The following is a 57671-nucleotide window of genomic DNA, read 5'->3' as shown; positions in this document are numbered from 1 at the left end:
CTCAATTTTCACCCGGCGCGCTTAACTGATACGCTGGGGCAATCCATCGCTACTTATCGTCTGCTAGCAAAAGAAAAAGGCTTAGGCTTTAGCTACCATTTTAGCAGCCATACCGAGAAAATTTTTGAATGTGATCACGAACGTTTGAGCTGGGTTATTGGGCAGTTGCTCGATAACGCGGTGAAATTTACCGATCAGGGAGTCGTGACTTTGTCTGCGTGGGTTGAGCAGGCCAACCCTGAAGAGGACGAGTTAAATTGGCGTTTTTATTGTGAGGTAGAAGACAGCGGCCCTGGCTTTAACATGGCGCATGTGAATGCGCCCCCTACAGAAAACAACTCGGACAGGCACCACTTTCAGGGCTTACAATTGGGGCTGGCACGCTGCAATTTACTGTTGGCAATTATGTCTGGTGAGTTGTCGTTCGTTGCCCGCCGGCCGCATGGTACTAAAGCGTCATTGAGTGTACCTCTGAAACGTCTCCCTGAGCCGGATCAGATGAACGGCATTACCCGCTGCAAAGTGCTACTGGTTGAAGACGATTTGCTGAATGCAAAAATCATCGAAAAAATGCTTGAAAACCTGGAGTTAACCAGTATCCATGCCAGCCATGGTGGGCAGGCTATTGAGGTCCTGGCCCATCAGTCTTTTGACGTCATTCTGATGGATCTGAATATGCCGATCATGGATGGATTTAAAGCAATCAAAGAGATCCGTCAGACGCTGGCGCTGTCGACACCGATTTTGGTGCTGACGGCCAATACGTCTGAGCAGGCAATTAAATCGGCCATGCAGCTTGGCGCGACCGATTATTTGTTTAAGCCAGTGGATCAAGAAGCTCTGGAGCGGGCTCTGATGAAAGTTTTGTCTGCTAACGATGCAAAGTGATATTACCAACGCCGACTTCAATATCAATGCTGTGCTCGCCTTTACCCCGGTAACGCAGCGTTTCGCCTACCATGTTGCGCTCGGTATCAACCTCTCCGGGCATGCCAGATAAGCGTGTTTTCCCTACGCCGGCATCGAATCGTACCCGGCGAAAATCGCCGACCGTAGTTTCAATATTGACATTGCCGACGCCAATTTCAACATCGGCGTCATTGTTCAAACCGAGGAGCTTGACGTTGCCTACGTCAACTTCGATATCCAGCTCCATTGATTCCGGCACCTTAACCGTCCAGCTTTGCTTTACATACTTATTGTTGATGCTCAGGCTCAGATCATCCCCTTCGCGGCGACTGTCTAATTGCACATCTGCCAATGCGTCTGGCAACCAATCTATATCGTGCTCAGCGGGCTCAAGCTCAATGGTCACATCGATCGTTTTACCTGAATGGCTTACGGTTTTGAGCTTGCCTATTGGAAACTGAATTTCCAGCTCTGAGCTGTCAGCTATGTCGAAGGAGTGGGTTAATGTGCGTGTTTCATCCGCCTGAGTTGTTGCGCTCAGTACCAGTAGTGCGGCAGTGATCAGATTGATTCTCATCCTGTTGTCCTTTGTTGATATCGTATTGATATCTGTGTGACGCACACGAATATGAAAAGGTTTAAAAGCGACTCAAAAAAGCCGCTTTTCAGGTGATTAATGGATACGCTGGACCTTGAAGCCCTGGTTTTTAAATTGGCTGATCAGGCCGTGTTTTTGGGGCAAGTGCAGTGCGCCGACAGCAATAAAGTGCGCGCTGTTGACGAGCTTGGGTATGAGCGCTTTCACCCAGGCATTGTTACGCTCAATAAGCATGACTTGCTCTGCCTGCTGACCATATTCGGTGTCATCAAAACTCATATCATAAAATACATTAAGCTGTTGATAGTCGCCTTGTTTCCAGGCTGTGAGCATCTTAGTGAAATAGCGGTCAAAGTCTTTAACCTGCTTGAGTGTGTCGACTATCATGGCGTCACTTTGCGTGCCTAAAGCCGTGAATATGGTGAGCTGTTGTTCCAGGCTTTCTAATTCCATAATCGGCTTGTTGAGCTGAGTGGCGTACTCTATGACTTGCCCGTCAATGCCAAACTCTTCACCGAACCCTGCTTTGGTGTATTCCAGCTGCAAAATAGTGAGCATCACAAACCAGGGTTGATAATGACTGAACAGCTCTATCTTAATATCACGTGCTGACAAGTACTGTTTAACTTGCTGGTAGGTTGTGCTTGTCAGAGTGGTTTTTAGTGTTTGTCCTTGCTCAAGCAGCATAAATGGCAAGGTTCTGCGTTGCTGCTCTGCCGTGCTGATGGCTTTGGTATTGAGTTCTACCACTACCGTTTGGCTATTTGCTATGGCGGTTTTGAGGCGTTGGTCTAACCCTTCCATAGACGCGTCACCAACATGAACGGTACCGAATAAATATGAGGTAACGCCGTTTTTTTCCACACTCCACAGGGCTGGTTTGGCTGTGACGGGGTGATTCAGTAGTGAGACTACAAGCACAAAGAACAACAGGGTCAGGCGAGTAAAGTGGGGCATGATCCCCTCCGAATTCGATAAAAGTGGGTACATCATAATCAATTCCCGGAGTAAATCATAAAAATTTAATGTTGTGGCGCGTAAGGATGAATCGTGTGAGAAAAAATACTCTCTTTGGTTTTAAGGTAGGGTGAGTTTTTAAAATGGTATTTTTTATTCATTTAACTTGATTTTTTTAGATTTATTTTTAAAAACACATCTTCAATGCTTGTTAATTAGCATAGTTTTGAGGGTTGACTTGTTAGCCGCTTGCGGGTTACTAATAAAAAAAGAGCACACAGGAGCGCTTCGAGCGCGTGCAATGTATTCGGTTTTATTTAAAGAGCAGTGACATGATGAAAACAGTTTCTCTACTAGTCGTGATTATCAACGTGGTGATTATTATTACCGCGGGGGCTGGTTAGTGCTGTTTAAAAAGTATTAGCAAAAAGCCCCCCGCACTGAGAAGTTCGGGGGGCTTTTTCGTTTTAGGGCCAAATTCAAAGACAAAGGGCAATGGGCAAAACAATGACAGGCGCACAATTGGTAATAGACATGTTGGTAAAACAAGGGGTGAGTTCAGTATTCGGGTATCCGGGTGGAGCCATCATGCCGATTTACGACGCGCTATACGGTGCGCCGCTGAAGCATTATTTGACTCGCCATGAGCAAGGCGCCGGGTTTGCAGCGGTTGGCTATGCCAGAAGCACAGGTAAGCTGGGCGTGTGTTTTGCGACATCTGGCCCTGGTGCAACTAACCTGGTGACAGCACTGGCCGATGCAATGATGGACTCAGTGCCCTTGCTCGCGATCACCGGACAAGTTCCTACCGCGGCGATTGGCTCAGATGCTTTTCAGGAAGTCGATGTTTTGGGCATGTCGTTGTCCTGCACTAAGCACAGTTTCATGGTTGAACGTGGTGAGGATTTGGCAGAAGTGTTGCAGGAGGCCATGCATATTGCACAGTCAGGTCGTCCAGGCCCGGTGTTGGTGGATATTCCGAAAGACATTCAGCAGGCTCAGGTTCCGGTGACTGGCTGGCAAGCAGAGGCGTATCAGCCAACGCCATTGTCGAGTTTTGAGCTGGACAAAGCTAATGCGCTATTGGCGCAGGCGAAAAAGCCGGTGGCTTATGTCGGTGGCGGTGTCCACAGTGCAGATGCACAAGCCGAGTTGATGGCCTTTTTGCAACGCACACAGATGCCAGCGGTGTCGACACTCAAAGCACTGGGCAGCGTAAAGCCCGACTATGCATATGATCTGGGGATGCTGGGTATGCATGGTGGCCAGGCTGCGAACCTGGCGGTGCAGGAGTGTGATTTGCTGGTATGTATCGGTGCGCGCTTTGACGACCGGGTAACGGGCAACCTGGCTAAATTTGCCGCCGCCGCCAAAGTGATCCACCTGGACATCGACCCGGCTGAAGTGGGCAAGCGTAAACCGGCTGCGGCTTCATTGATCGCGGACCTAAAAGTCTCCCTACCTTTACTACAGGGCGAGCTTGCACCGGCACCCTGGCGTGCGCACATCAGCGCGCTGGCCGAACAGCACGCATGGCGTTACGACTACCCCGGCGACAAAGTGTTCGCCCCTTATCTGCTAAACCGTTTGAGTCGCTTGATGCCGGATACGGGGGTGGTGTGTTGCGATGTGGGCCAACACCAGATGTGGGTGGCACAACATATGCGCTTCAGTCATCCAAGTAATCACCTGAGCAGTGGCGGCGCAGGCACTATGGGATTCGGTTTACCGGCTGCCATCGGTGCTCAGGTTGCCCGGCCTGACGACATGGTGATCACGGTATCCGGGGATGGCTCGATCATGATGAATATTCAGGAGCTGGCCACCATAAGACGCAACAACTTGCCAGTTAAAATTGTCATTCTCGATAACCAGCGTCTGGGCATGGTACGCCAGTGGCAACAGCTCTTTTTTGATGGCCGCTACAGTGAGACCAACTTGTCAGATAACCCAGATTTTGTGCAGCTGGCGGCGGTGTTCGGTATACCGGGGCAGACCATCACTCGTGCGGATGAAGTTGATGGTGCGGTCGATGCGCTACTGGCTTCAAAGGGCCCCTATATATTGCATGCCTGCATCGATGATAAAGAAAATGTCTGGCCATTAGTACCGCCGGGCGCGGCAAACCATGAAATGCTGACGCAATCGCAACAGCAAAATTAACTTTACTGATTTCCTTTGACGGAGCGAACACCATGAAACATCAACTCACCGTAGCGGTAAACAACCAGGCCATCGCCGTCGAGCGTTTTTTGCGCGTCGCCCGTCATCGCGGGTTTCGCCTGACCCAATTAGAGCTGCAGGGTCACGAAGAGTTATTTCACGTCAAAATGACGGTAGATAGTGACAAACCCATCTATCTATTGACGTCACAATTAAATAAGCTGGTTGAAGTGCAGTCAGTCGATCTGCACACACTACAGCAGGCAATATAATAAATAAGGTTTTAAGTAATGACACAAACTTCACAATACATTTGGCACAACGGCGAATTGATCCCTTATGAGCAAGCAACGACGCATGTGCTCAGTCATGCCATTCATTATGGAAGCTCCGTATTTGAAGGGATCCGCGCGTATGATACGCCTAAGGGTCCGGCGATATTCCGTCTCAAGGATCATATTCAGCGTTTATTTGACTCTGCGAAAATTTACCGTATGGAGATCCCATATACGCAAGAGGAAATCATGCAGGCGTGTAAAGATGCGGTCAAAGAGAATGGGTTTACCAATGCGTATTTGCGTCCGTTTGCCTTTTTAGGCCACGTTGGTCTGGGCGTCCACCCTAAATCACACCGCGCGGAAGTGACCGTTGCGGCAATGGAGTGGGGCGCTTATCTGGGGGAAGGAAGCCTTGAAGCAGGCGTAGATGCGTGTGTGTCTTCATGGCAACGACTTGCGCCGAATACTATGCCAACCGCAGCCAAAGCAGGCGGTAACTATTTGTCTTCCCAGCTGATAACGGCAGAAGCTAAGCGTCACGGCTATGTTGAAGGTATCGCACTGGATGTCAACGGCTATCTGAGTGAAGGCGCCGGTGAGAACCTGTTTGTGGTGAGAAAAGGCATTATCTTCACGCCTCCCGCAACGGCCAGCATCTTACCTGGGTTAACGCGCGATACCATTATGCATCTGGCAAAAGCTCGGGGTTATGAGGTCAGAGAAGAGCCAATCGCCCGTGAAGGTCTGTATCTGGCGGATGAGTTCTTTATGGTAGGCACCGCAGCTGAAGTCGTGCCAGTTCGGAGCGTTGACCAAATTCAGGTCGGTGATGGTAAACGTGGGCCGATCACGGCTGAGTTACAGCAGGCGTACTTTGATCTGGTGAAAGGGCAAAGTGACGATCCGCAAGGCTGGCTGGACTACGTAAACCAATAAGCTCAGGCACTGTTACTAAATACACGCCGGACTGACTGGTCCGGTATACATTTTTTGGAATGAGGAAAGCCGTTGCCAGCCAGGCAGCGCAAACTGGATAAGGGGTCAACATGGCAAAGTTACGCAGCAAAACAACCACTGAAGGCAGACAACAGGCAGGCGCTCGCGCACTATGGCGCGCCACTGGCATGACCGACAGTGATTTTCATAAGCCCATCGTGGCAGTGGTGAACTCGTATACCCAGTTTGTGCCCGGGCACGTGCACCTAAATCAACTCAGCGAGCTGATGGCCGACGCCATCCGGGACGCCGGCGGTGTGCCACGTGAATTTAACACCATTGCCATTGATGATGGCATTGCGATGGGTCACGGTGGCATGTTGTATTCTTTGCCTTCGCGGGATCTCATCGCCGATTCAGTAGAATATATGGTTAACGCTCACTGTGCCGATGCCATGGTGTGTATTTCAAACTGCGACAAAATCACCCCGGGCATGCTGCTGGCGGCACTGCGGCTGAATATCCCGGTGATCTTTGTCTCAGGTGGTCCGATGGAAGCGGGCAAAACACGCCTCGCCGACATCGACATTAAACTCGACCTGGTTGATGCTATGGTCAAAGGCGCCGACCCCAGTGTCAGCGACGAAGACTCAGACAAAGTGGAGCGTTCAGCCTGCCCAACTTGTGGCTCCTGCTCAGGCATGTTTACCGCCAACTCCATGAACTGTTTATTAGAAGCCTTGGGGCTGGCATTACCAGGCAACGGCACTACCCTGGCTACCCATGCCGATCGTCGCTTCTTGTATGAAGGGGCTGCAAAACGCATCATGGCGTTGTGCGAAGACTATTATGGCAAAGACAATGAAGCAGCCTTACCGCGTAACATTGCCAACCAGGCCGCCTTTACCAATGCCATGACCCTGGATATTGCCATGGGCGGCTCGTCTAATACTGTACTGCACTTGCTCGCTGCGGCCATCGAAGGTGGGGTTGAATTCGACATGGCCGACATCGACCGCTTGTCTCGTACCACGCCTTTCTTATGTAAAGTGGCACCGGCAACCCAGCAATATCACATTGAAGACGTCCACCGGGCTGGTGGCATTATGGCTATCCTCAATGAACTGGCCAAAGCCGATAAACTCGACCTGGCGGTGGGGCATGTGGCAGGTGGCACTCTTGGTGAGGTGATCAAACGCTGGGATGCCACGGATCCGAATAATGAGCGCGCGCAAACTTTCTATCGTGCAGGTCCCGCAGGCGTGCGTACTACACAGGCGATGAGCCAGGAATGTCGCTGGGACGAGCTGGATCTGGACCGCGAGGGCGGCTGTATTCGCAGTGTTGAACACGCGTTTCGTCAGGATGGGGGGCTGGCGGTACTGACCGGCAACCTGGCGCTGGATGGCTGTATCGTGAAAAGTGCCGGGGTCGATGATGACATGCTGTGCTTTGAAGGTCCGGCGGTGGTGTTTGAATCTCAGGATGATGCCGTAGAGGGGATCCTTGGTGGCAAGGTGAAAAAGGGCGATGTAGTGGTGATCCGTTACGAAGGGCCCAAAGGCGGCCCGGGTATGCAGGAAATGCTCTATCCGACCAGCTACCTCAAATCCATGGGGCTGGATAAAGACTGTGCCTTGTTAACCGATGGCCGCTTCTCTGGTGGCACGTCTGGTCTGTCGATTGGCCATGCCTCACCAGAGGCCGCAAGCGGTGGTGCGCTGGCATTGGTGGAAAACGGCGATATGATCCGCATTGATATTCCTACGCGCAGCATTGATGTATTACTGGATGAACAGCAGCTGCAAGCACGTAAAGAGCTGCAAGACGCCCGCGGTAAAATGGCTTATAAGCCGTTGGACCGTCAGCGTTATGTGAGTCCAGCACTGAAAGCCTATGCTCTGCTGGCGACCAGCGCAGACAAAGGCGCGGTACGCGATTTTGAGAAGCTGGAGGCATTGAGTTAATCATGGTGGCAAAAGAGCTCGATTACTTTCGTGCTGTAGTGCAGGCCAATGTCTCGCCACTGGTCCGGGAAACCGAGGTCAGTGAGCTGAGCGGGCTTTCCGCCCGGCTCGGACATCAGATCTGGCTCAAGCGCGAAGATCAACAACCGGTTTATTCGTTTAAATTACGTGGTGCCTATCACAAGCTGAGCAAGCTGCCCGCAAACAGTCTGGTCGTGACGGCCTCCGCTGGCAATCATGCTCAGGGGGTGGCGTTGAGCGCTGCACATCTGAGTCATCGTGCCATCATAGTGATGCCGGTGACGACACCTGAGATCAAAGTCAACGCGGTGCGTAATCAGGGGGGAGAAGTGGTTTTGCATGGTCATCATTTTGATGCTGCGCAGGAGTACGCCCAATCTTTATGTAAATCAGAAGGTGGTGTGTTTGTCCCACCATTTGATGATAAAGACGTGATCATCGGCCAGGGGACCGTTGCACGAGAGTTGATGCAACAGCTGCATCAGTTGGATGTGGTATTTATACCCGTTGGAGGCGGAGGCTTACTGGCCGGAATGGCCGTGTACATTAAATCATTGCGTCCCGAGATCCGCGTGGTGGGCGTTGAAGCTGAAGAAAGTGCCTGTCTGAAAGCGGCACTGGAAGCCGGGCATCCGGTTGAACTGGCACGCGTTGGCAGCTTTGCCGATGGTGTTGCGGTAAAGCTCATTGGCAGTGAAACCTTTCGCCTTGCCGAGCAATACTGTGATGAGGTTGTCACTGTGAGTGCGGATGAGATCTGTGCAGCAGTGCAGGATATTTTTGTTGAAACCCGGGCCATTGCAGAGCCTTCCGGCGCACTGGCCACTGCGGGTTTAAAAAAATGGTGCCAGAGCAGCGATGAACATGGTTTAACCTTGGCCTCTGTATTGTCTGGTGCCAACCTCAATTTTGACCGTTTAAGATATATTGCCGAGCGTACGGCGCTGGGTGCACGCAGCGAGGCGTTACTGGGGGTGACCATAGAAGAATCTAAAGGCAGCTTTAAACGCTTTTGTCATGCCCTGTCGGGTCGTGCGATCACTGAGTTTAACTATCGATATGCCGGTGGCGAAACGGCCCAGATATTTGCGGGTGTCGGATTACGTGGCGGCGAGCAGGAACTTCAGGAGCTCAAAACCAGCCTCAGAGATGCCAATTATCAGTTTACGGACTTGTCTGATAACGAGCTGGCGAAGCTGCATATTCGTTATATGGTGGGGGGGAAACCGCCCGTGGCCCTGAGCGAACGGTTGTTTCGATTTGAGTTTCCTGAATATCCCGGTGCACTGGCGCGCTTTTTAGATACCCTTGGCAGCAACTGGAACATCACGTTATTCCACTATCGTAACCATGGTGCAGCGCAGGGTAATGTACTGGCGGCGTTTGAACTGGGGGCGCAGGACAGTGTGCGCTTTGACGAGCATCTGCAGCGTTTGGGTTACCAGTATCAGGAAGAAACGAATAACCCGTGTTTCAAACAGTATCTTCAGCACGATATCCCACAGGCAGAGCGTCGCGTCAGCTAGCTTTGCAATCCGTCCGGTGCCTTCTATAGTTGTAACAAGGCAGGCTCCGGGCACATATCATAATGAGTTATACCCCTTTGGTGTTGGCAGTCGTGCTGCTGTGGTGTGATATGCTCGCTGCACTGGAAGACGTGACACTACAACTTAAATGGACCCATCAGTTCCAGTTTGCTGGCTACTATATGGCAGAAAAAAAAGGCTTTTACCGCCAGCAGGGACTGAATGTCAAAATTGTCGCAGCCGATCCGGATAACCCGGACGAGCAATTTAAAGTCTTGTCGGGGCAGGCACAGTTCGGTGTGACACACTCAGGCATTTTGCAGCAGCGCCTGAGAGGCAAGCCTTTGGTTGCGCTGGCAGCGATTTTTCAGTCTTCTCCCTATTGCTGGATGGTCCGCGCCGAGAGCGACATTTATGTGCCTAAAGATTTTGCGGGAAAGAAGATCAGTCATTTGGGCAGGGTAGAGGGCGCTGAACTGGTTGTGATGCTCGAACGCGCCGGGATTGACGTGACCCAGTTACCACTCTATGCCGGGTTAGAGCCCATAAAAGATTTTATTGCCGGGCATTTTGATGCCTTGCAGGTTTATATTTCAAATGAGCCCTATAAACTTGCGCAGCAAGGCGTGGCGACGCGGCAGATCTGCCCAAAACACTTTGGTCTGAATGTGTATGCCGATATCTTGTTTACCTCTGAAGATGTGCTGAACTACCGACCTGACACCGTGGCGCGTTTTCGCCGGGCATCTTTGCAGGGCTGGCGCTACGCCATGAGTAACCCGGACGAGGCACTTGCAGTGACACACGCTGAGTATGCGACGGCTAAGAGCATTGAAGCTTTGGCTGATGAAGCAGACAAACTGATGCCTTTTTTTAAAGCCCCCGGGATTGCTCTGGGCGCAATGTCGCAGGCACGCTGGTTGTGGATTGCTCAGCTTTACCGGCTCGATCTTGCCCACTTTCACGAGCAAAAACAAAAGTTTATTTATACTGAACCGGATCAGGAAGAAACCAGCTGGTCGTGGATGTTGACCTTAGCGGTGATAGTGGCAGTGATTTGTGTGCCCATGTACATACACCTCATTTTTTTCCGCCACCGACGCTTTACCTTAAAATGACTGTCAGTGCTTTGCGAGCGGGGCATGAACGCATACAATGAGCGCCCTTTGTTTCGTTCGGTGCCGGTGATTTGTATGCGCAGTTCTTTTCATTCTCAGTTTATAGCCCTGGATGCTCTGCTTGCGGACACCCGTCAGTACTGGCAGTTGCTGGCCTTCGATCATACCGATATTCCCTGGCCTGAACTCAAAAGTACGTTGCTGTCGCTGGATGATGAAGAAGTGACGGCACTGGACCACGAGCCGGCAGCGTTGCTGTCGTTTCTTGCACCGCACATTTCTGAACTGTCAAAGTTACCAACACTGACGGCACTGACACTGGAACCTGCGACTCGGCCAGAGTTTCCCTTCTGGCTTAGCAATGGCATTAAAGGTCGTAAGCTGACTCAGTTACAAGACTTTGTCGGTCAGATAGTTCAGACAAAATTACCTGTCCTTGAATGGTGTGCAGGGAAAGGCCATCTTGGCCGCCTGCTGGCTTATCAAGGAGCTGTCCATGTTGACAGCGTGGAGTTGCAGGCTGCTTTGTGTCAGCAGGGACAACACAGTGCACAACAACAAGGCCTGGCCATGACGTTTCATTGTGCCGACGTGCTTAAAGATCCCATCGCGCATTATTTTAAACCACAACAACAGGCGGTTGCGCTGCATGCGTGTGGTCGTCTGCATCAAACTTTTATGGCACAGGCCAGCGCCGCAGGGTGTGAGCAGATCAGCCTGTCGCCCTGTTGTTATCATCTGTTTACTGAACCTACCTATCAAGCGATGAGCGATGCTGCCACACAGAGCACGCTCAGTTTGTCACACAGTGATATGAAGCTGGCACTGCAGGAAACGGTTACCGCGCCGGGCCGGGTGGCTAAGGTACGCAAGCGGGAAGTGCAGTGGCGACTGGCCTTTGATGCACTGCGTCGTGATGTAACAGGTGATACTCAATATCTGAGTGTGCCCTCTGTGAATAAGGCGATTTTTTCCGGGTCGTTTGTTGATTTCTGTCACTGGGCGGCAGAACAAAAACAGCTAGACTTACCGGCACACTTTGATGCTGACCATTACCTGGCGCAAGGGCGGGCACGTCAGCGCATCACAGAGCGTATCGAGCTGGTACGCCACGCCTTTCGCCGCGCGATAGAAGTGTGGCTGGTGCTCGACAGGGTATTATATCTTGAGCAAGCTGGGTATGATGTCAGCCTCTCAGAGTTTTGTCATAAATCACTGACACCAAGAAACATCTTAATTCAGGCTACGCGGTGTCAGTCAGCAGAATAAGGAAAAGCCATGTGTCAGTCTGACAGCCAGCTGCAACACTTGCTCAACAACAATCGCCAGTGGGCGAAACAGACTCAGACCAATAACCCGGAGTTTTTTGCCAAGCTGTCGATGCAGCAGAATCCTAATTATTTGTGGATCGGCTGCTCCGACTCTCGGGTACCGGCCAATCAGATTGTCGACTTAATGCCGGGAGATTTATTTGTTCACCGCAATGTGGCCAATGTGGTGGTCCATACCGACCATAATTGCTTATCTGTGATGCAGTATGCCATCGAGGTGCTTAAAGTCGAGCATGTGCTGATTGTGGGGCACTATGGCTGTGGCGGTGTTCGCGCTGCGCTGGAAGATGCGCGTTTAGGCTTGATCGATAACTGGCTGCGCCATGTCGGTGATGTCAAAGAAATGCATCAGGCGATGCTCAATGAGATCCATCCTGATCAGCGTTGCGATGCCCTGTGTGAGCTCAATGTGATCGAACAGGTGCGCAATGTGTGTCGAACCAATGTGGTACAAGATGCCTGGGCACGAGGGCAGAAACTAACCATTCATGGCTGGGTGTATGGCCTGGCAGATGGACTGCTGAAGGAGCTCAATACGCAGATTGAGTATGAAGAGCAACTGGCAGCGCACTACGAGCGGGCCCTGGTAGACCTTGCTAAGCGATACCAGCTGTAGATATTACTGCTCTGGCTGGTCGTTATTCTGAGTAGCCAGTTTTGCTTCCAGTTCAGCCACTTTGGCTTCCAGCTCTGTCAGCTTTTCACGGGTCTTGATCAGCACTTTACTCTGAATATCAAATTCTTCACGACTGACAAAATCCATTTCTGCCAATTTATTTTGAATGGCTTGTTTGGTTTTGCTTTCAAAGGTATCTGCCAGATTTTTCACACCTTGTGGCATGTTACTGGAGATCTGCTTGGCGATTTCTTCAATTTTTGCTGGGTTGATCATGGGCTGGCCTCTAAGCTTGATTATTGTCTCTATCTTACCTAAAGCGGTCACCGGTTAAAAGCGCTTGGGATCCACTTGAGCATTACGGTAAACTTAGCAGCTTATTGACTAAAGGTGATCACAGATTATGAAACTGAACCCGAAACAAGACGAAGCCGTTAAGTATATCAGCGGACCCTGTCTGGTACTGGCCGGTGCCGGCTCTGGTAAAACCCGGGTGATCACCAATAAAATTGCCTATCTGGTGCAAAAATGTGAGTACAAAGCGCGTAATATTGCGGCGGTGACCTTTACCAACAAGGCCGCCAAAGAGATGCGTGAGCGGGTCTCGCAGACACTGGGTAAACAAGAAGCCAAAGGGCTATGGGTTTCCACTTTCCACACATTGGGGCTGGAGATCATCAAAAAAGAGGTGAAAACATTAGGTTACAAGCCTGGTTTTTCCTTGTTTGACGATCAGGATACGCATCAGTTACTGGCTGAACTGACCGAAAAAGAGCTGGATCGCGACAAAGATCTGCTCAACCTGCTGAAAATGCAAATTGGTAACTGGAAAAATGAACTGATCCAGCCTGAACGGGCCATCCGTGAAGCCGGTGAGGCACAAAAAGCGCTGTTTGCCCAGCTTTATGCGCGTTATCAGACCCAGCTCAGGGCTTATAACGCGCTGGACTTTGACGATCTGATCATGATCCCAACCTTGTTATTAAACAGCTCAGTTGAAGTGCGCGAGCGCTGGCAGGCGCGTTTTCGCTACCTGCTGGTGGATGAATATCAGGATACCAACACCAGTCAGTATCAGCTGGTAAAATTGTTGGTGGGCGAACGTGCTCGCTTTACCGTGGTAGGGGATGACGACCAGTCCATCTATTCTTGGCGTGGCGCAAAGCCACAAAATCTGGTGCTGCTGAGCAAAGATTTTCCGGGGCTGCGCCTGATTAAGCTGGAACAAAACTATCGCAGTGCCGGGCGGATCCTGAAAGCGGCGAATATTCTGATCGCCAATAACCCCCATGAGTTCGACAAAAAACTATTCAGTGAGCTGGGATATGGCGATCCACTGCGGCTGATCCCAACCCGCGATGAAGAGCATGAAGCCGAGCGGGTGGTGGCGGAGATCATTTCTCATAAGTTTATGAAGCGCACCAGTTACAAAGACTACGCCATTTTGTATCGGGGTAACCATCAGGCGCGGGTATTCGAAAAAGCCCTGATGGCCAACCGCATTCCGTATAAGATCAGCGGTGGTATGTCGTTTTTTGCCCGCAGTGAAATAAAAGACATCATGGCGTACTTGCGGCTGCTGGTGAATCAGGACGACGACAATGCCTTCTTGCGGATTGTAAACACCCCGCGCCGTGAGATCGGGCCGGTGACGCTGGAGAAGCTGGGGAGTCTGGCCAATGATAAACACATCAGTTTATTTGCTGCCTGTTTTGAACCTGAGCTGCCGCAGCGCCTCAGTGGCCGTGGTCTGAACGCCCTGATGGGGTTCGCCCGCTGGGTGGTGGAGCTGAGCGACAGGGCCACCCGTGGAGGTACCCTGGAAGCTGTCAAGGACATGGTGCGAGAGATCAATTACGAAGCCTATCTGTATGAATCCTCGCCCAGTGCCAAAGCCGCCGAAATGCGCATGAAGAACGTGTCTGAACTGTATCGCTGGATCAGCGACATGCTTACGGGCGATGCCGACAACCCACCCATGACCTTGCCTGAGGTGGTCAGTAAGCTAACTTTACGAGACATGCTGGAGCGTAACGAAGAGGAAGACGACAGCGATGCAGTGCAACTGTTGACCTTACATGCCTCGAAAGGACTGGAATATCCGCACGTCTTTATGGTGGGAATGGAAGAAGGCTTATTGCCACACCAGACCAGTATTGACGAGGACAATGTTGAGGAAGAGCGTCGTCTGGCCTATGTAGGCGTAACCCGTGCTCAGCAGACGTTGACCATGACCTATGCCAGGAGCCGGCGTCAGTTCGGTGAGCAGATCACTCCGGAGCTTAGTCGTTTTGTGCAGGAAATGCCGCAGGATGACATTCAAAGTGAGGGTAAAAAGCCCGTGCAGTCACAGGCCGAGCGTATGGAGAAAGGTCAGGCCCGGGTAGCAAATCTACGGGCCATGCTAAAGCGTTAAAGCGGCAGCGACTCGTGAGCGGAACACGTGTCGCTCTGGTTCGACCCAGTTAAGCTCTGCTGTTTACCAAAAAATAAGCTGAGCCCATGACGTTCCAGCAGACTTCTGAAGTTCAGGATCGCCGGGCCTTTAGCAATAACCTGAATCGCTTTCAGCGCGGTGACGGCCAGGATCCCTTGTAGCTGCACATCATAGCTATTTTGCTGTAAAACGCGTTTACTGAACGTTGAACTGAGTAGCAGGTATTTAAAATCAATATGACTGACCAGCGCCAGATCGCAGCGATCTTTGGCAAAGTCATTGAGACCAACCGCAACGCCCTGGCTACACAACTCCTTGAGGTTTTCGAGCTGCATACTCGAGGCATAGCGGATCTCATTCTCATCGAACAATAAGCATAAGTTGCTGGCTCTGGGGATCAGAAGTTGTTTCAGTTCACCAAATGTGGTGCTTTCCAAAATGGCACAGGAGCAGGCAAATAACACATCGATGTCACTGCTTTTGGCAATACTGCTGGCCTGATCAAGCGCCTGAGTGAGTAACTGCATTTCGATTTTTAGTTGCTCATCTTTAGCGGCGGCAAACTTCTTCAGGATATCGAAGCTGGTACTGCCCAGTACAGGGTGTTCACCAAACGCTTCCAGCATGACGATTTGCTGACCGTGACTGGTCATACTAACGATTTCGGTACTGCGGAAATGAACTGGCAATGCACTGAGATGGTGATACTCGGTTTGTTTGCTTTGCGTGCTGGCTGCACTGAGCAGCGGATGATAAAACTCGTATCGTCCCCGGCCTGCATTTTTGGCATAGTACATGGCCGCATCTGCATCACGGATGATTTCATCGGTATTCTTGTAATCTTTGTTGCTATAGGTAATACCAATACTGGCGCCACTTTGCATGCATACGCCCTTCATACAAAACGGCTGCTGCATTACTCTGATCAGGCGCTTAGCAACGTCTTCGGCCTGTTGGCGATCGCTCAGGTGATCCAGCAGGATCACGAATTCATCTCCCGCCAGTCGTGCCAGTAAGTCATGTTCGCGAATACACTCGGCAAATGCTTTGCTGACCCAGATTAAAAACTGATCGCCAGCCTGGTGACCTAGTTCATCATTGATGTCTTTAAATTTATCGAGGTCGATAAATAAAACGGCAAAATTATTTTCCGGGTAACGCTGGTATTTTTGTAAGGTTTTTTCGAGCTGAGTGAGAAACAGCAGGCGATTTGGTAACGTGGTCAGCGGATCATGATGGGCATCATGATAAAGCTGCTGCTCAATTTTCTTTCTTTCCTCTATTTGCATTTGTAAATGCAAATTAGTCTGGCGCAGTTCTTTGGTTTTTTCCGCAACCCGATGCTCCAGCTCCAGGTTACTGGCCTTGAGGGCCTGATTAGCCAAATGGGTTTGTAAAACCGAGGCAATCTGATTCGAGACAAATGAAATTAATTCAACATCTTCATGATTGTATTCGTACTCATGGTTGTATGCCTGGCAGGCAATCAGCCCTATGACCCCTTTTGCCGTTTTCAGAGGAGCGCCCAGCCAACTGGTGGCTGCATTCTTTAGCTGATAGTTGTTGGGCCGTTTGACGATTTCATTGTCAATCAGAACCTGAGCGCGCTTGGTGTCGATCAGCTGACTGCGCTCAGTGGTGATCACCAGTTCACTGTAGCCATTAGCAAACGGACGAGGTTTGTAATCTGTCATCTCGTCTACGCTGTACGGGAAAGTCAGCCAGTTGGATGCTTTGTCATGCAGTGCAATAAAGAGGTTGTCAGCAAAGGTGATGGAACGCATGATCTGGTGAACTTGCTGGTAAACATCGTCTATGTCACTGAACTGGGTGGCTAACTCGGCGATCTTAAATAGGATCTGCTGTCGTTCCAGTGCCCGCTTACGTTGCTCTATTTCAGTATTAAGTGCCTCGTTACTCTGCATTAGAGCTCGGGTTCGAATTTTTACCTCAGATTCTAACAGCTCGCGCTTTTTAACGCGCTCAATTGCCGTTGCCAGATATAAAGACATGACTTCCAGCAGTTCGACTTGCTGTTCACTGTAATACTGATCCGGAGAGTAATTTTGCGAGACCATCACACCTATGATGGTTTTCTCTCTAAAAATAGGCACGCCAACCCAGTGCTCGGCCTGAGTTCCCAGTGCTTTAAACAGGCCCTGAGCGCTCATGTGCTCCATTTGTTGGCGCTTAAGATACAAGGTTTGTCGATTTTTAAAGACGTAGCCGGTAATCCCTTGGCTAAAGTGATTTGCTTCGTGCAATGGCACTGAGATGCCATCTTTCTCATCAACAAAATAAGACAGCTCCAGGCCTTGAGTGAACTGGTTCTGTAGCACGACATAAAAGCTTTTACTGGGTAGATACTGCTCTAAAATGCTGTGAATAGCGGGGTACAGCAGCGTCAACTCTGCAACCGTACTGGCCTGCTCTGATAATTGGATCAAAGCATGCTGCAAGTGCGAGTTTTGTTTGTATTTTTTCAGCAAGGACTCTAAACGGCGGTTTTTTCGAGTCAGTTTGCGAACTAAGACGCTGGGATCTTCCAATGATGAAACCAAGAGTTATTATTGTCTATTTATTGTTCTTATATTTTCATTTTTACAATGGGGGGTCAAGTGCAAAATTCTAATAACATTATGGTGATAATTGTCTTGAATTCTGCGACATGACACGCCATTAGCAGGGGGAATTAACGCCCCCCGCACGGCGATTTTTTACTTGATCATAAAATCAATCGCTGCAGCGATTTCGTCATCGCTACAATCCATACAGGTACCACGAGGAGGCATTGCATTGAAGCCATTGATCGCGTGGTCAAGTAGTACATCATTGCCTTTTGCAAGACGAGGTGCCCAGTCATCAGCTGTTTTAGGCGCGCCTAGTGCACCTGTGCCATGACAGGCAAAACAGGAAGCCTGGTACACTTGCTCACCTGAACGCGGACCAGTAGGCGCCGCGGCAGCAGTATCTTCGGCACCAGCCAGGTAGACAGAGCCCACAGGCTCAAGACGCTTTTTGATCGCTTCTTCAGTTAAAGAATTGTCGAATGGCTGTGCGATTGCCGCAGTAGATAGCAATAACAGTGCTGCTGAAAGTTTCTTCATTTACCTTGCTCACTTCAAATTGAACGTGATCTATCACGATGGATGACGGAATTAAGCCGATTATAACGTCACCAACTAATTTATAAAACGTAAACTTGAGTATAAGCGACTAAAAAATAGAATTTATTGCGTTAGGGCAAAAAATCACAGGGTTGAGAGTGAATGAATTGAATCGGTTAGTCGAATTATTGAACAATTTGACCGGGGCGGCATGGTGCCGCCCTGGTTTAGCGCTAGGCCAGCTCAAGTAGTTTTTGCACGGCTTTTTCGATACCGCTTGATGCTTCGCTAATCGAGCCTGCCAGCATATATGCTGGGGTACTGATGACTTTGTGGTTATCATCGACCACGATTTCAGACACACCGCAGGCAACGTGACTGGCACCCAGGGCCTCGACAGCCTGGGCTGTAGCCTCATCATTGCCGATGGTGGCCAGCGTGCCGGCAGGGTGGATATGACCAATAAGCGCTGGTGCAATACATAAATAAGCGATGGGTTTGCCGAGTTGATTGAAAGCCTGACAGCTTGCTTTGAGCGTCTCCAGGATACTGGATTCGGCACCTTTAAAAGCAAAGTCGGATAGGTTTTTTGCGACGCCAAAGCCACCAGGCAAGATCAATGCATCAAATGCACTGGCATCCAGTGTGGCCAGATCTGCGACTTCGCCGCGTGCAATACGCGCCGCTTCAACCCGGACATTGCGTTGCTCGTCCTGCTCTTCACCGGTGAGGTGGTTGATCACATGATGTTGTTGAACGTCCGGTGCAAAACACTGATAACTTGCACCCAGGCGTTCAAGGTGGAGCATAGTGAGTACAGATTCGTGGATCTCAGCACCGTCAAAGACGCCACAACCGCTTAAAATGATCGCTACTTGTTTCATCGGGATCTCCGTTTAAAGTCTTTGTTTTGCGATATATGCAATTTTGTCATTAAGCTAGTAATAAAAAAATATAAAGGATCTGCTTTGATCTTTGATCGTTTGTGTTAGTATACGCCTCCGCTCATGAAAAAGCGGTGAATTAATAGCCACTCAATAGCTGGCTGTAAACTGACTCCAAAGTCACTGTCCACAATCTTAGCTTAAAGCATATAAAAGAGTAAAAATAAATTTCCTTTTATATTCAGCGTTTTACTTTTTTATCCTAGACGTCTTTCTGATGTGTGGGCCGATAGCCCATGTTTATCTACAAAGTTATCCACAGGCCATCCCCATTTCTTATGAGGCGTTTTGGGCTGTGTCAGACTCGTTTTATTCTCGCCCTTATGGCATGCTAACCCAGATTTAAAACTTCCAATTTTAGGATCCCAATAACTATGTCTCAGATCCCTGAAAACCCGCTGATCCTGGTCGATGGTTCGTCGTATTTGTTTCGTGCTTATCATGCGCCACCGCACCTGACCAACTCCAAAGGAGAAGCCACAGGCGCCATCTATGGTGTCATCAATATGCTGAAAAGCTTACTCAAGCAATATCAGCCCAGCCATATGGTAGTGGTGTTTGATGCCAAAGGGCCGACTTTCAGAAATGAGATGTACAGTGAATACAAAGCACATCGCCCACCGATGCCGGATGATTTGCGCACGCAGATCGCACCTATCCACGATATTATCCGCGCAATGGGATTGCCACTGGTTAGCATTGAAGGCGTCGAAGCGGATGATGTGATCGGCACTTTTTCGCGTCTGGCGTCCGAGCAACAAAGGCATGTATTGATCAGCACGGGTGATAAAGACATGGCGCAGTTGGTCAATGAGCATGTCACGCTGATCAACACGATGACCAACACCATTTTAGACCCGCAAGGCGTGGTGGATAAGTTTGGCATTGGGCCGGAGTTGATCATCGATTATCTGGCTCTGATGGGCGATAAAGTGGATAACATTCCAGGCGTACCAGGCGTTGGTGAAAAAACCGCGTTGGCTATGCTGCAGGGCCTGGGATCAATTGACGATCTCTATGCAAATCTGGATAAAATCGCTGATCTGGGCTTTCGTGGTTCCAAAACCATGGCGAAGAAGCTGGCTGAACACGAGGCACAACTGAAGTTATCCTATGAGTTGGCAACCATTAAACTGGATTGTGAGGTGGAGCAAGACCTGGAACAATTTAAGATCCAGGACATGAATAAAGATCAGTTGATCGAGCTGTATGGTCAATGTGAATTTAAGCGCTGGCTGGCAGAGCTGCTGGATGGCAAGAGCGCACCGGAAACCGCCGCAGATACCGAGCAGGAGTCGTTGGTAACGCCACCTGTTGACGTTGATTATGAGACCATTTTAGAGCGCGAACAGCTTGATCGTTGGCTCGAAAAGCTGCGCGAGGCTGAGCTGTTTGCCTTTGATACCGAAACCACCAGTCTGGACTATATGCAGGCCGAATTGGTCGGCATGAGTTTTGCGGTCGCTGCAGGTGAAGCGGCATATCTGCCACTGGGCCATGATTATATGGGAGCCCCGGAGCAGCTAGACAAACAACTGGTATTTGACCTGATAGGTCCGATCCTGGCAGATCCCAAGCATAAAAAAGTGGGGCAAAACCTGAAGTACGATAAGAGCGTGCTGGCACGCGCCGGTCTGGAGCTCAATGGCATTGCCTTTGATACTATGCTGGAATCGTACGTCTTTAACAGTGTGGGTACTCGTCATGATATGGATTCACTGGCGCTTAAATATCTGGGTCATAAAAATATCAGCTTTGAAGAGATTGCGGGTAAGGGTAAAAACCAGCTGACGTTTAATCAGATTGAACTGGATAAAGCGGCGCCGTATGCCGCGGAAGATGCCGATATCACCTTACGCTTACATCAGCATCTGTGGCCACAGTTGCAGCAGCATCCGACCTTAGCGAGTGTGTTTGAGGATATCGAGTTGCCGCTGGTCAGCGTGCTGTCTGATATTGAGCGCACCGGTGTGAAGATCGACAGTGGTATGCTGGCTCAGCAAAGTCACAGTATCGAGACGCGTCTTAAAGAGTTGGAGCATGAAGCCTTTGAGCTGGCGGGAGAAGAGTTCAATCTCAGCTCGACCAAACAGTTACAGGCAATCCTGTTTGACAAGCTGGAACTGCCGGTTTTAAAGAAAACGCCTAAAGGCGCGCCGTCTACCGCGGAAGAGGTGTTGCAGGAGCTGGCCCATGATTACCCATTACCTAAACTGATCATTGAGCATCGTGGTCTGGCTAAACTGAAATCTACCTATACCGATAAACTGCCCAAGATGGTTAACGAGCAGACCCAGCGCGTTCATACCTCGTATCATCAGGCCGTCACGGCCACTGGTCGTCTCAGCTCAACCGATCCTAACCTACAGAACATTCCGATCCGCAATGAAGCGGGACGGCGGATCCGTCAGGCCTTTGTTGCCGATCAGGATCATGTGATCATGGCGGCCGACTACAGCCAGATTGAGTTGCGGATCATGGCGCATCTGTCTCAGGATGCGGGCTTACTTAAGGCCTTTGCTGAGGGTAAAGATGTTCACAGTGCCACCGCCAGTGAAGTCTTTTCAGTGCCACTGGAAGAGGTCACCTCCGATATGCGTCGCAAGGCTAAGGCGGTCAACTTCGGACTGATCTACGGCATGAGTGCCTTTGGTCTGGCCAGACAGCTGGATATTCCGCGCCATGAAGCACAGCACTATATGGATAAATATTTCGAGCGCTTCCCGGGTGTACTGGAGTATATGGAGTCGACCCGAGAGAAAGCCGCAGAGCAGGGCTATGTTGAAACTCTGTTCGGCCGTCGTTTGTATTTGCCAGACATCAAGGCACGTAATGGCGCCCGTCGCAAGGCGGCTGAGCGCGCTGCTATCAACGCTCCGATGCAGGGCACAGCCGCAGACATCATTAAAAAGGCGATGATCAAAGTAGCCCAGTGGCTGGCGACTCTGCAGGACAGTGATATTAAACTGCTGATGCAGGTGCACGATGAACTGGTCTTTGAGGTGAAAGCCGATAAAGTGGCGCAGTTTAGCGAGCATGTCTGTCAGCTTATGAGTGACGCTGCCAAGCTGGATGTCCCCTTGCTGGTCGAAGCCGATCACGGTGAAAACTGGGAGCAGGCGCACTAGCGTAGGGAGTTTTCATCATTGATGATATAAATTCGCACAATTCATGACGCTCGATAAAAAGCCACCTCTCACAGGTGGCTTTTTGATCCTGTTGACTACCTTGAGGCTGCATAATTCTACTAATGAGCAGTACTAAGTTGGGTGGAGTTACAAGATTACTTTTCGAAATTGGTAAATATGCTCTTCAGTCTATTCACTGTTGTTCGCCATGCTGCTGTTGTAGGTTTACATATGGTGTTTTGATTTCCGAACATACCGAGCTCTTGAATAGCCTCACTTAAGTCCTTGGTTTCCAACCATTCAATAGCTACGAAGTACTCACACTTTTCCTCATCGTCAATAAAGTCTCGATGGTAATTACCTTCTGTGAGCACCTCCATAGCTGGTTTTTCGCCATCGCTGGTATTTATAGTAAACTCTGAAGCTGGAACTGCCTGACTGAGTACTTGGCCTACACCAACAAACCCCATACCTGGAACCTTTACCCAAACCCGGTTACCTGGCGATAGTAGTTGTAACGTCCTGCTATACCATGCGCCACCGCCTCCGCATATAAAACCGTAGTGTCTTGCTTCATTCCATGAGCGTGAATTGCTGTCACCAAAAGAGCAGTAAAATTCCCCATTCCAAGGTTCCGAGTTACTGGATTTAGTTGGTGAGGATGCAGATTGGGTTTCTATTGGATCTAGCAACCAAGTCCGACTGATTATTTTCTCATCACCATGTGCAAACACTTGGAAAAATAAAACATTAATGGCCAGAGAGCGGTCATTTAGATACTTTACAATGCGTTCAGTGCTAGCATCTAACTCTGCGGCGACGATAATAATCTGATGACTTTGGTTTAGCTCGTCCTCGTCGAGAGGGCGTGAAAACTTTTTCTGAAAACCTTCTGCTAGGTTGCCTCCAGAAGTAAACTTTCTATATATCGCAGCAATTTTATCGGGAGTCAAATTTTCAACCCATGAGGCATAGTCCAATGCTTGTGCCACTACGTCTCTGGGTGTTCGGTCTCTTTTGAGCTCAATCAGGACAAGAGAGGCATCTGGAGCGATTGCCAGTAGATCTAGTGGTTGCTTGTTATATGTATGTTCCTGTTGGCCAATTAGCATCCATTCATCAGAGAGCAAACGTGGTTCCTGTACAATCATTTTCTCCAAGAGCTTTTCCGTATCCAGACGACTTTCAGCGAGCTCCTCTGGCTTTTCGCTTACTCTCCATAGATTTGTTTTTACGGGCATCGTATTTTTTCTCCTTTGCAGAATTCTGCTATATCCTTAACCCAGTAGGTTTGAATTTATTATTTATATAATACAGAAAGTTTTGAACAGATCATTCTGATTTTTCTGGGCAATGTGTACGCAATCTTGATGTGTACTACAAACATCAATGTGCTCAACTTTCAACCTAGTAAAAGCATTAACCATTAGTGGTATAAATAACTAAGGATTGAAGAATATGCCAATGTCTAAGTTTGCTATGTATCTTGTTGACTCCATTGCTCCCTGCCCGAAAAAAGTGACCATTGATAGAGGGGAGGGGGTAACTCAATTTTTATCTAAGATAATCAATTCGAAGACTCTATTGTTACCGTCCGTACCAGGAAAAAAAGATGAGCCATTTGAATACACTTTTGACGAAATTGAATTCGTGTTTGAAAACGACACGTACGCAGTTTTTATTGCAACTAGTAACCAAAGAAAACTGAACATTAAACTGTATCAATACCCGAGGTGCGCAATAAAAGAGCCGTTCAACCATTTAGACCCGTCTGGGAAGTACAAAAAGAACTATGATTTTCCATGCAATGTGAGCTTGCTCGAGGGCGCGCTTTATGAGAACGGATTTCAGTGGTTTTGGGTGAGGAATGTTTACTTGGATAACTCATTGCAAACGAAGTGACAGCATCCATTATTGCAGTTAGCTAAAAGTGTTTTAGCTCCTATAAACTCTACTAATGAGCTGTACTAAATCGGGTGAAGTTACAAAAGCATTTTTGAAATTCTCACTATTTTTGTCTGTGCCTTAATCTACAAGATGTTTAACTCTCACAAATGATGAGAACTCACAGTTAAGGTTATCCGCAAAAAACACGGCTCAGGCCGTGTTTTTTATTGCCCGGATCCCAGCAATGACGGGCCCTGCAAATGTATCTGGTGTAACTCAGAGGTAAAAATGCGCAATCTGATGTTTAAAAAATATCAAATTGGCGCATAACTTGCTTTTGGCTGTTTATTTCCCCCAAGTGATTTGCTACAGTGCGCGCGTCCTCTTCCTGTAGGACATCCTGTTGATGATGTATCTCTCCTCGTGAAGATACAGTGTATTGATAGCTTCTCCCCAGATTGCTATAACGGCTCGCAATGTGAATGGTGCGAGCCGGTTTTTCCTGTCAATTTATCTTTCAATATAAGCCCATTTCTGATTATGCTGTAAGACCAGTATTAGGTGCTATGTCGTTGCATCTGCTTACAGGATACAGTTAAGATGACGACTTTCATTTTCAAGGAATACGTCATGCTTAAACCCCTTCTATTTTCAGTTCTTGGCCTGTCGGCGCAGTTCGCTCAGGCGTGGCAATTAGACAGCGCACACAGCGATGTGAGCTTTACCTCTATCAAAGCGGGCAGTGTTGCTGAAAACCATCACTTTAAACAGTTGTCTGGCACCATAAATAAAACCGGTGAGCTGGATTTAAGACTGGACCTGAGCAGCGTTGAAAGCCTGATCCCCATTCGTAATGAACGCATGCAAAAAATGCTGTTTGAGGTGGCTAAATTCCCAGAGGCTAAAATCACCGCCAATGTGAGCCAGTATCTTAAGTCGCTGAAGTCGGGTGTTCAAATTATTCGACAGGTGCCTGTTACGCTGGCACTGCATGGTCAGGTTGCAACACTGAACGTGGATCTGGTGGTAAACAAAGCCAACCAGCAACTCCAGGTGACACCATTGCGCGCCGTCCTGATCAACAGCCGCGACTTTGGGTTAGATGCGGGAATTGAAGCTCTGCGTAAGGTTGCAGGCCTGAATACCATAGCGACCGCCGTACCTGTGACTTTCAACCTGGTGTTCAGTGAGTAACATTGAAGCGCTGATCGCCCATTATGTGACGCAGCATGCGCCCACCGGGCGCTGGCAGGCGGATGAATGTGGGGTTGGCGCGTTTGCCATTGATGCACAGGGTCGCTGGTTTCATGAGGGCGCTGTGATTGGCCGTGAAGGCCTGGTGAAATTACTCGCCAGTGTATTGTGTTACGAGCAGGGTCAGTACCTGCTCAAATCTCCATCCGAGACTTGTCCGGTGGAGGTCGCAGACAGCCCGTTTGTGATAGTCGCCTGGCAGTACTGTGAGCTGGCACCCACATTGGGGCTGGGCACTACGTTAATTGCACAGGACAATCTCGGCCGCTTTTGGCCGGTGTGCAGCGAGTTTCCACTCTTGCTTAAGTCTTACCAAGGTCAGTCAGTCCCATATTTGATGCTCAACTATGGTTTGTCGGCTCGGGTTAGCCGTTCGGTCTACTATCAATGGGCTGAACTGGCACAAAGTCAGGGGGATACTTTTGTGTTAACGTCGGCAGATAAGCCGTTTGTGGTTGGCTAGGCTACGCCAAGGGGCGCAGCCTGAAGTCTATTATTCAGCAGCAGGCGTGTCCGGCTCAGCTTCTTCTTTGACATATGGTCCCAGGAACCAGTCATCCAGCTGCCAGGCCAGCTCTTTCAGACCCAGTCCTTTTAGAGAAGAAAACGCGTGTACGGTAATGTCGGCATTCAGCTCTGCCAGTGCTTTACGCACCTGTAATACTTCGGCTTTGCGCTTGCCCTGCTTGAGTTTGTCGGCTTTGGTTAACAGTGCCAGTACCGGAATATCACTGCCTGCGGCCCAGTTAATCAAATCCATATCCAAGTCTTTGAGCGGGTGGCGAATGTCCATCAATACCACGATGCCCTTCAGGCTCTGACGTTTTTGCAGATATTCGCCCAGTGATTTCTGCCATTTCTTTTTCATTTCCAGCGGCACTTTTGCAAAGCCGTACCCGGGTAAATCGATCAGTCGCTTATCATCTTCGAGAGAGAAGGTATTGATGAGCTGAGTACGGCCCGGCGTTTTACTGGTCCGTGCCAGCTTCTGATCAGTCAGGGCATTCAGTGCGCTGGATTTTCCCGCATTGGAACGTCCGGCAAACGCGACTTCAATGCCGGTATCGGCGGGTAATCGGGAAATATCAGGGGCACTCGTCACAAACTGAGCACGGTTATACGGCATGCGGGATTTTAGCACTTCGACTCCTCAAGGGGATTGATCTCATTATTGTCTATTTTATTATACTTGGTTGCTAAAGCAAAAGCCGATAAAATCTTCACCTTGGGTGAGTTTTTACGCTATGTCCTTAAAGGGAAACTTAATCCAGGTCAAATCCCTATAATTTATGGGCTTAATGTGAGCAGAAAACGTGCCAGAGAAATTAATATCGTGTAGAATGTAGCAATTGCAACGTAAAACTCGAGCCCGTTGACTTTGTCGGTGCCAATTAGTGCACAATTAGCAAGCTTGGTCAGTCGGTCTCAAATAAGATTTGCCCACGCAGTAAAAGAAACGAGGCTTTTTCGGCTGGGGTCAAAATTACAGGGTCGGAAACAGAGAATTTACCATGAAAAAAATAGCATTAACTTTAACTATGTTGCTAGGGTCCTTGTCAGCCAGCAACGTCGCGGCATTTGATGGCGATGCGCAAGCCGGTAAAGCAAAGGCAGCAACCTGTGCGGCGTGTCACGGTCCGGATGGCAATGCTCCTGTTACTATGTATCCGAAAATCGCTGGCCAGCATGCAGATTATATCTACAAGCAACTACAAGAGTTCAAGCTTGGCATGACGTCGGGTGGTAAAGAAGGTCGTATGGATCCTGTGATGAGTGGCATGGCTATGCCTTTATCGGATCAAGACATGAAAGACTTGTCTGCGTATTTTGCGTCGCTGCCAATGTCTGCAGGCACCACACCAGAAGATGTGGTTGAAGCCGGTCAAAAGCTTTACAGAGCAGGTGATGCTGAGCGTGGTATTCCGTCTTGTGCAGCGTGTCACGGTCCACGTGGTAACGGCACGTCTCTGTCTAAGTTCCCGAAAATCTCATTCCAGCACCCTGAGTATATCAAGGCGCAGCTTGAAAAATTCCGTAGCGGCGATCGTAACAACGATCCGAACGGCATGATGGGTGACATTGCGAAGAAACTGACCGATAAAGACATCGAAGTATTATCTAAATACTTGGGTGGCCTACACTAAAGTCGTATAGATACAAAACAAGCCCAGTGTAAACTCTGGGTATTGTAAAAAAGGCAGCAACAGAGCTGCCTTTTTTTGATCTTGCTTTGTAAGACATATCTCAATATTGATGTAGGATATATGCTTATAGAGACTGTAGGACTTGACTTAATTTCATCCTGTGTTAAGTTGTAACCTATTGTAATAAAATTGGTTTAATGTTGTTCTAAAATATTCAGGTAATAATTTTGTTATTGTTTAGTTGTAACTGTTTCAGATCGGCGTAGATTATTCGTTGTCGCCAGATAATACAAAAACAGGGACAATACGTAACGGAAGCGTCGGTGGCAAGATTAGGTATTCTCTTTGAATACGCAGGATGACCAAGAAAGTGTCAGGAAGACCGAAAATAAAAAATGCATTGGAAGTTTGATAACAATAACAATATGGAAAGTGTTCACGGAAGTGACAATAAAAACAAAACGGAAAATACCACAATAAAAATAATAATGACTTAAAAGTCGAAGGGAGAAGTGTCCAGTTTGTGACGCTCAGATTAGTAAGCGGTAGAGAGCAATCTCTGCCGCTTTTTTATTTGTGTGTGCATATTTGTTCACTAATTGATTGCTGTTACAATACAGTCTTTAAGGCATTTCGGTTTATCTCAGTTGCAAAATCCACAGTCATGGCGTTGCGGCCTTTGTGAAGGCGACTCACTGACGCACTACCATCAGGACAAATTCAGAGACTACTGGCAGTGTCAGCGCTGCAAGCTGGTATCTGTCTCCCCCGAGCAGCGATTAAGCGCTGAGCAGGAAAAAGCCATTTATGACAGCCATGAAAATGATCTGATGGATCCCGGCTATCGGCGCTTTCTATCCCGACTGGCTGAACCGCTGTGCAAGCGTTTACCGGCGGCTCAATCTGGCCTGGATTTTGGTTGTGGGCCGGGCCCACTGTTGGCCAAAATGCTGACCGAAGCAGGCCATCGGATGGCGCTATATGATTTATACTATGCCAATGATCCCAAAGTGCTGGATCAGCAGTATGACTTTATTACCTGTAGTGAAGTGATAGAACACCTGGCCCAGCCTGGTAAAGTGCTGCACCAGTTGCTGGCCATGCTCAAGCCTGGCGCACCATTGGCATTAATGACTAAGCTGGTAATAGATCCGGCACGTTTTGCAAACTGGCACTATAAAAACGATCAAACCCATATCGCGTTTTTTAGCCGTGAGACATTTGCCTATATTGCAGAGCAATTTAATACCCAGGTTGAAGTGATTGGTAATGATGTCATCATTTTAACTAAGCGATAGTACAGAATGAGTAAAGACTAGTATGACGAGAAAGAAGAAATCCCGTAAGGTTGGCAACATAGGTACGCCAAGGTTAAGCAAAGAGAAGCTCCAGGAGCTCAGAGCGCTCAAAGAGCAGCGCAATAAAAAGCACAAAGGTAAGAAGCCTGGTTCACGTAACGCACAAGAAGCCAAAGTCGATGAGCACAACACCACAGGGACTAAAAAGGATCCGCGTGCTGGCAGTAAAAAGCCCATAGCTCTGGTGCCGCAGCCTCAGCAGGTTAATGAACCTAAGCTAAAACGAGATCTTAAGCCTCAGGTGGAGCTGAAGAAGGTTGCGCCAGTGGCATTAACGCCGGAAGAAGAGCTGCGCCAACTGGAAAATGATGAGCGTCTGATGGCACTACTGGAGCGTCATGAGCGTGGCGAGCTATTAACGGGCAAAGATGCTAAGTACTTCAATAAGTCGGTAGCACGCCATCAGGAGTTATGTGAGTTACTGGGCATTGATGATGAGTTCGAAGAAGCTGATATGCCCCAGGAAGATGAGCTGGATCAGTGGATGAGCAACGATCTGGCAGATGAGTGGTTAACAGACGAAGACGAGGAGCGTTAAACTATGTGGATAGCCGCGATTGTGGTAGGCGCGTTGATCATCGCCGGTCTGGCATTTTACGCCGGCAAGCTGCTGTGGCAGCTGAAAGTTCAGAAAGACACGATAGCAAAATTGCAGCAGGAGCAAAAAGAGAAGCTGGCACGTTCTCGTCAGGAACGAAATGCCAAGCTGTCCGATAGTATCAACCTGATAGCCAAAGCGATGCAGCAGAAGCAGTGTGAGTACTCTGAAGGCTGTTTGCGGGTCTGGGTGCTGATGTCTCAATATAGCTTTGATGAAGAGGTAGAACTGAGTCAGAGCTATCCTGGCGTGCATGAAATGTACGAGGAAGTCAAAGAGATGCCGACCCATGACGCTCGAAAAAAATACAGCAAGAAAGAGATCTATAAGATGGATGCGCAGCGCTGGCGTGCTGAAGAGCGTCTTGAAGCGCAGATCCTGGAAGACTGCGAAAAGCTACTGAATCGTTTTAAACCGCTGCCTGGCAGCGAGAATGTGGTATTTCAGTAGCCCTACATACTCTACTGTGTGCGCCCAGCTCGCAGGGTGGCGGGTGAAAAGCCCGTCACCAGCATAGTGCCCGTTAATACCAGTACCATCCCGCCTAATGTATTGAGCCCAACCTGCTCGTCTAACACCAGATAGCCCCAGACAATCCCAAACAGGGGAATTAAGAAAGTAACTGAAAGCGCAGAAGCCGCACCTACCTCTGAAATTAATCTAAAATATAATAAGTAAGCAACGCCGGTACAGATCACGCCTAAGGCAATCACAGCAGAGATCTCCGTGCTATCTGGTACTGCCCGCATGGGTATGAAAGGGAGCAGCGGAAGTAGCCAGACGACGGCGGCCCACATGCTGCCATGGGCATTGTCAAATGCGGGGATCTGGGGCGCATTTTTAGCGTAGTTGCTCGCAACACCGTAACTGACTGCGGCAAGTACACCAGCCAGGACCGGCCAAATCAGCTTTTCTGAGATAAATGTCTGGTCCCAGCCAACTAAGATGACAACGCCGACTATCCCCAGCACCATGCCGATCAGGGACTTCACTGAAAGAGGCGTTCGATGCCAGAAAAAAGCGATCAAAGCACCCCAGATGGCAGCCGTAGCGTTCAAAATTGCCAACACAGAAACCGTGAGAGTTTGCGCCGCATAGGCAAAGAGCACGAAAGGTAGCGCTGTATTGAGTAATCCCAAAATAAAATAGTGGCGGGCGTGGGCACGAAAATGCAGATGTTGCTTCAGATACCAGGCTATTACGAACAACGCCAGTGCGGCAAAGCTCACTCTGAATTCAATTAAAAAAGCAGGGCCAAAGGTCGGCGCGGCAAGGCGCATAAACAAAAATGAACCGCCCCAGATTGCTGCCAGACAGATCAAACGTAAAAAACTGGGTAATGACATAAAGTTCTCTTTTACAGCGCCAGTCTGCGGGTGAAAGAAGTGATAGTCTTAAAGTGACCGAACAGACGCCCTGATGCAATGAGAAATAGAGTGTGGGTTCTGAAAGTGGCCAGATGAGGCCTGGGGGATAAGACACGCAGGAGCACATTGGCCCCTGCGTAAACGGGCTTACAGGCCCAGTTTCTTTTCCAGATAGTGGATGTTTGTACCACCGTTTTGGAAGTTTTCGTCCGCCAGAATTTTCTTGTGCAGCGGGGTATTGGTTTTAATACCGTCAATCACAAGTTCATTCAGAGCGTTACGTGCTCGGGCAATGGCCACGTCACGGTTTTCACCGTAAGTGATCAGTTTACCGATCATTGAGTCGTAATGCGGCGGGACTGTGTAATCAGCATAAATATGGCTGTCCCAGCGAATGCCTAACCCACCGGCCGGGTGGAAACGTGTGATCTTGCCTGGAGACGGAATGAAGCTTTCCGGATCTTCAGCATTGATACGACATTCAATAGCATGGCCGCGGATCACAACATCGTCCTGAGTGATAGACAGCGGTTGACCGGCGGCAATTTTCAGCTGCTCTTTGATTAGGTCTACGCCAGTCACCATTTCAGTTACCGGGTGCTCTACCTGGATACGCGTGTTCATCTCGATAAAGTAGAATTCACCATTTTCATACAGGAATTCAAACGTACCGGCACCACGGTAACCGATCTCGATACAGGCGCGCGTACAGCGGTCACCAATGAACTTACGCATTTCTGCGGTAATACCTGGTGCAGGCGCTTCTTCTACCACTTTTTGGTGACGACGCTGCATTGAACAGTCACGCTCGCCCAGATGGATGGCATTGCCTTGTCCGTCTGCTAAGACCTGTACTTCGATATGACGTGGGTTTTCAAGGAATTTCTCCATGTATACCATGCCATTACCAAAGAATTGCTGTGCTTCTGTTTGCGTCAGTGCAATTGAATCCAGCAGCTCTTCTTCACTACGTACAACACGCATACCGCGACCACCACCGCCACCGGCGGCTTTAATGATCACCGGGTAACCAATGCGTTTGGCAATTTGTACATTGCGCTCATTGTCGTCTGTCAGCGGGCCGTCAGAACCAGGTACACAAGGTACACCGGCTTTACGCATTGCTTCAATCGCTGACACTTTATCACCCATCAGACGAATGGTATCGCCTTTTGGACCGATAAAGATAAAGCCGCTTTGCTCAACCTGATCGGCGAAATCTGCATTTTCAGACAGGAAGCCGTAGCCCGGGTGGATAGCAACCGCATCGGTTACCTCTGCCGCAGCTATGATGCGTGGAATATCCAGGTAGCTTTCGCTGGCAGCGGGTTTACCGATACAAATGGTTTCGTCTGCAAGTAGCACGTGTTTGAGGTCACGATCGGCAGTTGAATGCACTGCAACCGTTTTAATCCCCAGCTCCTTGCAGGCACGCAATACGCGAAGCGCAATTTCGCCTCGGTTTGCAATGACTACTTTATCTAGCATAGTGTTAACCTTCCAGGGGCATTATTCAATAATGAACAGAGGTTGATCGAACTCAACCGCATCGCCATTCTCAACCAGGATCGCCTTCACAACACCGGCTTTGTCGGATTCGATTTGGTTCATCATCTTCATCGCTTCAACGATACACAGTGTGTCGCCTACGTTAACTTTTGTGCCGACTTCAACGTATGCCGCAGCTGTAGGAGAAGACGCCGAGTAGAAAGTACCAACCATAGGTGACTTCACCTGATGACCTGCTGGTGTGTTGCTTGCGGCTGGGGCTTCAGCAGCCGGTGCCGCCGCTGGGGCTGCAACGGGAGCTGGCGCCGCTGTTGGTACAGAGTACTGCTGTGGCTGAGCAATAACCGGTGCGCTGCTGTGACGATTGATGCGTACCGACTCTTCACCCTCAGTGATTTCCAGCTCAGCAATACCTGATTCTTCTACTAATTCGATAAGTTTCTTGATCTTGCGAATATCCATAACTTGACCCGCCTGTTAGTTAATTTGAGTTATCTTGTTTGCGCAGCTTGGCTACGGCAGCCATCAATGCCGCTTCGTAGCCCAGCGCACCTAATCCACATATTACGCCTTGCGCCACGTCCGAAAAGTAAGACTTGTGGCGAAAGGGTTCGCGTGCATAAACATTTGATAAATGCACTTCATAAAACGGGATGCTGACGCTTAGTAGGGCATCTCGCAAAGCAATACTGGTGTGTGTAAAAGCGGCTGGATTGAAGATGATGCAATCAACACGATCATACTGAGCATGAATATGCTCAATCAGCTCTGCTTCGCTATTGCTCTGAAAATGACTTAGCTCAACATCGTAATTTACCGCGCTTTGCGTCAGGCTTTGCATGATGTCTTTTAAGGTCCGGGTGCCGTACTTGTCCGGCTCACGTCGGCCCAACATGTTCAGGTTTGGGCCATTCAGGACTAAAATCTTCAAATTTGTAGACATAATGCGTGAAATTCCTTTATTTAGAAAACAAAGCCGCTTTTTTCGAAAAAGACCTTGTTAACTTAAGCGTATGCACAGTAAATAGCAAATATTTCTCACGTTCGCGAACTATTATAGAGAGTTCAAGGTAAATAGCAGCAAAATACTGGTCTAATCAGCATAGGAAGAGACGAGACACAGAGGCAAATCTTCAGGCCTCTGTGTCGTGGGTAGCGAATCGTTCGCTGAAACGAAGGTTACAGGACGTGTTGGCGCACTTTTTCCAGGTGGGCAGCGAACTCATCGGCATCCTGGAATCCGGTGACGCGCAGTTCGGGGATCTCGTTGCCCTCGGCATCAAAGAACAAAATGCTGGGCAGACCGAACACCGTAAACGCTTCCATGATCTCTATGGTGGTGTCGTTACTTTCGGTCAGGTCGAGTTTTAGGGTGTCGAAATAGGCAAACTGAGTCTGAACTTGTTCAGTGGGGAAAGTATATTTCTCAAACTCTTTGCAAGCTACACACCAATCAGCGTAGAGATCCACCATGGCGATTTTTCCCTGACTGTTGGCTTGCTCGACCGCCACGTTTAATGCAGCCAGGTCGTCCAGTAGTCGGAAGCCCTGCTTAGTCTCATTCTGTGCTACGCTGACCTGGGCGGTGCTAGTGTCTGGAAAAACCACGCTTCTGGCAGTCAATAAGCCAACCACAAACAAGCTGGTTGCCATCGCCCAGAGCAGGGTTTTTCCCTTACCTTGTGCCTGACCACTTTGCCAGTGATGCAAATATAGAGCGGTTGCCACTGCCAGTACTGAGGCCAGCCCCAGAATGATATTGAAGTCGAGGATCCGCTCAAGCAGGATCAAAGGCACAAACAGCATGACAAAACCGAACAGGGTTTTCACCTGATCCATCCAGCCTCCCGCTTTGGGTAGTAGTTTACCGCCTGAGGTGCCAAGCAGCAGCAGCGGCAGACCCATACCCAGACTCAACGCATACAGCGTCAGACCGCCCACCATAAAGTCGCCGCTTTGAGCAACATAAAGCAGGGCCGCAGACAAGGGGGCCGTGGTACAAGGTGAGGCAATCAGGCCGGATAAAACGCCCATAGAAAACACCCCGACATAGTTGCCGCCACTTTGTTGATTACTGATCTCAGTAAGCTTGCTCATCATGCCGCTGGGCAGTTTTATTTCGTACCAGCCGAACATGGCAAAGGCCAGTAACACAAACAGTAAACTAAAGCTTATCAGCACTGCCGGATGTTGCAGATAGCCCTGTACCTGGCCGCCAAAATAGGCCACCACTAAGCCAAGTGCAGCATAGGTTACGGCCATGCCCTGAACATAAACAAAAGACAGGCTAAAGGCCTTTTTGGTCGACAAATGTTGCTGTCCGGCGATAAGGCTAGAGAGGATTGGAAACATCGGGAAAACACACGGCGTAAACGCCAGGCCGACGCCCACCGCAAAAAACACTGCCAGATTGGTGAGCAGTGATTGCTGCGCCAGTCGCTCCGTGAAGCTCAAGTCGTCGCTATTTGCGGATGCAGACTCAGGCTGGCTGGTTGCTTTGGCGGGTGGGGTTGCATCATCGCCGCTACTGACGAGCACAGTTAAAGGCACAGTGATCACTTCGGGCGGGTAACACAGCCCGGCTTCGGCACAGCCCTGGTAGCGAATTTTGACCACAGCACCGTCGGTGATATTACTGAGTCGAGAGATCACGGCAAACTGATCAAAATACACTTCGGTTTTGCCAAAGAATTCATCCTCGATCATTTCACCCTGCGCATATTCGGGCACTGAAATGTCTGCCCCTTTGGCGATGATCTCCAGTTTCTTCTTATATAAGTAGTAGTCGGGTGCAATATCCCAGCCGGTAAACAGCACTTTGCCCTGCTGGTCGAAGTCGAACTTAAACGCTTCTTCGACGGGTAAAAACGTTTGCTGCTTGGGAGCGAGCAAGCTATCGAGCACAGTGGCATTGCCTGCCGCCTGGCTGCTGGTGCTTAGCAGCATCAACAGGGCGGTCAAAACGGCCAATATGCCGCGGGGTAAAAAGCGCGTCAGCATTCGCATTAATTCAGTACCTCATCAATCCAGTTAAAATAGTCCCGCGATCCAGCACAGACTTCGATGACCTGAATTTCAGGCACATCGTATTGGTGCAAACGGTGAATGGTCTCCATGACGGCCTCGACCAAGTCAACATGGGTTTTTATCATCAACTTGTACTCGCTGTCCTGAGAGACCTCGCCCTGCCACACATAGATGGACTCAACGTTTGGCAAAATGTTCACACAGGCTGCCTGTTTATTTGCCACCAGCTGCCTGGCAATGTCTTGGGCCTGCGCATGAGTGCCACAGGTGGTCATGACCAATCGGTAAGGCGTCGTCATGGTTATCCTTTCGCTTGAGCTAAATTTGCTCTAGTGTAACCAAACACGCGGTCTATCCCAAGCGCTTCACCTTTACTTTCAGCGCATTGGTCGCGTGCGTTGCTATGCCTGATGCGCGGGCTTGAAATAAGACCCGAGGACCCATACATCTATTTCAGTTATTTTGGAGATCCTATGTTTAAAGTCCTTTTTCTACTTTTTATTGTTATTCCCATCGCTGAAATAGCCCTGTTATTGCAAGTCAGTGAAGTCATCGGCGGATTTGCCACCCTGGCACTGGTGATCCTGACCGCGGTGTTTGGGGCGCGCCTGGTAAAGCAACAAGGTCTGGGAGCTTACGCCAACGTGCAGCAACAAATGGCACGAGGCCAGTTACCGGCCAGCGATCTGTTTGCCGGGATCTGTGTGATCATCGCTGGTGTATTGCTCATGACGCCGGGAATTATGACTGATGTATTGGGCTTTATGCTGCTCACGCCGGCCATTCGCCAGAAACTAGCCAAGGCGCTGTTGCAACGTGCCACCGTGCAGGTGCAAAGCGGTGGCATGTTCACTCAACACACCTCACAGCAACAAGAGCAGCAGTTTGACCCGTTTGCTGGTCGCCCTTCAGGTCATGGTCAATCGCAGCGTGATGAGGGGAATACCACGTTAGAAGGCGAGTTTAAGCGCAAGGACTAAAAAAATTGAAAAAAATGCTTGGGTTTTGTTTTGCCCACCCCCATAAAGTGAAGCAACTTAGAAATTAATTAGTTAGCCCCTTATAAACGGTGAGTTTGAGCGGGCAAACATCTTACACTATGTATTCTGTCATTGTTCAGAAACTGTTAGGAGAACTAAACACATGAACATTCGTCCTTTACATGATCGCGTTATTGTTAAGCGTCTTGAAGAAGAAACAAAGTCTGCTGGCGGTATCGTTTTAACTGGTTCTGCCGCTGAAAAATCAACCCGTGGTGAAGTGGTTGCTGTGGGCAACGGCCGCGTGTTGGACAATGGTGAAGTGAGAGCATTACAAGTTAAAGCGGGCGACACAGTATTATTTGGCTCGTACGTTGAGAAAACAGAAAAAATCGAAGGTCAGGAATACCTGATCATGCGCGAAGACAACATCCTGGGCATCGTAGAATAAGCCTGGTCGTCGCACTCAACATTTAACGGTTAATCGAAAAGAATTTAGAGGAATAAATATCATGGCAGCTAAAGAAGTTCGTTTTGCAGGCGATGCCCGCACTAAAATGCTTAAAGGCGTAAATGTACTGGCAGACGCAGTAAAAGTAACTTTGGGTCCAAAAGGCCGTAACGTAGTACTGGATAAATCATTCGGTGCCCCTACTATCACTAAAGATGGTGTATCTGTTGCAAAAGAGATCGAACTGGAAGACAAGTTCGAGAATATGGGCGCACAAATGGTGAAAGAAGTGGCGTCTAAAGCAAACGATGCGGCGGGTGACGGTACTACCACTGCAACGGTACTGGCACAAGCTATCGTGAACGAAGGTCTTAAATCAGTGGCTGCGGGTATGAACCCGATGGATCTGAAGCGTGGTATCGACAAAGCAGTGATTGCTGCGGTTGAAGAGCTTAAGGCGCTATCAGTTCCTTGTTCAGACGCGAAAGCGATTGCTCAGGTAGGTACTATCTCTGCAAACTCTGACAAAGAAATTGGTGACATCATTGCAGAAGCAATGGAAAAAGTAGGTCGTGAGTCTGGTGTTATCACCGTAGAAGAAGGCCAGTCACTACAGAACGAATTAGACGTTGTTGAAGGTATGCAGTTTGACCGTGGTTACCTGTCTCCGTACTTCATCAACAATGCTGAAAAAGGCCAGGTTGAACTGGATAACCCGCACATTCTGTTGGTTGACAAAAAAGTATCCAACATCCGTGAATTGCTGCCAACTCTGGAAGCGGTTGCAAAAACCAGTAAGCCTCTGTTGATCATTGCTGAAGACCTTGAAGGTGAAGCGCTGGCGACTCTGGTTGTGAACAACATGCGTGGCATCGTAAAAGTTGCAGCGGTTAAGGCGCCAGGTTTCGGCGACCGTCGTAAAGCTATGCTACAGGATATTGCTATCCTGACTGGCGGTACGGTTATCTCTGAAGAGATTGGCCTTGAGCTTGAAAAAGCCACGGTTGAAGACCTGGGTACTGCGAAGCGCGTTGTTATCACTAAAGATGACACAACCATCATTGATGGTGCAGGCGAGCAGGAAGGTATTGACGGCCGCGTAGCGCAAATCAAAGCACAAATCGAAGAAGCGACTTCAGATTACGACAAAGAGAAACTACAAGAGCGTATGGCAAAACTGGCCGGCGGTGTTGCAGTGATCAAAGTCGGTGCCGCAACTGAAGTTGAAATGAAAGAGAAGAAAGACCGCGTTGAAGACGCCCTGCACGCAACGCGTGCTGCGGTTGAAGAAGGCGTAGTACCTGGCGGTGGTGTTGCACTGGTTCGCGTTGCGAGCAAGATCGAATCACTAACAGGCGACAACGAAGATCAGAACCACGGTATTAAAGTGGCGCTACGCGCGATGGAAGCACCACTGCGTCAAATCGTATCAAACGCGGGTGACGAAGCATCTGTGGTTGTTAACGCAGTGAAAGGCGGCGAAGGTAACTATGGTTACAACGCAGCGAACGGTCAGTACGACGACATGATCGAAATGGGTATCCTTGACCCAACTAAAGTAACACGTTCTGCACTGCAGTTCGCAGCGTCTGTTGCTGGCCTGATGATCACCACAGAAGCTATGGTTGCTGAAATTCCAAAGGAAGAAGCAGCTGCTGCACCTGATATGGGTGGCATGGGCGGAATGGGTGGCATGGGCGGCATGATGTAATCATCCCTCAGCACTTTACGCTTTGAAAACCCGGCTTTGCCGGGTTTTTCATTTTGTGTATTAAAAATTTGGCAAAGTGAATGATGTGATGAGGTCGTTGGGGTTGTTTGTACTGAGGAAATTGAACATCAGGATTGTGCGATATATCTGTTTTAATAGAGGTTAATCTATTTAATTTCACTCTTCTATATAAATATAATCATATTTATGTGAGTTTTTCTTCTCATTTTAATGGTTAAATAAGCAAAGCTTCTTATTGTTGGTGTGTGTTTGTGTTGGAAAATATACTCTCAATGTAGTGTGCTTTTGTGAGTTTATATTATTATCGTCAAATATTTGCAAAGAAAAAGCGGTTGACGCGTTTATATTCTTTTCTATAATCGACCGTGAAAACCTTCAAAGATTGAGGGTAATAAAATCAATAAGGATGACTATGTCTTTTTTCAAGAAAGCACTTGGCGCAGTTGGTATTGGCGCAGCAAAAGTAGACACGCTTTTAGATCACCACCAGGTTGCACCTGGCGAGGAAATTTCCGGCACAGTTAAAATTAACGGCGGCAAAGTCGCTCAGGAGATCAACAAAATCGATCTCAAAGTGATGTGTACTTACACCGTTGAAAGAGAAAACAGTGAAGGTGAGTCGGAAACTGTCACTAAGCAACACACCTTAGCCAAATTTCGTATTAATGAGCGTTTTACCATTGAGCCAGGTGATGAAAAGCATATTCCCTTTGCATTTGATTTAGACCTGGAAACGCCTATCACAGTCGGCGAGTCTCAAACCTGGATTGCCACTAATCTGGACATCGACATGGCGTTGGATAAATCCGATCGTGATTATATCCGTGTTGTGCCAACCGACCTGCAACAAGCCGTCATCGATAGTATGGAAGAACTGGGTTTCAAATTGTATGAATCAGACTGTGAAGGCATTGAAGAGGCTTCTTTCTCTCGCCTGCCATTCGTACAGGAGCTGGAATTCAAAACCATTGCCGGCGAATTTCATGGCCGTCTCGATGAAGTCGAGATCGTCTTTTTCAATCGTGGCAGTCAGCTGGAGGTCATTTTTGAAATTGACCGCAAAGCTCGGGGCCTCAGAGGCTTTTTCGCTGAAGCACTCGATTTAGATGAATCTAAAGCCCGTCTGGTTATCGACGAAGATAACCTGGAGGACCTTGAAGATCTGATTTATGACCTGCTTGAGGACAACTGTTAACACTCAGGTTTTATTGCCAGGCCCGCGGTATACAACACGGCAGTTATGCCGCAGGTACTTGACTATTCTATAGATAATTATAAGGACGATAATGAAAGCACTCACTTCTTTGGTCACTATCCCAGCTTTATTACTACTTACTGCATGTGGTAGTGACGAGCCATCCACTGAGCTGCCGCAATGCGACGATGATGATGTCATGGAATTGGTTCATGACATCGTAAAAGAAGAGGCAAAATCTCAGTTGTTTAATGTGATGCTAACCCAGGCTGGCAAAGCAGGCGAAATCACCTACGAGCGAGCTGTTGAGGTAAAAGGGCGCTCGGCAGATTTGGCAAAAGTACTGGATGCGGTCGACGAAGCGATAGAGCAACAGGATCTGAGGTATTCAGATATCGCACAGTCCTCTCAGGACGTCAGTTTACAAAAAATATGGTGCATTGCCAGCATGATGAGCCCAGGTGGTCAAAAGCCTGCAATCATTAACTATACAGCATTATATGAAGGTGATGATGTTGAAGTGCTGGTGACTTTCTAGCCTTTGGCATTTGCGTATTAATGGGCAGAATAAATCTGCCCATTTTTCTTCACGTGTGATGATTATTAAATAAATTGTTAATTCCATCTTTTTTATAAGCACCTAAATCTCTTTTAAACGCCATTTTTATTTCAATGTTTGAGTACGTCTACACATACTGGCTTTCACCTCTGTACCTCTATTTTTTGAACTTTATGAAGCGAGTTATATATTGGTGCTTGGTTATCCACTGCAATTATGTAGAATAGAAAATCTGAATTCGTATCAAGGTAGATCAGGTGACAATGAATGTCCGATTTTAAAGTTTGGAAACTGATAAGTCTGCTCTGTGTAATGTGCTTAATGGTCGGGTGCGAATCGAAAGAGGAGCGCACCCAGCAAACGATTACTTACACACTTCAGGACGCCTCAAGGGCCATCAACACCTTAGGTGATGCGCTTGATAAAAAACAAGTGCGCAATGCCAATCTCTTAACCGAATATGGCAAGGTGCTGAGCCAGCAGAATCCGCAATTGAGTAAGATTGCTCAATTGGTTGCACAGGATGCAACCAGTGCCGGCCCCCTATATCAAAATTTACTGACCCGCTATCAGGCGCTTAAGTCCCCTCAGCCAGGTATGAGCAGTGATGACCTTATTGAGCAGGCGGTACTGCTCAAAGAAGCCGCTTCTGTGAGTTTATTCAACGATGCACTGACCGATCCCATCAATGTGCTGGCCGACATGTCCAATGGCACACTGGCCCGCGTCGGCGCTGTCAGTCAGGCGGCCGAGCAGGCAGCCAATAACGGCCAGTCAGCAGTAGGTAACCAATTAGTCGGCAACGCCAACTATGGTGAATGGCAGACCAGCTCAAACGGCACCAGCTTTTGGATGTGGTATGGCATGTACAGAATGCTCGGTGATTTGGTTGGGGATGTGGAATACAGCAGCTGGAGTAAGCGTCGAAAATATAGCTACTACAGCGATTATGGCCGCAAACGATACACCAGTTATCAGGGTTACAAACGGCAGAATGCGGTTGAGCAGCGTACCCGGCAGTCTTATCAGCGCCAGGGTAAGCAGTTCACTAGCCCCTATGCAAAAAGAAAATCGGGCGCTTCTGGTCTCAGTCGTGCCAGTCACACCCCCTCATCAGTATCGCGAAGCAGCTACTCGAGAGCAAAATCGGGCTCAGGCTCAATTCGCAATAGTTCAAACCGGACCTCTCGCGGCGTTAGCCGGGGCAAGTAGTGCATCAGATAGCGGAGTTAATACATGTATCAATTTAACGGATTAACTGCCTGGACATTTCAGGCACTTCTCATCGATATGGCGGTGATCATTGCCCTGTTTGTGAGCTTAAAATATATCAAGGGGTGGGTGTCAAACCTGCATGCGAATGACGAAATTACCGAACGCGACAACTTTGCTTTTGGTTTGAGTTTTGCTGGTGGTTTGACCGGGCTTGCCATTGTACTGACTGGAATAACCAGCGGTGCTTTCGCAAGTACACTGACTCAGGAAGCCCTGCAAATGGCAGGCTATGGCGCCGTGGGGATCGTGTTGATTAAGCTGGGACACTTTTTTCAGGACAAAGTCGCGCTGCGCAAAGTGGACTTGCACAGTGAAATCCTCAAAGGCAACATCACGTCGGCTTTGATTGACTTTGGTCATGTGGTCAGTGTTGCCATTGTGATCCGCTCAGCACTGCTATGGGTACTGACGGAAGGCTGGTATGGGTTGCCTATCGTGGTGGCAGCTTTTGTCATAGGTAACGTGTGCATGTTGCTGGTAAGCCAATACCGGGTACAACTGTTCAAACGCACAAACCGCAACGGTGACTGTTTGCAACAGGCCATTGTGGACAACAATGTGGCGGTTGGTATTCGCTATGCCGGGTTTCTTATTGGTGCAGCATTGGCATTGACTGCCGCGTCTGGCCTGGCACCGTATGTGGCCGACAATATGGTCAGTAGCCTGACGTACTGGAGTATTGCGGCGCTGGGTAGTATCGTTTTGTTCGCGCTGTTACATCTGGTGATGATCAAGGTTATTCTGGCCGGCACTGATATTTCCGATGAAGTGAATCGTCAGAAAAACATTGGTGTGGCAACCATTTCCGCGGCGGTGTCCTTTGCGGTCGGTGTTACCATGGCAACCTTGCTGGGTGCGTAATTCTTGAGTGTATCGGTACCCCCAAATCAACCTAAAGTGACCGGCAGCATGTCGCTGTTTGGTCACGATGTGTTACTGATCGGTGTGATGGCCATTTTAGCTGGTTGTGGCCTGATCTATGAATATTTACTCTCCCATTATGCCGGCAGGGTGCTTGGCTCAGTTGAAAGCGCCATTTATGCCATGATAGGCACTATGATAGTGGCAATGGGAATAGGTGCATTTTTAGCGCGCTGGTTTAAAGACCCATTTACGGCGTTTGCCTGGCTGGAAAGCCTGATTGCTTTACTGGGGATGAGCAGCATTTTGATCATCGCCAGCATTATTGCATTGACCTACACCCTACCGCACACCCTCTCCAGTCTCTATAACCTGCCACCTGATAGTTTACTCGATGGCAGACCGCTCCAGCAGTTGCAAGAGTTTGCCCGCTTTTTGCCTTATATATTTGGCTTAATTCTGGGCATATTGATAGGCATGGAAATTCCCTTGATCGCCCGTATCCGTCAGCAGGTCTATGGTCGCTTTTTGGAAAATAACGCCGGCACTATTTATGGGGCAGACTATATTGGTGCGGGTGTCGGCGCTGCGATTTGGGTCATGATCATGCTGGCGCTGCCCATTATGCAGGCCGCTGCCTGGACAGCGTTGTTTAACATTGTTGCCGGGCTGATTTTTTTGTGGCGTTATCATCCGTATGTGCGCTTTGCCAGGCTCTTGCTGGTGTGTCATATTCTGTTGCTGGGCGTGTTTACTGTGATACTACTCAATGGCACTGCATGGATGAAAGATCTCAGCAATGTGCTCTACAAAGACAAAGTGATTTACTCCGAGTCGACCAAATATCAGCATGTGGTGATCACCGAGCGCCTTAGTCGCACGCAGGCGACTCCTATCAATGATTTATTTTTAAATGGGCGCTTGCAGTTTTCATCAGTAGACGAGCAAATCTATCACACTATGCTGGTATACCCGGCCATGCTGGCGTCTAATCGCCATGATAAAGTGCTGATCATTGGTGGTGGCGATGGTCTGGCGTTACGTGATGTACTTAAGTGGCCGGTACAAAACGCAACCTTGATTGACCTGGATGGTCAGCTGCTGTCATTGTTTGGTTTGCAGGGGCAGGCGTTTGAGGCAAGGCCAGAGATTACGTCCAAGCTGGTGCAGCTCAACCAGAATGCGCTTAATTCCTCCAGGGCGGAGGTAATTGTGGCAGACGCTTTTTTAGAAGTCGAAAGTATGCTCGACCGCGGTGAGCAATTCGATACAATTATTATTGATCTGCCAGACCCTAACCATCCGGATCTGAATAAACTTTACAGTGATTATTTTTATAATCATGTTCGGCAATTGTTGGCACCCGATGGGGCATTAGCCATTCAGTCGACATCGCCTTACCATGCCAAGAGTGCCTTTATCAGTATCGCAAAAACGGTAAAACAGGCCGGGTTTGAGCATGTAGAGCAGTATCAGCAGAACATTCCTTCCTTTGGTCAATGGGGATGGACAATTGCAACGCGTACCGGCCAGTCCGCCAGTGCAAGAATTGCATCAGCCGAGCACCTGCCGGTTGCCAGCAACTGGGTGAGTAAAAAATATTTACTGTCCTCTTTCGCCTTTCCTAACCGTTTCTTTGATAATAATAAAGATATTGAAGTCAATCGTTTAGGCTCTGGTGTTCTGTACGATTATTACCGCCAGGCATGGCAAACGGAAGATGAGTTGTATAAAAATTAACGCAACAGTGTTGACATATTATGTCGCACGTGCAAATCTTAACTCAGACATAATATGTCAAAACGAAAAGGTAAAAAAGATGGAATTAAATGAACTATCAATCAAATTGGCATCATTTGAAACGGAAGGTGCTAACTTCGAGTCCTTTCTGATCAGCAATGAGGGTGAGCAAGATGTATTGCAAGTGATTGTAGAGGGAAATGACGAATTACCGATTTTTGTGACTCAGACAGAAGAGCAGCTGGTGTGTATCAGCTATCTGTTTAATGAAAACGAAGTGAAGCCTGAGTTATTGAACGAGTTAAATGAAGCTTTGTTAAAACTCAATGTACCTATCCCCTTGAGTGCGTTTGCTAAGATTGATGAACAGTACGCTATTTTTGGCGCACTGGCTGTTTCCTCCTCCATCGATGAAATAACGCACGAACTGGTCACTCTGGCAGACAATGCCATCGAAGCGCTTGATGCCGTGACTGTGTATTTAAAAGATTAATAGTGGAGCAGTGAGATGAGTATTTTAAAGAAATTATTTACAGCCGTACGTGGCGGCGCCCGTGAAGTGGGTGAGTCGATTGTCGATGCCAATGGCATTCGCATCTTTGAGCAGGAAATTGCCGACGCCAAAAATGCGCTGGCAAAAGCCAAAAAAAGCCTGACCGAAGTGATGGCGAAAGAGATGCAGACTAAACGCAAACTGGCCGCCCTGGATGAGAGCATTGCCGAGCATGAAGACTACGCAGGTCAGGCATTGCAGCAGGGTAATGAAGCGCTGGCAGTCGAAATCGCTGAAAAGATTGGCGAATTTGAAACAGAGAAAGAAGAGCATCAGCAAGTGCTGGATGGCTTTACTAAGCATGTGATCCTGCTTAAGCAGCAAGTCAAGGACGCAGAAAAGTCGATCAAAGAAAATCAGCGTCAATTGACTATGGTAAAAACCACTGAAAGCGTGCAAAAGGCGACCATGGCGGTAAACAGCACGCTTAACACCAATGAGTCGTCTATGGTGAATGCACGTCAGTCACTGGAGCGTATTAAGCAACGTCAGCTGGACAGACAAGACCAACTGGCCGCAGCGAAAGAGCTGGAAGCCGCTGAAACAGGCGCGGATCTGAAAGCAAAAATGGCGGAAGCGGGCATTGGCTCAACGCAAAAGAGCAATGATATTCTGGATCGCATTAAGGCAAAACAAGCCAAGTAATGTGGTTTGAATGATAAAAGGAGGCCTGGCCTCCTTTTTTGCCTTGTTTATTTTCTCAAAGGTGAGTTATGTTTGGTTTTTTCAAATCTAAGAAAGCCCCTGAGCGTCAGTTGAATCATGCCCGCGACTTGCGTGTCGGAGACATGTTGACGGTGATTGATTCCTTTGCCTACCCCGATTGGCTGAAAGGTCAGACGCTTAAGGTCACAGCGGTGCAAACCTATCAATATCAACACAGTGCTGAGTATGAGTTTGTGCTTGAATCAGAGTCAGGCAAAGTGGTCTTTTTACAGATAGAACAAGATGACGGCGAAGAATTTGCTAACTTTGCAGTGAAGATCCAACGCGATGATGTGGATGCGATATTTACGCTGGACGAATTTGCGCGGATTTTTGATGAAGAATCCCTGACAGAAATTAAGACACAGGCCAGACCGGCAGCCTTTGAGCGTTTTCTGGGACAGAGTTATCAGCAAAGCGAGGCACCTTATGTGGCCTATTATTACGAGCAGGACTATCGGGGGCGCACATTGCCGCGTTACCAGGATGAAAGCGGTGAAACCTGTGAAGTGATTGAGCTGGTATCGCCCGATGAGAAGCACAGTATCAATATTGAAATTTGGGATGGCGGTGAGACAGACGTATCTCTGGTTTTAACTCGGCCGCTTAGCGACATTGTTGATCTGTTTCCCGGGGCCTGATAGTGACTGATAAACAAACTAAATGGCAACGTCAGGAACGGGCGTTGCGTGCCACCCAGATGGCGTTTGATTTAACCACTGAGGTTCAGAAAAGCCTTAAAAAGCAGGCTATTGACGAAGAACTCACGCCGTCGGATATGATCCGAAAAATCCTCGATTTAGAGGTCAAATCAAAAAAAACCCGACAGCGATTGTCGTTTAATCTTACCGATGAAGAAATTGCCTTGCTGGCACAACGTTTTGGTGTGGACCCCAACGACAAGCGCGCAGTAAAGCAGCAGGTTGCCAGTTTACTGATCAATCGCTATACCGAGTCGCAGGGGTAGCTCTGTGCTCACCCTGCTTCCTACTTCATCAGTTTGTACTGTGCTTTTTGGTAATAGCGCGCGCGATCAAAGGTTTTATCGCAAAATGAGACAAAGCCGATACCGTTGCAAACAACATCACACCGACAAAAGGCATCGCGGGCCCTGAGGTTAAACTGGCGCCCAGAACATAGCCCAGAATGCACTCCATTCTATAAAGTGGCATAAACAGTGCGGTGATCAACAGCCCCAGTAACATGAATTTGGCCAGCGTATGAAAGCCCAGACTGAAGATAATTGCCTGGCACAGACTGAACAGTAACAGTAACCAAAACCCCAGTTGAATATTACGCCAGGCTTTATTGTCGACCATGTCGTGCTGTGTATTTGCAGTCAACCTAGCCTGAATGTGCATGCCTGTTATCCACACCAGCGCGGGCAAAATAATCAGCCCCCACCAGTTTGAAATGCCCGGTAAGTCTGCACGCATCAGTAAATGATGGGTGACGATGCCACCATTGAAATGTTCCCAAATTAGTTGAGCTGCCTGAAGTAGCAGAACGACAATCAGAAACACATTTCTTGTTCTGCTGAGTTGTTGCGTATTCATACTTTGTCTTCCTTATAGCGGTTGTTCTTAGGTTAGGATTTAACGTATGAAAGCAATGAGTATTCCATTTTTAATTCCTTGATTTTTAGTGTGTTACTGGGCCTTATATTTTGCTTTTTACCAACCTTTGAGTATTTTGATTAAATGATAGTGGCTTGGAAAAATGGAGCCGTAAGCGCACGGTTTTGTGGTAACCATGAATATATTCATAATATGAGCAGGCAGAACAGGCGTGACTGAGCTAGAGTTACAGGGCCTGATATCACCGCTGGCTTGCATCATAGGCAACAGCTTGCGATACAGGCGGTAAACCTTACTGGAGTCAGCAGGTAGTAGGGACAGTTTATTATCCCAGGCCACCAGGTCGGCTCTATGTGTTGCATCATGATATGTATGTCGGGTGTTTACCCGTTAACCACAATGAGTGAAAGAGCTGGCATGGGGCGGTGTTTTTTAAGGAGCAACTCATGGCAGAACACCAATCACGCGCACGTTTTTTTCAACAGCATCCCAAAGCCAGAGCACATGCTGCACTGGATGATGCAACCAATCAGCAACTTAAGGTTACTCCGGGCCCCGTTACCCTGACCAAAAATAAATATCAGGGCAAAAAAGCCGTGATCATCGGTGCAGGCGTGTCCGGGCTGACGACTGCCTATGAGTTGTTAGCACAGCAGTCGGGTATGGAAGTCACTGTGTTAGAAGCGCAAGGCCGCACAGGAGGCCGCTGTTTGAGCCTGCGCACGGGAGACACGTTAATTGAAGATGTCGACAGTGAGTTATTTAATTCCAAACCGGGCCAGCCTCAGGTGGTCCGTTTTGACAGACCACAAGGCGACGCGGAACCCTATCTGAATGCCGGTCCGGGGCGGATCCCCTCCAGCCATAAACGTCTGCTGTCATACCTCAAACAGTTCAGTGTAGATGTGGAAGTTTACGTGATGAACAGTGAGTCAAACCTGGTTCAGATGTCGGATAGTTTTGCGGGTCTTCCGCTGGTATACCGACGCCTGGACCATAATACGCGTGGCTGGCTGGCGCAAATGGTATTTGAAAACGCTGAGCAGTTGATCAAAACCACTGAGTGTGGGGTCGGCGCGCAGGATGTGCAGCGCCGCGCTGAGCAGCTTAGGGAGCTTATGATCAGCTTTGGAGAGCTAGTTCCGAGTGGGCCGAATATGGGCAAGTATGTGGTCACTGCCGGTCAGGATGGTATGGAGAATGGTCGTTCCCGGGCAGGTTATACCGAACTACCAGGTGTGGATGCCGGCACGATAGCTGAACCTTTGAGTTTTGATAGCTTGCTGGGCTCAGAGTTTTGGGACAAGACACGTTTTTATCAGCCCGTTGATTTTCTTTGGCAGGCAACTTTGTTTCAGCCAGTAGGGGGCATGGATCAGGTTCAGCATGCATTCGCGCAACAGGTCGCTGCACTGGGTGGTACCATATTACTCAATAGTCCGGTCAAGCATATAGACTGGGACGCATCACGTCAGCAGTTTGCAATCTCTATTGCCAAAATCGGCACCCAAGATGTTGATGTTGTGTATGCTGACTATTGCTTTAGCAATATGGCGATCCCTTTCTTAAAAGAAATACTGTCAGAAGAGCTTCAGGATCCAAACAGCAAAGTGGGCCTCAATGGCGAGTTTAAGTCGGCACTACAGGCGGTATATCAGTCGCAGTTTATCGATGAACAAGGCGGTTATCAGGCTAAGTTTCTGGCCTGCACCACCAAAGTAGGCTGGCAGGCAGACCGTTACTTGTGGCAGGGCAGCCAGGTCCAGGAAGTTCATGATGATAGTGCTAATGTGGATGTCCTGAGCGTGCCAGACTCAGAAATTGGTGTGGTCCCCATTTTCGGTGGGATTTCATGGACAGACAATGATATTACTCAGATCTGGTACCCTTCTACAGCTTATCATGATCAAAAAGGCGTGCTCACAGGGGCTTATAACTTCTCAGAAATTGCTTATGAGTGGGGTAAATTACCAGTTCAGGCACGTCTGGACAAAGCACGTGAGGGCGCTAAGTTATTTGGTCACGCATTTGGTGATGGTCTGGAGCATGGTCTGGCGATTGCCTGGCAAAACATGCCTTATATCAAAGGGGGTTGGGCCCAATGGCATGTCGTTGGTGATCAGGCTGTGCATCACTTTAACGTGTTGACACAGGGGAGTTCAGTGACGACCTCTGAGGGAGCACAAACCCAGCCAAACTTCTTTATCGTCGGTGATCAGCTGTCATCCTTACCGGGTTGGCAAGAGGGCGCTATTGCCGCGGCACTGAACGCATTGAACCGCATGGAACGTCCGGATCTGGCCATTCCGCACTTGGCATGTCTGCCGGATACACGCCTTATGGTTGAAGGCGTTTAGCGGTATAAAAAGCGGAAGTGGCGTAACAGACGCCACTTCTGGATCTATGCATTGTCAGCACATCTGCTGAATAAATGGTGTCTTGATGGGGAAATGTTGCTGCACCCAAGCAAAAGGCTGCTATTTTTATAGAAGACTTTGAATGCCGGTGTGAATACATCAATTAACACGTTAGATCAGACTGTTGCACTGAACTGGTGTATGAATTGCGGACTGAATATCAAATGGAGATTTGACGATGCGTTGTATCATCTTATGGTTTTTTCTGGCCCTGTTTGTGACAGGCTGTAGCAGTACTCAAAAGACAACCCAGTCAGGGTTTTTACCTGATTATCAGCGTTTAGCACCCTCAGAGGCATACCCTGATACAGCCCTGTACGTATCGGAGTTACTTAAAAGCGGTGCGCTGGAGAAGGTGCGTACCATTTACCTGCCTCACTTTGAAATTTGGCTGCAACTTGATGAACAAAGAAAAATGGCACTGAGTCCAAGACATTTAGCGAAATTAAGTGTCTATTATGGCGAAGAAAATACACAAGCTGTTAAAGCAGTACTCGATATCTGGATAGATAACTTCGTAACAGCAATCAGTAAATCAAAAATGATATAGCGGTGATCACCTATGATAAGAAAGCACACCTTCCTTTTAGTCGTTGCCATGACGACATACCTGTCCGCGTGTTCTGAACAACAGACCACGGCTGACAAAGCGCCACAATTGCGGCCAGTCAGAACCATTGAGCTCAGTGTTAATAATTTCGGACCGTTACAGGAATTTCCGGCAGTGGTAGATGCAGCCAGCACAGCTGATTTATCGTTCAAAGTATCTGGTGAGCTAACCCACCTGAATGTGAAACAAGGCCAGGAAGTCAACAAAGGAGATGTGATAGCGAAACTGGATGATACTGACTATAAATTGGCTGTGGAAGAAGCGCAGGCGTCATTTGAGAAAGCGGAAGCCGATTTTGAACGTGGTAAGCAGTTAATTGTAACAGGCACCATCAGTCAGTCTGACTATGACTTGCTGAAGTCGCAGTTTGCCAGCGCCAAAACCAAGCTGGCCAATGCCAGAAACAACCTTGAGTATACACAGCTGAAGGCGTCTTTCTCGGGGATCGTGGCACGGACACATGTGGAGCAATTTGAGGAAGTGCAGGCCAAACAAGTGGTGGCGACATTACAGGATATAGAGCACATCAATTTGAAGGTGAATGTGCCGGAAAGCCTGATGATCCATGTCAGTAAAGACACACCAAAACAGGTGTTTGCAGAGTTTGCTGCGATTGAGGGTAAACGCTTTGAACTGGAGTTTGTCGAGGTGAGTACACAAGCTGACGAGGTGACGAAAACCTACGAAGTGACACTCGGGATGCTCCCTCCTCCCGGATACAATATTTTGCCGGGCATGACGGCAAAAGTGATGGCCAGCGCACCAAGCGAAGCGCGTTCTCGCCTGTATTTACCCTTATCTACAGTGTTGAAAGATGAACAAGGGCATTATGTCTGGACGGTATCATCGCTTGGTGAAGGAAAAGGCAAAATAAGTAAAACGCCAGTGCAGATCGGCGAGGTATCTTCGCTGGGCTTTCCGGTTATCTCCGGCGTCACTGCGGGTGCTCATGTGGTCACCGCTGGTATGAGCAAAGTGACGGATCAGCAAGTCGTGAAATTCCAGGGAGGTCGTGAGTGAACATTACCCGTTTAGCGTTAGAAAATAATCGCACAACGTGGGTTCTGATTTTTGCCTTGGTCTTCTTTGGTGTTGTGGCGTTTAATAAAATGCCCAAAGATTACGACCCCGGGTTCATCATCAGAACAGCCCAGGTTGTTACCTACTTTCCCGGCGCCAGCCCACAGCGAGTCGAAGAGCTGGTTACCGATAAAATTGAAAAGGTTGTGCAACAAATTCCAGAGCTGGATTTTGTTAAAAGTACCTCGAAAACGGGTGTCTCGATTGTCAGCGTAAATATCAAAGAAAGCTATAAAGCAATGCGGCCAATCTGGGACAATCTGCGTCGTAAGATTGAAACCGTCGAAAACCATCTCCCCAGTGATGCGCAAAAGCCCATAGTGAATGACGAATTTGGCGATGTGTTTGGGGTTGTTATAGGACTGACTGCCGAGGGGTATTCCTATCGCGAAATGGAGGAAGTGGCTGAACAGGTCAGAGATGAGCTGTTGCGACTTCCAGAAGCGGCCAAAGTCGATATTTTTGGCGCTCAGGAGCAGCGCGTCTTTATTGAATTCGAAAATGCCAAGCTGGCATCGCTGGGGATCTCGCCAGGGCAACTGAAAGATCAGCTGGCAGCTCGTAATATTGTGAATCCGGGCGGCTCAATCTTTATTGACGATGAAACACTGGCACTGGAGCCCAGCGGTAATTTTGAGTCGGTAGAGGACATTGCCGGTACCATTATAAATATCGCCGGCTCTGAGCAGGTCATTTTGCTCAGTGACATCGCCAGAGTGTACCGAGATTATGTCGATCCGGCCAAAGTGAAGGTGCGGGTCGCCGACAGGCAAGGCATGACCATTGCCATTTCTATGCGCCATGGCGGCAATAACTTGCTGCTGGGTGAGCAAGTGCTCAACGCAATTCATTATCTGGAGTCTGTGTATCCGATAGGTGTCGACTTCGAGCTGTTGTCTTTTTTACCGCGAGAAGTTGAGCAGAAAGTCGATGACTTTGTATCAAATCTTATCCAGGCAGTACTGGTGGTTACGATCGTAATGTTGTTCAGCTTAGGACTGAGAACCGGTTTGATTGTAGCTAGTCTGATCCCGATGAGTATGGTTTTCGGCATACTCGCTATGTCGTTTTTTGACATCAGCATAGATCAAATTTCTCTGGCGGCACTGATCATTGCGTTAGGTATGCTGGTGGACAACGGTATTGTGATGTCAGAAAGCATTATGGTACAGATGGAGCGAGGTAAGTCTGCCGTCGATGCCGCAGTTGACTCGGCTGAAGAGTTGAAAGTCCCTTTGCTGGTTTCTTCACTGACAACGGGGGCGGCATTTTTACCTATTTTTCTGGCGGAATCAGCTACAGGTGAGTACACCGCGTCTTTGTTTAAAGTGGTTACCATCACGCTACTGTGCTCCTGGTTGCTGGCAATGACCATGATCCCTATGCTCTGTGTGCTGTTTACCCGAGTAAAGTCTGAGGCAGCCAATTACGACAGCGGGGTGTACTTAACCTACAAGAAAATCCTGATGGGGCTGATTAAGTATCGATGGATGACAGTTGGTGGTTGTGTCCTGATGTTTTTCATTGCACTACAGGGCCTGCAGCTGGTGCCTAAGTTATTTTTCCCACCGTCTGATCGGGATTATTTTAAGGTTGAGCTGGAGCTGCCGATTGGCACGCGCCTGAGTGCAACAGAAGCTATGGTCAAAGACATGGAAGCCTTCTTACTTCGCGATCTCAAAGTGAATGAGAGCCGTGAAAAAGGGGTTACCAATTGGGTCAGTTACGTGGGCAATGGCGGGCCGAGGTTTTTGTTAACGCATACGCCAGAACCAACCAGCTCGAATTATGCTTTGATGATAGTCTCAACAACTTCTTATCGTCATATCGACGAACTTATGGAGAAGATAGAGACTTATGCCCTGCAACGACACCCTGACTTGCTTATCAAACAGCGCAAAATCGAAAACGGCTCACCCATAGAAAACCCGGTTGAAGTGAGGCTGTCTGGTAATGACATTCATGTTCTGACCAGGCTGGTGAATGAGCTGAAAACGCAGATGCGTAACACTGAGGGTTTAAAGGCTGTGAGTGATGACTGGGGGTTACCCATTAAAAAGCTGCAGATTAAAATCAATCAGACTCGTGCCCGGCGTGCCGGTGTATCCAGTAAGGATATTGCCAGTTCGTTGCAAACCGGGCTCAGTGGGCTGGAGCTAACGCGATATCGGGAGGGAGATGAGCTGATTCCAGTGACACTGCGCTCTGTGGCTGCTGACAGACAGGACATTGGCAAACTTGAAGCCATGGTCGTTTATTCCCAGGCATCGGGTAAGTCGGTGCCACTTAAGCAGGTTGCAGATATCGAAGTGGTATGGGAAAACGCACAAATCCTCCGGCGTGACCGCCTCAAGTCTGTGACTGTGGGCGCTCAGCTGGACGGTATCACCGCAGACGAAGGTTTTTCTAAGTTGATCCCCTGGTTGGATGAGCAGCAAAAAACCTGGCCATTTGGCTACGGCTATGAGCTGGGGGGGGAAGCTGAGTCGTCAGGCAAAGCAAACCAATCCATCGCCGAGAAAATGCCCATTGCGGTATTCATTATCATTATCCTGCTGGTTGGTCAGTTTAATTCGCTACGTAAGTCGGCCATAGTGTTGACGACCGTACCGCTTGGCTTTATCGGTGTGGTTGCCGGACTACTGGTAGGGCAATCTTTCTTTGGCTTTATGACCCTGCTTGGGATCATCTCTTTGGCAGGTATAGTGATCAACAATGCGATTGTGTTACTGGAGCGAATTAAATATGAGTTAGATCAGGGCGGTGAACCGGTATTGGCCATTATTCAGGCTGCGCAACAGCGGATGCGACCAATTCTGTTGACCACTGCAACCACCGTATTGGGCTTAGTGCCACTGTATCTGGGAGGTGGCGAAATGTGGGAGCCGATGGCGCTGGCGATTATGGGTGGCCTGCTGTTTTCAACTATACTGACATTAGGCGTTGTGCCCGTGTTATATGCGTTGCTGTACCGTATTTCGGTGAAGGCGTAGTATGGGGCGTTGATACCAATCTGCTAAAGTCAGTGGATTGGTATCAATTTGTCGTCAAATGTTACCTTTCATTGCGCGTTCAGCAAAAAATGCAGATGATTAAATAGTGAATGCGGCTTGGTTAATGTGACCGCAGATGGGTGAGCAATCATGAGGAGAAGACCATGAAATATCTATATGCAATCACGCTGGTTTGCCTGAGTCCTCTGACTACGCTGGCTGGTGAAACAAATGTCACCTGGCGGGATTTTAAAGAGTATCGTGATGTGGTGCCCGCCAATGAGAGCAAAGCGGGTTATTACAAGCGGATCGCCTCTCAATTTGAGAAACATCTTAGCAAGTTGATGTCGGATGCACCGCAGGGTTATCAGCTTGATATTACTTTTGATGATATTGATTTAGCAGGCGATGTACGTTTTAACATGCATGATATTCGCATTGTTAAGCCGATTTTCTTTCCTCGTCTGAAAATCAGTTACACGCTGACTGATAATGCTGGTGCAGTGTTAGCGCAGGCTGAGGAAATGGTGCTTAAAGACCTGTCGTTTATGGATCGGGTGAGAACCGGGCGAGACAGTGAGTTTTACTATGATAAGCGGCTGCTCAGTACCTGGTATAAAGAGGAAATTGCAGACAAATTGAAGGGGTAATTCTGAGTCATGGATTAGGGCATTTTGCCGGGTTAGCTGACCCGGCTGTGTTTGATGGCGCGCACTACTTAAATGTTGCCAGCAGCTGAATCAGCTGTTGGAGTTTAAAAACCGCTTTTTTGAGTTGTGCTTCGTCCAGCTGTTCGGCCTGGCTCAGGGCTTCAACATCGGCCGCGACATCGAGTACATAGGGCTTGAAACGTTTGGCTGCAAAGTCAAACCCCGCATCTTCAGAAAACAGTGCCTGGAATTTTCCGTGACCTTGTTGCTGTAGTTCGTCTAATTTTTTATCGGCATCAAGTGCTTGACGGTAAACAAGTTTTAGATTTTCATTCAGCTTTTCGATAACGGCTTGCATATTTTTCCTAAAGACTTATGTGAACTGGCCGATATTGTACTTGGATCCATCAATCTTGTCAGGTATAAGCTTATGAATATATCCGGAAGTAACCTACCTGCTATGTCTGGGACGGGGCAAAGCGGCGAAGTAATGAGCGCGCAGCTAGCCAAAAAACAGCAAAAAGCAGATGGACAAGCCGCCCTGGCCTTAATTGAATCTGCTGGTAATTCAGCTCCAGCAAAATCAACCACGGCCACCATGGGCAATAATATCAACGTCTACGTGTAGGCATTGATATGCTGTGCCTAACCTGAATTCGCAAACCTTTGCTTGCGTGTGGTATCAGGCCGGGCTCAGTCCCAAATCAATCGGCGTCTTACTAGGTTGGCCGCCGATTTCTCTTACCAGCTTGGGGACCAAAAAGCCTGGCAACGCATCCAGTAATCCATGCATCAGCGTAATGGCCTCTTGTTCCGTGACGTCAAAATGACTCGCTCCTTCTACTTTATCCAGTAAGTGCAGGTAGTAAGGCATTATGTCTGCGTTAAACAAGGCTTCGCTCAGTGCTTGCTGAGCAATCAGGCTGTCATTAATCCCTTTGAGTAATACCGCCTGATTTAACAGCATCACGCCGGCACGTTTGAGCTTTTGCATTGCCGCAGAAAAGTGTACATCGATTTCATTGGCATGATTAATATGGTTTACCAGAACGGGCTTCAGGCGACTATGACTCAGTATATCGCATAAGCTGTCTGTGATTCTGGCTGGGATCACCACAGGTAAGCGTGTGTGTACTCTAAGGCGCCTGAGGTGTGGAATGGCTTCAAGGTGCTCAAGCAGCCAGGCCAGCATGTCATCTTTGGCCATCAGTGGATCTCCGCCACTCAAAATGACCTCGTTAATCTCCGGGTGTGCCTTCAGATAGTCGAAGACAGTGTGTAAAGTACGCTTATTGAGTTGATTATCCTGATAGGGAAAGTGTCGACGAAAACAATAGCGGCAGTTAACAGCGCAGCCGGTTTTAAGCATCAACAACACTCTGGAACGATATTTATGTAGCAAGCCAGGCAGCGCAGCCTGTTGTTCGTCGAGGGGATCTTTGTTAAATCCGCTTTTCGCCAAGAATTCCTGGTGCTGAGGCAGCACCTGCAGCAACAATGGATCCTGAGCATCCCCATAGCGCATTTTTGCAATGAATGGACGCGGAACCCTAAGTGGAAACAAGCGCTTAGCGGCTAAATCCTGTTCGCTGAAGTGGCCCTCCAGACCGACCAGTTTGAGCAGTTCATCGGCATTGGTGACGACATTCGCCAATTCTTTTTGCCAGTTAGTATGCAAATTTACTTCATTTATTTGTATCATTAGCGGGTTTATTACTCGAAATACAAAGATTAGAGGATACGATGGCGAATTATAGCACCAACGAATTCAAGGGCGGCCTAAAAATTATGATCGATGGAGAGCCTTGCTCCATTCTGGAAAATGAAGTGGTCAAGCCCGGTAAGGGCCAGGCGTTTAACCGCGTTAAGATCCGTAAGCTGATCTCAGGTAAAGTTTTAGAGAAAACTTTTAAGTCTGGCGAATCGGTTGAAGGTGCGGACGTCATGGACACAGATCTGGCTTATCTGTATACAGACGGCGAGTTCTGGCACTTTATGAACAATGAAACCTTCGAGCAGATCGCTGCCGATGAAAAAGCATTGGGCGACAGCGTGAAGTGGCTGGTTGAAAACGATGTATGTACCATCACACTGTGGAATGGCAGCCCAATTGCTGTGACACCACCTAACTTCGTAGAACTGGAGATCACTGAAACAGATCCTGGTTTGAAAGGTGACACTGCGGGTACAGGCGGTAAGCCTGCGACCTTGAGCACAGGTGCTGTTGTACGTGTTCCTCTGTTTGTGCAAATTGGCGAAGTGATCAAAGTAGATACACGCAGCGGTGAATACGTCAGCCGGGTTAAGTAAGCCAGCCCGCGTTATTATCAGTTTGCCCGAGCGTTAGGCGAACTGCTAAAGCACATAGTTAAACGGATCCCGGCAGCTGCCGGGATTTTTTGTCTGGAGTCATTATGAGTCATGCAATATCAGACACGGCATCTGAGTGCTTATGGGCACCCAGTGCCAGCATAGATACCTTACGCCAGCGTGCTGCGATCGTCGCAAAAATCCGGATGTTCTTTGCACAACGTGACGTGTTGGAAGTGGAAACACCAAGCCTGGCACAGGCGTCAGTCACGGATGTCCACCTGGCGACTTTTTCAACCTCGTTTGTCGGACCCGGTCATGCGGCGGGTACGCCTTTATATCTGCAGACATCGCCAGAATTTGCCATGAAGCGCTTACTGGCTGCAGGGAGTGGGCCAATTTACCAGCTTGGTAAAGCCTTTCGTAATGAAGAATCGGGTCGTCACCACAATCCTGAATTTACTATGCTGGAGTGGTACCGCCCCGGATATGATGAGTTTGCACTGATGGCTGAGGTAGATGCCTTGATGCAAACTATTTTGGGCTGCCCCAAGGCTGAGTCACTGAGTTATCAGCAGGCCTTTATTCAGCACCTGGGCATAGACCCGCTCACAGCGTCGCTGAATGAACTCAGGCATCTGGCTTGTCAGCGTGGCCATGAGCACATTGCAGAGCAAGAGCAACATCGCGATACGCTACTGCAACTTTTGTTCTGTATGGAGATTGAGCCGTTAATTGGCCAGCAGGCACCGTGCTTTGTCTATCACTTTCCGGCCTCTCAGGCTGCACTGGCTCAGCTCAAC

General features: G+C 48.6%; 54 protein-coding genes (2 of these 54 cut by a window edge). 37 read left to right on the top strand and 17 right to left on the bottom strand.

Features of this window, described 5'->3' with window-relative positions:
- A protein-coding gene (locus CWB99_RS04890) for a response regulator (protein ID WP_138550847.1) crosses the window boundary here: on the top strand, positions 1–888 show its 3' portion. 867 nt of this gene lie to the left of the window's left edge; the window shows 888 of its 1755 coding nt (coding positions 868–1755); its start codon lies beyond the left edge, outside the window; its stop codon occupies positions 886–888.
- On the opposite strand, the gene CWB99_RS04885 is transcribed toward CWB99_RS04890, so the two are convergent.
- Together CWB99_RS04885 and CWB99_RS04880 are read right to left on the bottom strand one after the other, a co-directional pair.
- Entirely contained in the window at positions 872–1486 is a 615-nt protein-coding gene (locus CWB99_RS04885) for a hypothetical protein (RefSeq protein ID WP_138550846.1), read from the bottom strand. The genes CWB99_RS04890 and CWB99_RS04885 overlap by 17 nt on opposite strands.
- 96 nt (positions 1487–1582) lie before the next feature.
- Entirely contained in the window at positions 1583–2500 is a 918-nt protein-coding gene (locus CWB99_RS04880) for a TraB/GumN family protein (RefSeq protein WP_249331690.1), read from the bottom strand.
- Positions 2501–2971: 471 nt separating this feature from the next.
- On the opposite strand from CWB99_RS04880, the gene ilvG reads away from it, so the two are divergent.
- The 8 genes from ilvG to can all read left to right on the top strand — a co-directional run bounded on the left by ilvG (position 2972) and on the right by can (position 12420).
- Positions 2972–4627: an acetolactate synthase 2 catalytic subunit gene (gene ilvG, locus CWB99_RS04875; protein WP_138550845.1), complete on the top strand. Its 1656-nt coding sequence runs from the start codon at positions 2972–2974 to the stop codon at positions 4625–4627.
- A 32-nt stretch (positions 4628–4659) separates the two neighbouring features.
- Entirely contained in the window at positions 4660–4899 is a 240-nt protein-coding gene (gene ilvM, locus CWB99_RS04870; protein WP_010383772.1) for an acetolactate synthase 2 small subunit, read from the top strand.
- 18 nt (positions 4900–4917) lie between these two features.
- Positions 4918–5841 (top strand): branched-chain amino acid transaminase, encoded by a 924-nt coding sequence (locus tag CWB99_RS04865; RefSeq protein WP_138550844.1) that lies wholly within the window; start codon positions 4918–4920, stop codon positions 5839–5841.
- Positions 5842–5951: 110 nt separating this feature from the next.
- On the top strand, positions 5952–7808 hold the full coding sequence (gene ilvD, locus CWB99_RS04860) for a dihydroxy-acid dehydratase (protein WP_138550843.1): 1857 nt from the start codon (positions 5952–5954) through the stop codon (positions 7806–7808).
- A 2-nt stretch (positions 7809–7810) separates the two neighbouring features.
- Entirely contained in the window at positions 7811–9355 is a 1545-nt protein-coding gene (gene ilvA / locus CWB99_RS04855) for a threonine ammonia-lyase, biosynthetic (protein WP_138550842.1), read from the top strand.
- A 62-nt stretch (positions 9356–9417) separates the two neighbouring features.
- Entirely contained in the window at positions 9418–10473 is a 1056-nt protein-coding gene (locus tag CWB99_RS04850) for an ABC transporter substrate-binding protein (RefSeq protein WP_138550841.1), read from the top strand.
- A gap of 75 nt (positions 10474–10548) precedes the next feature.
- Entirely contained in the window at positions 10549–11742 is a 1194-nt protein-coding gene (locus tag CWB99_RS04845; protein ID WP_138550885.1) for a methyltransferase, read from the top strand.
- 9 nt (positions 11743–11751) lie between these two features.
- Positions 11752–12420, top strand: coding sequence for a carbonate dehydratase (can, locus tag CWB99_RS04840; protein WP_138545212.1), 669 nt, complete (start codon positions 11752–11754; stop codon positions 12418–12420).
- A gap of 3 nt (positions 12421–12423) precedes the next feature.
- On the opposite strand, the gene ubiK is transcribed toward can, so the two are convergent.
- Complete coding sequence (gene ubiK, locus CWB99_RS04835) at positions 12424–12696, bottom strand: ubiquinone biosynthesis accessory factor UbiK (protein WP_054014907.1); 273 nt, start codon at positions 12694–12696, stop codon at positions 12424–12426.
- A 127-nt stretch (positions 12697–12823) separates the two neighbouring features.
- Between ubiK and rep the strand changes: the two genes are divergently transcribed.
- Positions 12824–14836 (top strand): DNA helicase Rep, encoded by a 2013-nt coding sequence (rep, locus tag CWB99_RS04830; protein WP_138550840.1) that lies wholly within the window; start codon positions 12824–12826, stop codon positions 14834–14836.
- Here rep and CWB99_RS04825 read toward each other — a convergent pair.
- From CWB99_RS04825 to elbB, 3 genes are all read right to left on the bottom strand, one after another.
- Positions 14833–17406 carry a bifunctional diguanylate cyclase/phosphodiesterase gene (locus tag CWB99_RS04825; RefSeq protein WP_138550839.1) on the bottom strand — a complete coding sequence of 858 codons (2574 nt, stop codon included), beginning with the start codon at positions 17404–17406 and terminating at the stop codon, positions 14833–14835. The genes rep and CWB99_RS04825 overlap by 4 nt on opposite strands.
- A gap of 168 nt (positions 17407–17574) precedes the next feature.
- Positions 17575–17964 (bottom strand): c-type cytochrome, encoded by a 390-nt coding sequence (locus CWB99_RS04820; protein ID WP_138550838.1) that lies wholly within the window; start codon positions 17962–17964, stop codon positions 17575–17577.
- A gap of 233 nt (positions 17965–18197) precedes the next feature.
- Complete coding sequence (elbB, locus tag CWB99_RS04815) at positions 18198–18848, bottom strand: isoprenoid biosynthesis glyoxalase ElbB (RefSeq protein WP_138550837.1); 651 nt, start codon at positions 18846–18848, stop codon at positions 18198–18200.
- A gap of 434 nt (positions 18849–19282) precedes the next feature.
- On the opposite strand from elbB, the gene polA reads away from it, so the two are divergent.
- The gene (polA, locus tag CWB99_RS04810; RefSeq protein WP_138550836.1) at positions 19283–22036 is read left to right on the top strand and encodes a DNA polymerase I; all 2754 of its coding nucleotides are present in this window, start codon (positions 19283–19285) and stop codon (positions 22034–22036) included.
- 155 nt (positions 22037–22191) lie between these two features.
- On the opposite strand, the gene CWB99_RS04805 is transcribed toward polA, so the two are convergent.
- A complete protein-coding gene (locus CWB99_RS04805; RefSeq protein ID WP_138550835.1) occupies positions 22192–23277 on the bottom strand; it encodes a nuclease in 1086 nt (361 codons plus the stop codon).
- 1276 nt (positions 23278–24553) lie between these two features.
- Here CWB99_RS04805 and CWB99_RS04800 point away from each other — a divergent pair.
- Entirely contained in the window at positions 24554–25117 is a 564-nt protein-coding gene (locus CWB99_RS04800) for a YceI family protein (RefSeq protein ID WP_138550834.1), read from the top strand.
- Complete coding sequence (locus tag CWB99_RS04795) at positions 25110–25640, top strand: DUF1285 domain-containing protein (RefSeq protein ID WP_138550833.1); 531 nt, start codon at positions 25110–25112, stop codon at positions 25638–25640. The genes CWB99_RS04800 and CWB99_RS04795 overlap by 8 nt, the downstream gene beginning before the upstream one ends.
- A gap of 30 nt (positions 25641–25670) precedes the next feature.
- Here CWB99_RS04795 and yihA read toward each other — a convergent pair whose 3' ends face one another.
- Positions 25671–26318 carry a ribosome biogenesis GTP-binding protein YihA/YsxC gene (gene yihA / locus CWB99_RS04790; RefSeq protein ID WP_138550832.1) on the bottom strand — a complete coding sequence of 216 codons (648 nt, stop codon included), beginning with the start codon at positions 26316–26318 and terminating at the stop codon, positions 25671–25673.
- 370 nt (positions 26319–26688) lie between these two features.
- Between yihA and CWB99_RS04785 the strand changes: the two genes are divergently transcribed.
- From CWB99_RS04785 to CWB99_RS04770, 4 genes are all read left to right on the top strand, one after another.
- Positions 26689–27321, top strand: coding sequence for a c-type cytochrome (locus tag CWB99_RS04785; RefSeq protein ID WP_138545219.1), 633 nt, complete (start codon positions 26689–26691; stop codon positions 27319–27321).
- Between the two features lie 647 nt (positions 27322–27968).
- A complete protein-coding gene (locus CWB99_RS04780; RefSeq protein WP_138550831.1) occupies positions 27969–28619 on the top strand; it encodes a class I SAM-dependent methyltransferase in 651 nt (216 codons plus the stop codon).
- Between the two features lie 22 nt (positions 28620–28641).
- A complete protein-coding gene (gene yihI / locus CWB99_RS04775; RefSeq protein WP_138550830.1) occupies positions 28642–29217 on the top strand; it encodes a Der GTPase-activating protein YihI in 576 nt (191 codons plus the stop codon).
- Between the two features lie 3 nt (positions 29218–29220).
- Complete coding sequence (locus CWB99_RS04770; protein WP_138550829.1) at positions 29221–29727, top strand: DUF2489 domain-containing protein; 507 nt, start codon at positions 29221–29223, stop codon at positions 29725–29727.
- Positions 29728–29738: 11 nt separating this feature from the next.
- Here the strand turns inward: CWB99_RS04770 and CWB99_RS04765 are convergent, their stop codons facing one another.
- The 6 genes from CWB99_RS04765 to cutA form a co-directional block, all read right to left on the bottom strand.
- Positions 29739–30623, bottom strand: coding sequence for a DMT family transporter (locus CWB99_RS04765; protein ID WP_138550828.1), 885 nt, complete (start codon positions 30621–30623; stop codon positions 29739–29741).
- Between the two features lie 168 nt (positions 30624–30791).
- Positions 30792–32132, bottom strand: coding sequence for an acetyl-CoA carboxylase biotin carboxylase subunit (accC, locus tag CWB99_RS04760; RefSeq protein WP_058796541.1), 1341 nt, complete (start codon positions 32130–32132; stop codon positions 30792–30794).
- Between the two features lie 21 nt (positions 32133–32153).
- Positions 32154–32615 carry an acetyl-CoA carboxylase biotin carboxyl carrier protein gene (gene accB, locus CWB99_RS04755; RefSeq protein ID WP_138550827.1) on the bottom strand — a complete coding sequence of 154 codons (462 nt, stop codon included), beginning with the start codon at positions 32613–32615 and terminating at the stop codon, positions 32154–32156.
- Between the two features lie 19 nt (positions 32616–32634).
- Positions 32635–33096, bottom strand: a complete 462-nt coding sequence (aroQ, locus tag CWB99_RS04750) for a type II 3-dehydroquinate dehydratase (RefSeq protein WP_054014891.1) — start codon at positions 33094–33096, stop codon at positions 32635–32637.
- 236 nt (positions 33097–33332) lie between these two features.
- The gene (locus CWB99_RS04745; protein WP_138550826.1) at positions 33333–35159 is read right to left on the bottom strand and encodes a protein-disulfide reductase DsbD; all 1827 of its coding nucleotides are present in this window, start codon (positions 35157–35159) and stop codon (positions 33333–33335) included.
- Entirely contained in the window at positions 35159–35479 is a 321-nt protein-coding gene (gene cutA, locus CWB99_RS04740; RefSeq protein WP_138550825.1) for a divalent-cation tolerance protein CutA, read from the bottom strand. The genes CWB99_RS04745 and cutA overlap by 1 nt, the downstream gene beginning before the upstream one ends.
- Positions 35480–35653: 174 nt before the next feature.
- On the opposite strand from cutA, the gene CWB99_RS04735 reads away from it, so the two are divergent.
- The 12 genes from CWB99_RS04735 (at position 35654) to CWB99_RS04680 (ending at position 46198) form a co-directional block, all read left to right on the top strand.
- Positions 35654–36160, top strand: a complete 507-nt coding sequence (locus tag CWB99_RS04735) for an FxsA family protein (RefSeq protein WP_138550824.1) — start codon at positions 35654–35656, stop codon at positions 36158–36160.
- A gap of 163 nt (positions 36161–36323) precedes the next feature.
- On the top strand, positions 36324–36611 hold the full coding sequence (locus CWB99_RS04730; RefSeq protein ID WP_010383739.1) for a co-chaperone GroES: 288 nt from the start codon (positions 36324–36326) through the stop codon (positions 36609–36611).
- A gap of 61 nt (positions 36612–36672) precedes the next feature.
- Positions 36673–38322, top strand: a complete 1650-nt coding sequence (gene groL, locus CWB99_RS04725) for a chaperonin GroEL (protein WP_010383738.1) — start codon at positions 36673–36675, stop codon at positions 38320–38322.
- A gap of 433 nt (positions 38323–38755) precedes the next feature.
- Positions 38756–39538 carry a sporulation protein gene (locus CWB99_RS04720; protein ID WP_138550823.1) on the top strand — a complete coding sequence of 261 codons (783 nt, stop codon included), beginning with the start codon at positions 38756–38758 and terminating at the stop codon, positions 39536–39538.
- Positions 39539–39629: 91 nt separating this feature from the next.
- Positions 39630–40076 (top strand): hypothetical protein, encoded by a 447-nt coding sequence (locus CWB99_RS04715; RefSeq protein WP_138550822.1) that lies wholly within the window; start codon positions 39630–39632, stop codon positions 40074–40076.
- A 288-nt stretch (positions 40077–40364) separates the two neighbouring features.
- The gene (locus tag CWB99_RS04710; RefSeq protein WP_138550821.1) at positions 40365–41309 is read left to right on the top strand and encodes a CHAD domain-containing protein; all 945 of its coding nucleotides are present in this window, start codon (positions 40365–40367) and stop codon (positions 41307–41309) included.
- A gap of 24 nt (positions 41310–41333) precedes the next feature.
- Positions 41334–42233, top strand: a complete 900-nt coding sequence (locus CWB99_RS04705) for a DUF350 domain-containing protein (RefSeq protein WP_138550820.1) — start codon at positions 41334–41336, stop codon at positions 42231–42233.
- A gap of 48 nt (positions 42234–42281) precedes the next feature.
- On the top strand, positions 42282–43973 hold the full coding sequence (locus CWB99_RS04700) for a polyamine aminopropyltransferase (protein ID WP_138550884.1): 1692 nt from the start codon (positions 42282–42284) through the stop codon (positions 43971–43973).
- A 79-nt stretch (positions 43974–44052) separates the two neighbouring features.
- On the top strand, positions 44053–44466 hold the full coding sequence (locus CWB99_RS04695; RefSeq protein WP_046004856.1) for a DUF2170 family protein: 414 nt from the start codon (positions 44053–44055) through the stop codon (positions 44464–44466).
- Positions 44467–44481: 15 nt separating this feature from the next.
- Positions 44482–45171, top strand: a complete 690-nt coding sequence (locus tag CWB99_RS04690) for a PspA/IM30 family protein (RefSeq protein WP_138550819.1) — start codon at positions 44482–44484, stop codon at positions 45169–45171.
- A 68-nt stretch (positions 45172–45239) separates the two neighbouring features.
- Positions 45240–45872 (top strand): DUF4178 domain-containing protein, encoded by a 633-nt coding sequence (locus CWB99_RS04685; RefSeq protein WP_138550818.1) that lies wholly within the window; start codon positions 45240–45242, stop codon positions 45870–45872.
- Between the two features lie 59 nt (positions 45873–45931).
- Positions 45932–46198 (top strand): hypothetical protein, encoded by a 267-nt coding sequence (locus tag CWB99_RS04680; protein ID WP_432760822.1) that lies wholly within the window; start codon positions 45932–45934, stop codon positions 46196–46198.
- Between the two features lie 28 nt (positions 46199–46226).
- Here CWB99_RS04680 and CWB99_RS04675 read toward each other — a convergent pair whose 3' ends face one another.
- Positions 46227–46787 (bottom strand): hypothetical protein, encoded by a 561-nt coding sequence (locus tag CWB99_RS04675; protein WP_249331687.1) that lies wholly within the window; start codon positions 46785–46787, stop codon positions 46227–46229.
- Between the two features lie 467 nt (positions 46788–47254).
- On the opposite strand from CWB99_RS04675, the gene CWB99_RS04670 reads away from it, so the two are divergent.
- From CWB99_RS04670 to CWB99_RS04650, 5 genes are all read left to right on the top strand, one after another.
- Positions 47255–49165 (top strand): flavin monoamine oxidase family protein, encoded by a 1911-nt coding sequence (locus CWB99_RS04670; RefSeq protein WP_138550816.1) that lies wholly within the window; start codon positions 47255–47257, stop codon positions 49163–49165.
- A gap of 238 nt (positions 49166–49403) precedes the next feature.
- Positions 49404–49775 (top strand): DUF3313 family protein, encoded by a 372-nt coding sequence (locus CWB99_RS04665; RefSeq protein ID WP_138550815.1) that lies wholly within the window; start codon positions 49404–49406, stop codon positions 49773–49775.
- A 12-nt stretch (positions 49776–49787) separates the two neighbouring features.
- Complete coding sequence (locus CWB99_RS04660) at positions 49788–50855, top strand: efflux RND transporter periplasmic adaptor subunit (protein WP_249331684.1); 1068 nt, start codon at positions 49788–49790, stop codon at positions 50853–50855.
- Positions 50852–53908, top strand: a complete 3057-nt coding sequence (locus CWB99_RS04655; RefSeq protein WP_138550814.1) for an efflux RND transporter permease subunit — start codon at positions 50852–50854, stop codon at positions 53906–53908. Before CWB99_RS04660 ends, CWB99_RS04655 begins: the two co-directional genes overlap by 4 nt.
- Positions 53909–54072: 164 nt before the next feature.
- The gene (locus tag CWB99_RS04650) at positions 54073–54558 is read left to right on the top strand and encodes a DUF3016 domain-containing protein (RefSeq protein ID WP_138550813.1); all 486 of its coding nucleotides are present in this window, start codon (positions 54073–54075) and stop codon (positions 54556–54558) included.
- Between the two features lie 64 nt (positions 54559–54622).
- Here the strand turns inward: CWB99_RS04650 and CWB99_RS04645 are convergent, their stop codons facing one another.
- Entirely contained in the window at positions 54623–54916 is a 294-nt protein-coding gene (locus CWB99_RS04645) for a prephenate dehydrogenase (RefSeq protein WP_138545235.1), read from the bottom strand.
- 72 nt (positions 54917–54988) lie between these two features.
- Here CWB99_RS04645 and CWB99_RS04640 point away from each other — a divergent pair, with 72 nt between their 5' ends.
- Positions 54989–55186: a hypothetical protein gene (locus CWB99_RS04640; RefSeq protein WP_040644570.1), complete on the top strand. Its 198-nt coding sequence runs from the start codon at positions 54989–54991 to the stop codon at positions 55184–55186.
- 54 nt (positions 55187–55240) lie between these two features.
- Here the strand turns inward: CWB99_RS04640 and epmB are convergent, their stop codons facing one another.
- On the bottom strand, positions 55241–56260 hold the full coding sequence (gene epmB / locus CWB99_RS04635; protein ID WP_138550812.1) for an EF-P beta-lysylation protein EpmB: 1020 nt from the start codon (positions 56258–56260) through the stop codon (positions 55241–55243).
- Positions 56261–56301: 41 nt separating this feature from the next.
- Between epmB and efp the strand changes: the two genes are divergently transcribed.
- Together efp and epmA are read left to right on the top strand one after the other, a co-directional pair.
- Positions 56302–56868 (top strand): elongation factor P, encoded by a 567-nt coding sequence (efp, locus tag CWB99_RS04630; RefSeq protein ID WP_046004845.1) that lies wholly within the window; start codon positions 56302–56304, stop codon positions 56866–56868.
- A 104-nt stretch (positions 56869–56972) separates the two neighbouring features.
- On the top strand, positions 56973–57671 hold the 5' portion of the coding sequence (epmA, locus tag CWB99_RS04625; RefSeq protein ID WP_138550811.1) for an elongation factor P--(R)-beta-lysine ligase. It continues 300 nt past the right edge of the window; the window shows 699 of its 999 coding nt (coding positions 1–699); the start codon lies at positions 56973–56975; its stop codon lies off the right edge, out of view.

The sequence above is a fragment of the Pseudoalteromonas rubra genome (assembly GCF_005887095.1).
Taxonomy (GTDB): domain Bacteria; phylum Pseudomonadota; class Gammaproteobacteria; order Enterobacterales; family Alteromonadaceae; genus Pseudoalteromonas; species Pseudoalteromonas rubra_E.
The sequence above is the reverse complement of the archived record's forward strand: the minus strand, read 5'-3'. Positions and strand labels throughout refer to the sequence as shown.

Excerpts from the sequence above, each read along its gene's own strand:
- CWB99_RS04885 (WP_138550846.1), bottom strand. The coding sequence starts at position 1,486 with ATGAGAATCAATCTGATCACTGCCGCACTACTGGTACTGAGCGCAACA.
- CWB99_RS04880 (WP_249331690.1), bottom strand. The coding sequence starts at position 2,500 with ATGATGTACCCACTTTTATCGAATTCGGAGGGGATCATGCCCCACTTT.
- ilvG (WP_138550845.1), top strand. The coding sequence starts at position 2,972 with ATGACAGGCGCACAATTGGTAATAGACATGTTGGTAAAACAAGGGGTG.
- ilvM (WP_010383772.1), top strand. The coding sequence starts at position 4,660 with ATGAAACATCAACTCACCGTAGCGGTAAACAACCAGGCCATCGCCGTC.
- CWB99_RS04865 (WP_138550844.1), top strand. The coding sequence starts at position 4,918 with ATGACACAAACTTCACAATACATTTGGCACAACGGCGAATTGATCCCT.
- ilvD (WP_138550843.1), top strand. The coding sequence starts at position 5,952 with ATGGCAAAGTTACGCAGCAAAACAACCACTGAAGGCAGACAACAGGCA.
- ilvA (WP_138550842.1), top strand. The coding sequence starts at position 7,811 with ATGGTGGCAAAAGAGCTCGATTACTTTCGTGCTGTAGTGCAGGCCAAT.
- CWB99_RS04850 (WP_138550841.1), top strand. The coding sequence starts at position 9,418 with ATGAGTTATACCCCTTTGGTGTTGGCAGTCGTGCTGCTGTGGTGTGAT.
- CWB99_RS04845 (WP_138550885.1), top strand. The coding sequence starts at position 10,549 with ATGCGCAGTTCTTTTCATTCTCAGTTTATAGCCCTGGATGCTCTGCTT.
- can (WP_138545212.1), top strand. The coding sequence starts at position 11,752 with ATGTGTCAGTCTGACAGCCAGCTGCAACACTTGCTCAACAACAATCGC.
- ubiK (WP_054014907.1), bottom strand. The coding sequence starts at position 12,696 with ATGATCAACCCAGCAAAAATTGAAGAAATCGCCAAGCAGATCTCCAGT.
- rep (WP_138550840.1), top strand. The coding sequence starts at position 12,824 with ATGAAACTGAACCCGAAACAAGACGAAGCCGTTAAGTATATCAGCGGA.
- CWB99_RS04820 (WP_138550838.1), bottom strand. The coding sequence starts at position 17,964 with ATGAAGAAACTTTCAGCAGCACTGTTATTGCTATCTACTGCGGCAATC.
- elbB (WP_138550837.1), bottom strand. The coding sequence starts at position 18,848 with ATGAAACAAGTAGCGATCATTTTAAGCGGTTGTGGCGTCTTTGACGGT.
- polA (WP_138550836.1), top strand. The coding sequence starts at position 19,283 with ATGTCTCAGATCCCTGAAAACCCGCTGATCCTGGTCGATGGTTCGTCG.
- CWB99_RS04805 (WP_138550835.1), bottom strand. The coding sequence starts at position 23,277 with ATGCCCGTAAAAACAAATCTATGGAGAGTAAGCGAAAAGCCAGAGGAG.
- CWB99_RS04800 (WP_138550834.1), top strand. The coding sequence starts at position 24,554 with ATGCTTAAACCCCTTCTATTTTCAGTTCTTGGCCTGTCGGCGCAGTTC.
- CWB99_RS04785 (WP_138545219.1), top strand. The coding sequence starts at position 26,689 with ATGAAAAAAATAGCATTAACTTTAACTATGTTGCTAGGGTCCTTGTCA.
- yihI (WP_138550830.1), top strand. The coding sequence starts at position 28,642 with ATGACGAGAAAGAAGAAATCCCGTAAGGTTGGCAACATAGGTACGCCA.
- CWB99_RS04770 (WP_138550829.1), top strand. The coding sequence starts at position 29,221 with ATGTGGATAGCCGCGATTGTGGTAGGCGCGTTGATCATCGCCGGTCTG.
- CWB99_RS04765 (WP_138550828.1), bottom strand. The coding sequence starts at position 30,623 with ATGTCATTACCCAGTTTTTTACGTTTGATCTGTCTGGCAGCAATCTGG.
- accC (WP_058796541.1), bottom strand. The coding sequence starts at position 32,132 with ATGCTAGATAAAGTAGTCATTGCAAACCGAGGCGAAATTGCGCTTCGC.
- accB (WP_138550827.1), bottom strand. The coding sequence starts at position 32,615 with ATGGATATTCGCAAGATCAAGAAACTTATCGAATTAGTAGAAGAATCA.
- aroQ (WP_054014891.1), bottom strand. The coding sequence starts at position 33,096 with ATGTCTACAAATTTGAAGATTTTAGTCCTGAATGGCCCAAACCTGAAC.
- CWB99_RS04745 (WP_138550826.1), bottom strand. The coding sequence starts at position 35,159 with ATGCGAATGCTGACGCGCTTTTTACCCCGCGGCATATTGGCCGTTTTG.
- cutA (WP_138550825.1), bottom strand. The coding sequence starts at position 35,479 with ATGACGACGCCTTACCGATTGGTCATGACCACCTGTGGCACTCATGCG.
- CWB99_RS04735 (WP_138550824.1), top strand. The coding sequence starts at position 35,654 with ATGTTTAAAGTCCTTTTTCTACTTTTTATTGTTATTCCCATCGCTGAA.
- CWB99_RS04730 (WP_010383739.1), top strand. The coding sequence starts at position 36,324 with ATGAACATTCGTCCTTTACATGATCGCGTTATTGTTAAGCGTCTTGAA.
- groL (WP_010383738.1), top strand. The coding sequence starts at position 36,673 with ATGGCAGCTAAAGAAGTTCGTTTTGCAGGCGATGCCCGCACTAAAATG.
- CWB99_RS04720 (WP_138550823.1), top strand. The coding sequence starts at position 38,756 with ATGTCTTTTTTCAAGAAAGCACTTGGCGCAGTTGGTATTGGCGCAGCA.
- CWB99_RS04715 (WP_138550822.1), top strand. The coding sequence starts at position 39,630 with ATGAAAGCACTCACTTCTTTGGTCACTATCCCAGCTTTATTACTACTT.
- CWB99_RS04710 (WP_138550821.1), top strand. The coding sequence starts at position 40,365 with ATGTCCGATTTTAAAGTTTGGAAACTGATAAGTCTGCTCTGTGTAATG.
- CWB99_RS04705 (WP_138550820.1), top strand. The coding sequence starts at position 41,334 with ATGTATCAATTTAACGGATTAACTGCCTGGACATTTCAGGCACTTCTC.
- CWB99_RS04700 (WP_138550884.1), top strand. The coding sequence starts at position 42,282 with ATGTCGCTGTTTGGTCACGATGTGTTACTGATCGGTGTGATGGCCATT.
- CWB99_RS04695 (WP_046004856.1), top strand. The coding sequence starts at position 44,053 with ATGGAATTAAATGAACTATCAATCAAATTGGCATCATTTGAAACGGAA.
- CWB99_RS04690 (WP_138550819.1), top strand. The coding sequence starts at position 44,482 with ATGAGTATTTTAAAGAAATTATTTACAGCCGTACGTGGCGGCGCCCGT.
- CWB99_RS04685 (WP_138550818.1), top strand. The coding sequence starts at position 45,240 with ATGTTTGGTTTTTTCAAATCTAAGAAAGCCCCTGAGCGTCAGTTGAAT.
- CWB99_RS04680 (WP_432760822.1), top strand. The coding sequence starts at position 45,932 with ATGGCGTTTGATTTAACCACTGAGGTTCAGAAAAGCCTTAAAAAGCAG.
- CWB99_RS04675 (WP_249331687.1), bottom strand. The coding sequence starts at position 46,787 with ATGAATACGCAACAACTCAGCAGAACAAGAAATGTGTTTCTGATTGTC.
- CWB99_RS04670 (WP_138550816.1), top strand. The coding sequence starts at position 47,255 with ATGGCAGAACACCAATCACGCGCACGTTTTTTTCAACAGCATCCCAAA.
- CWB99_RS04665 (WP_138550815.1), top strand. The coding sequence starts at position 49,404 with ATGCGTTGTATCATCTTATGGTTTTTTCTGGCCCTGTTTGTGACAGGC.
- CWB99_RS04660 (WP_249331684.1), top strand. The coding sequence starts at position 49,788 with ATGATAAGAAAGCACACCTTCCTTTTAGTCGTTGCCATGACGACATAC.
- CWB99_RS04650 (WP_138550813.1), top strand. The coding sequence starts at position 54,073 with ATGAAATATCTATATGCAATCACGCTGGTTTGCCTGAGTCCTCTGACT.
- CWB99_RS04645 (WP_138545235.1), bottom strand. The coding sequence starts at position 54,916 with ATGCAAGCCGTTATCGAAAAGCTGAATGAAAATCTAAAACTTGTTTAC.
- CWB99_RS04640 (WP_040644570.1), top strand. The coding sequence starts at position 54,989 with ATGAATATATCCGGAAGTAACCTACCTGCTATGTCTGGGACGGGGCAA.
- epmB (WP_138550812.1), bottom strand. The coding sequence starts at position 56,260 with ATGATACAAATAAATGAAGTAAATTTGCATACTAACTGGCAAAAAGAA.
- efp (WP_046004845.1), top strand. The coding sequence starts at position 56,302 with ATGGCGAATTATAGCACCAACGAATTCAAGGGCGGCCTAAAAATTATG.